This window comes from Ottowia sp., from assembly GCF_035444425.1.
Lineage (GTDB): Bacteria > Pseudomonadota > Gammaproteobacteria > Burkholderiales > Burkholderiaceae_C > Ottowia.
This window is the reverse complement of the sequence record NZ_DAOMOQ010000001.1, coordinates 55552-110399: the sequence shown is the minus strand read 5'-3', so window position 1 is coordinate 110399 and position 54848 is coordinate 55552. Positions and strand designations below refer to the sequence as shown.

At 68.8% G+C, this 54848-nt stretch carries 55 protein-coding genes, 1 tRNA gene, 1 pseudogene and 1 riboswitch (1 of these 58 running past the window's edge); of the genes and pseudogenes, 7 read left to right on the top strand and 50 right to left on the bottom strand.

The features are described 5' to 3' along the window. The 18 genes and pseudogenes from PK606_RS00560 to PK606_RS00475 form a co-directional block, all read right to left on the bottom strand. Positions 1-915: the 5' end (the start) of a DNA methyltransferase gene (locus PK606_RS00560; protein WP_324559628.1), read on the bottom strand. 1866 nt of this gene lie to the left of the window's left edge; the window shows 915 of its 2781 coding nt (coding positions 1-915); the start codon lies at positions 913-915; the stop codon falls past the left edge of the window. A 323-nt stretch (positions 916-1238) separates the two neighbouring features. Continuing rightward, positions 1239-1511 carry a type II toxin-antitoxin system Phd/YefM family antitoxin gene (locus tag PK606_RS00555; RefSeq protein WP_324559455.1) on the bottom strand — a complete coding sequence of 91 codons (273 nt, stop codon included), beginning with the start codon at positions 1509-1511 and terminating at the stop codon, positions 1239-1241. A 9-nt stretch (positions 1512-1520) separates the two neighbouring features. Beyond that, positions 1521-2072 (bottom strand): methylated-DNA--[protein]-cysteine S-methyltransferase, encoded by a 552-nt coding sequence (locus tag PK606_RS00550; RefSeq protein WP_324559453.1) that lies wholly within the window; start codon positions 2070-2072, stop codon positions 1521-1523. 108 nt (positions 2073-2180) lie between these two features. Continuing rightward, positions 2181-2735 carry a histidine phosphatase family protein gene (locus PK606_RS00545; RefSeq protein WP_324559451.1) on the bottom strand — a complete coding sequence of 185 codons (555 nt, stop codon included), beginning with the start codon at positions 2733-2735 and terminating at the stop codon, positions 2181-2183. A 58-nt stretch (positions 2736-2793) separates the two neighbouring features. Further along, positions 2794-3588 carry an adenosylcobinamide-GDP ribazoletransferase gene (locus tag PK606_RS00540; RefSeq protein WP_324559449.1) on the bottom strand — a complete coding sequence of 265 codons (795 nt, stop codon included), beginning with the start codon at positions 3586-3588 and terminating at the stop codon, positions 2794-2796. Between the two features lie 27 nt (positions 3589-3615). After that, positions 3616-4824, bottom strand: a complete 1209-nt coding sequence (locus tag PK606_RS00535) for a serine hydrolase domain-containing protein (protein ID WP_324559447.1) — start codon at positions 4822-4824, stop codon at positions 3616-3618. A 59-nt stretch (positions 4825-4883) separates the two neighbouring features. Further along, entirely contained in the window at positions 4884-5969 is a 1086-nt protein-coding gene (gene cobT / locus PK606_RS00530; protein ID WP_324559445.1) for a nicotinate-nucleotide--dimethylbenzimidazole phosphoribosyltransferase, read from the bottom strand. A gap of 10 nt (positions 5970-5979) precedes the next feature. Then, positions 5980-7026, bottom strand: a complete 1047-nt coding sequence (locus PK606_RS00525) for an aminotransferase class I/II-fold pyridoxal phosphate-dependent enzyme (protein WP_324559443.1) — start codon at positions 7024-7026, stop codon at positions 5980-5982. A 28-nt stretch (positions 7027-7054) separates the two neighbouring features. Further along, positions 7055-8053, bottom strand: a complete 999-nt coding sequence (gene cbiB, locus PK606_RS00520) for an adenosylcobinamide-phosphate synthase CbiB (RefSeq protein WP_324559441.1) — start codon at positions 8051-8053, stop codon at positions 7055-7057. A gap of 15 nt (positions 8054-8068) precedes the next feature. Continuing rightward, the gene (bioB, locus tag PK606_RS00515) at positions 8069-9106 is read right to left on the bottom strand and encodes a biotin synthase BioB (protein ID WP_502920760.1); all 1038 of its coding nucleotides are present in this window, start codon (positions 9104-9106) and stop codon (positions 8069-8071) included. Between the two features lie 162 nt (positions 9107-9268). Continuing rightward, positions 9269-9463 (bottom strand): annotated as a pseudogene (locus PK606_RS00510) (nitroreductase family protein); the annotation flags it as partial. Positions 9464-9469: 6 nt separating this feature from the next. Further along, on the bottom strand, positions 9470-10051 hold the full coding sequence (gene cobO, locus PK606_RS00505; protein WP_324559438.1) for a cob(I)yrinic acid a,c-diamide adenosyltransferase: 582 nt from the start codon (positions 10049-10051) through the stop codon (positions 9470-9472). Further along, on the bottom strand, positions 10041-10835 hold the full coding sequence (locus PK606_RS00500) for an ABC transporter ATP-binding protein (protein ID WP_324559436.1): 795 nt from the start codon (positions 10833-10835) through the stop codon (positions 10041-10043). Before PK606_RS00500 ends, cobO begins: the two co-directional genes overlap by 11 nt. A 103-nt stretch (positions 10836-10938) precedes the next feature. Beyond that, positions 10939-11958, bottom strand: a complete 1020-nt coding sequence (locus PK606_RS00495) for a FecCD family ABC transporter permease (RefSeq protein WP_324559624.1) — start codon at positions 11956-11958, stop codon at positions 10939-10941. 20 nt (positions 11959-11978) lie between these two features. Further along, positions 11979-12929, bottom strand: a complete 951-nt coding sequence (locus tag PK606_RS00490; protein WP_502920759.1) for an ABC transporter substrate-binding protein — start codon at positions 12927-12929, stop codon at positions 11979-11981. Beyond that, the gene (locus PK606_RS00485) at positions 12926-13528 is read right to left on the bottom strand and encodes a bifunctional adenosylcobinamide kinase/adenosylcobinamide-phosphate guanylyltransferase (RefSeq protein ID WP_324559433.1); all 603 of its coding nucleotides are present in this window, start codon (positions 13526-13528) and stop codon (positions 12926-12928) included. Before PK606_RS00485 ends, PK606_RS00490 begins: the two co-directional genes overlap by 4 nt. Beyond that, positions 13521-14459, bottom strand: a complete 939-nt coding sequence (locus PK606_RS00480) for a cobalamin-binding protein (RefSeq protein ID WP_324559431.1) — start codon at positions 14457-14459, stop codon at positions 13521-13523. The genes PK606_RS00485 and PK606_RS00480 overlap by 8 nt, the downstream gene beginning before the upstream one ends. 58 nt (positions 14460-14517) lie before the next feature. Further along, positions 14518-16398 (bottom strand): TonB-dependent receptor domain-containing protein, encoded by a 1881-nt coding sequence (locus tag PK606_RS00475; protein ID WP_324559429.1) that lies wholly within the window; start codon positions 16396-16398, stop codon positions 14518-14520. Between the two features lie 91 nt (positions 16399-16489). Continuing rightward, a riboswitch (cobalamin riboswitch) is annotated at positions 16490-16752 on the bottom strand. Positions 16753-16812: 60 nt separating this feature from the next. On the opposite strand from PK606_RS00475, the gene PK606_RS00470 reads away from it, so the two are divergent. The 3 genes from PK606_RS00470 to PK606_RS00460 all read left to right on the top strand — a co-directional run bounded on the left by PK606_RS00470 (position 16813) and on the right by PK606_RS00460 (position 18765). Beyond that, positions 16813-17064 carry a restriction endonuclease subunit S domain-containing protein gene (locus PK606_RS00470; RefSeq protein WP_324559427.1) on the top strand — a complete coding sequence of 84 codons (252 nt, stop codon included), beginning with the start codon at positions 16813-16815 and terminating at the stop codon, positions 17062-17064. Then, a complete protein-coding gene (locus tag PK606_RS00465; protein ID WP_324559425.1) occupies positions 17061-17414 on the top strand; it encodes a cell division protein ZapA in 354 nt (117 codons plus the stop codon). The genes PK606_RS00470 and PK606_RS00465 overlap by 4 nt, the downstream gene beginning before the upstream one ends. Before the next feature lie 526 nt (positions 17415-17940). Beyond that, positions 17941-18765 carry a sulfite exporter TauE/SafE family protein gene (locus PK606_RS00460; protein ID WP_324559423.1) on the top strand — a complete coding sequence of 275 codons (825 nt, stop codon included), beginning with the start codon at positions 17941-17943 and terminating at the stop codon, positions 18763-18765. Between the two features lie 24 nt (positions 18766-18789). Here the strand turns inward: PK606_RS00460 and PK606_RS00455 are convergent, their stop codons facing one another. The 4 genes from PK606_RS00455 to PK606_RS00440 all read right to left on the bottom strand — a co-directional run bounded on the left by PK606_RS00455 (position 18790) and on the right by PK606_RS00440 (position 23105). Further along, the gene (locus PK606_RS00455) at positions 18790-19581 is read right to left on the bottom strand and encodes an enoyl-CoA hydratase/isomerase family protein (RefSeq protein WP_324559421.1); all 792 of its coding nucleotides are present in this window, start codon (positions 19579-19581) and stop codon (positions 18790-18792) included. Beyond that, positions 19578-20804, bottom strand: coding sequence for a CaiB/BaiF CoA transferase family protein (locus tag PK606_RS00450; protein WP_324559419.1), 1227 nt, complete (start codon positions 20802-20804; stop codon positions 19578-19580). The genes PK606_RS00455 and PK606_RS00450 overlap by 4 nt, the downstream gene beginning before the upstream one ends. 13 nt (positions 20805-20817) lie before the next feature. Further along, on the bottom strand, positions 20818-21795 hold the full coding sequence (locus tag PK606_RS00445; protein WP_324559417.1) for a Bug family tripartite tricarboxylate transporter substrate binding protein: 978 nt from the start codon (positions 21793-21795) through the stop codon (positions 20818-20820). Between the two features lie 74 nt (positions 21796-21869). Next, positions 21870-23105 carry a pyridoxal-phosphate-dependent aminotransferase family protein gene (locus tag PK606_RS00440; protein ID WP_324559415.1) on the bottom strand — a complete coding sequence of 412 codons (1236 nt, stop codon included), beginning with the start codon at positions 23103-23105 and terminating at the stop codon, positions 21870-21872. 111 nt (positions 23106-23216) lie between these two features. Here PK606_RS00440 and PK606_RS00435 point away from each other — a divergent pair, with 111 nt between their 5' ends. Both PK606_RS00435 and PK606_RS00430 read left to right on the top strand, forming a co-directional pair. Beyond that, entirely contained in the window at positions 23217-23900 is a 684-nt protein-coding gene (locus tag PK606_RS00435; protein WP_324559413.1) for a GntR family transcriptional regulator, read from the top strand. Then, positions 23897-26977 carry an FAD-binding and (Fe-S)-binding domain-containing protein gene (locus PK606_RS00430; protein ID WP_324559411.1) on the top strand — a complete coding sequence of 1027 codons (3081 nt, stop codon included), beginning with the start codon at positions 23897-23899 and terminating at the stop codon, positions 26975-26977. Before PK606_RS00435 ends, PK606_RS00430 begins: the two co-directional genes overlap by 4 nt. A 30-nt stretch (positions 26978-27007) precedes the next feature. Here the strand turns inward: PK606_RS00430 and PK606_RS00425 are convergent, their stop codons facing one another. Together PK606_RS00425 and hemN are read right to left on the bottom strand one after the other, a co-directional pair. Beyond that, a complete protein-coding gene (locus PK606_RS00425; RefSeq protein ID WP_324559410.1) occupies positions 27008-27685 on the bottom strand; it encodes a sulfite exporter TauE/SafE family protein in 678 nt (225 codons plus the stop codon). A gap of 164 nt (positions 27686-27849) precedes the next feature. After that, positions 27850-29232, bottom strand: a complete 1383-nt coding sequence (gene hemN, locus PK606_RS00420) for an oxygen-independent coproporphyrinogen III oxidase (protein WP_324559408.1) — start codon at positions 29230-29232, stop codon at positions 27850-27852. A 189-nt stretch (positions 29233-29421) separates the two neighbouring features. Between hemN and fnr the strand changes: the two genes are divergently transcribed. Next, complete coding sequence (gene fnr / locus PK606_RS00415) at positions 29422-30141, top strand: fumarate/nitrate reduction transcriptional regulator Fnr (protein WP_324559406.1); 720 nt, start codon at positions 29422-29424, stop codon at positions 30139-30141. Positions 30142-30176: 35 nt separating this feature from the next. Here the strand turns inward: fnr and PK606_RS00410 are convergent, their stop codons facing one another. From PK606_RS00410 to PK606_RS00295, 24 genes are all read right to left on the bottom strand, one after another. After that, complete coding sequence (locus PK606_RS00410; RefSeq protein WP_324559404.1) at positions 30177-30653, bottom strand: DUF1178 family protein; 477 nt, start codon at positions 30651-30653, stop codon at positions 30177-30179. After that, positions 30650-31246, bottom strand: coding sequence for an NUDIX domain-containing protein (locus PK606_RS00405; protein ID WP_324559402.1), 597 nt, complete (start codon positions 31244-31246; stop codon positions 30650-30652). Before PK606_RS00405 ends, PK606_RS00410 begins: the two co-directional genes overlap by 4 nt. Further along, positions 31246-31545 carry a DUF2818 family protein gene (locus PK606_RS00400; protein ID WP_324559400.1) on the bottom strand — a complete coding sequence of 100 codons (300 nt, stop codon included), beginning with the start codon at positions 31543-31545 and terminating at the stop codon, positions 31246-31248. Before PK606_RS00400 ends, PK606_RS00405 begins: the two co-directional genes overlap by 1 nt. A 9-nt stretch (positions 31546-31554) precedes the next feature. Continuing rightward, positions 31555-33042 (bottom strand): NADH-quinone oxidoreductase subunit NuoN, encoded by a 1488-nt coding sequence (nuoN, locus tag PK606_RS00395; protein ID WP_324559398.1) that lies wholly within the window; start codon positions 33040-33042, stop codon positions 31555-31557. A gap of 13 nt (positions 33043-33055) precedes the next feature. Continuing rightward, entirely contained in the window at positions 33056-34531 is a 1476-nt protein-coding gene (locus PK606_RS00390; RefSeq protein ID WP_324559396.1) for an NADH-quinone oxidoreductase subunit M, read from the bottom strand. 18 nt (positions 34532-34549) lie between these two features. Beyond that, a complete protein-coding gene (gene nuoL / locus PK606_RS00385) occupies positions 34550-36565 on the bottom strand; it encodes an NADH-quinone oxidoreductase subunit L (protein WP_324559394.1) in 2016 nt (671 codons plus the stop codon). A gap of 8 nt (positions 36566-36573) precedes the next feature. Further along, positions 36574-36882: an NADH-quinone oxidoreductase subunit NuoK gene (nuoK, locus tag PK606_RS00380; RefSeq protein ID WP_324559392.1), complete on the bottom strand. Its 309-nt coding sequence runs from the start codon at positions 36880-36882 to the stop codon at positions 36574-36576. Further along, a complete protein-coding gene (locus PK606_RS00375; RefSeq protein ID WP_324559390.1) occupies positions 36879-37550 on the bottom strand; it encodes an NADH-quinone oxidoreductase subunit J in 672 nt (223 codons plus the stop codon). Before PK606_RS00375 ends, nuoK begins: the two co-directional genes overlap by 4 nt. Before the next feature lie 27 nt (positions 37551-37577). Further along, entirely contained in the window at positions 37578-38087 is a 510-nt protein-coding gene (gene nuoI, locus PK606_RS00370; protein ID WP_324559388.1) for an NADH-quinone oxidoreductase subunit NuoI, read from the bottom strand. A 16-nt stretch (positions 38088-38103) separates the two neighbouring features. Beyond that, the gene (gene nuoH, locus PK606_RS00365) at positions 38104-39180 is read right to left on the bottom strand and encodes an NADH-quinone oxidoreductase subunit NuoH (protein ID WP_324559387.1); all 1077 of its coding nucleotides are present in this window, start codon (positions 39178-39180) and stop codon (positions 38104-38106) included. Next, the gene (nuoG, locus tag PK606_RS00360; protein WP_324559385.1) at positions 39177-41291 is read right to left on the bottom strand and encodes an NADH-quinone oxidoreductase subunit NuoG; all 2115 of its coding nucleotides are present in this window, start codon (positions 41289-41291) and stop codon (positions 39177-39179) included. Before nuoG ends, nuoH begins: the two co-directional genes overlap by 4 nt. A gap of 18 nt (positions 41292-41309) precedes the next feature. Beyond that, positions 41310-42656 (bottom strand): NADH-quinone oxidoreductase subunit NuoF, encoded by a 1347-nt coding sequence (gene nuoF / locus PK606_RS00355; protein ID WP_324559383.1) that lies wholly within the window; start codon positions 42654-42656, stop codon positions 41310-41312. 2 nt (positions 42657-42658) lie between these two features. Further along, positions 42659-43177 carry an NADH-quinone oxidoreductase subunit NuoE gene (gene nuoE, locus PK606_RS00350; protein WP_324559381.1) on the bottom strand — a complete coding sequence of 173 codons (519 nt, stop codon included), beginning with the start codon at positions 43175-43177 and terminating at the stop codon, positions 42659-42661. Then, positions 43174-44427 carry an NADH-quinone oxidoreductase subunit D gene (locus tag PK606_RS00345; protein ID WP_324559379.1) on the bottom strand — a complete coding sequence of 418 codons (1254 nt, stop codon included), beginning with the start codon at positions 44425-44427 and terminating at the stop codon, positions 43174-43176. The genes nuoE and PK606_RS00345 overlap by 4 nt, the downstream gene beginning before the upstream one ends. A 31-nt stretch (positions 44428-44458) precedes the next feature. Beyond that, positions 44459-45067, bottom strand: a complete 609-nt coding sequence (locus PK606_RS00340) for an NADH-quinone oxidoreductase subunit C (protein WP_324559377.1) — start codon at positions 45065-45067, stop codon at positions 44459-44461. A 3-nt stretch (positions 45068-45070) separates the two neighbouring features. Then, entirely contained in the window at positions 45071-45550 is a 480-nt protein-coding gene (locus PK606_RS00335) for a NuoB/complex I 20 kDa subunit family protein (RefSeq protein WP_324559375.1), read from the bottom strand. Between the two features lie 41 nt (positions 45551-45591). Next, positions 45592-45951 (bottom strand): NADH-quinone oxidoreductase subunit A, encoded by a 360-nt coding sequence (locus PK606_RS00330; RefSeq protein WP_324559373.1) that lies wholly within the window; start codon positions 45949-45951, stop codon positions 45592-45594. 50 nt (positions 45952-46001) lie between these two features. Next, positions 46002-46086, bottom strand: a tRNA-Leu gene (locus PK606_RS00325). Between the two features lie 133 nt (positions 46087-46219). After that, the gene (gene secG / locus PK606_RS00320) at positions 46220-46690 is read right to left on the bottom strand and encodes a preprotein translocase subunit SecG (protein ID WP_324559371.1); all 471 of its coding nucleotides are present in this window, start codon (positions 46688-46690) and stop codon (positions 46220-46222) included. 39 nt (positions 46691-46729) lie between these two features. Continuing rightward, the gene (tpiA, locus tag PK606_RS00315) at positions 46730-47479 is read right to left on the bottom strand and encodes a triose-phosphate isomerase (RefSeq protein WP_324559369.1); all 750 of its coding nucleotides are present in this window, start codon (positions 47477-47479) and stop codon (positions 46730-46732) included. Between the two features lie 2 nt (positions 47480-47481). Beyond that, complete coding sequence (locus PK606_RS00310) at positions 47482-48495, bottom strand: NAD(P)H-quinone oxidoreductase (protein WP_324559367.1); 1014 nt, start codon at positions 48493-48495, stop codon at positions 47482-47484. A 64-nt stretch (positions 48496-48559) separates the two neighbouring features. Next, a complete protein-coding gene (pnp, locus tag PK606_RS00305; RefSeq protein WP_324559365.1) occupies positions 48560-50872 on the bottom strand; it encodes a polyribonucleotide nucleotidyltransferase in 2313 nt (770 codons plus the stop codon). A gap of 218 nt (positions 50873-51090) precedes the next feature. Further along, the gene (gene rpsO / locus PK606_RS00300; RefSeq protein WP_324559363.1) at positions 51091-51357 is read right to left on the bottom strand and encodes a 30S ribosomal protein S15; all 267 of its coding nucleotides are present in this window, start codon (positions 51355-51357) and stop codon (positions 51091-51093) included. A 181-nt stretch (positions 51358-51538) separates the two neighbouring features. Next, positions 51539-52705: a pyridoxal phosphate-dependent aminotransferase gene (locus PK606_RS00295; protein WP_324559361.1), complete on the bottom strand. Its 1167-nt coding sequence runs from the start codon at positions 52703-52705 to the stop codon at positions 51539-51541. A 118-nt stretch (positions 52706-52823) separates the two neighbouring features. On the opposite strand from PK606_RS00295, the gene PK606_RS00290 reads away from it, so the two are divergent. Beyond that, positions 52824-53093: a hypothetical protein gene (locus PK606_RS00290; protein WP_324559359.1), complete on the top strand. Its 270-nt coding sequence runs from the start codon at positions 52824-52826 to the stop codon at positions 53091-53093. 60 nt (positions 53094-53153) lie between these two features. On the opposite strand, the gene speE is transcribed toward PK606_RS00290, so the two are convergent. Both speE and speD read right to left on the bottom strand, forming a co-directional pair. After that, positions 53154-54122: a polyamine aminopropyltransferase gene (speE, locus tag PK606_RS00285; RefSeq protein WP_324559357.1), complete on the bottom strand. Its 969-nt coding sequence runs from the start codon at positions 54120-54122 to the stop codon at positions 53154-53156. After that, positions 54119-54487 carry an adenosylmethionine decarboxylase gene (speD, locus tag PK606_RS00280; RefSeq protein ID WP_502920764.1) on the bottom strand — a complete coding sequence of 123 codons (369 nt, stop codon included), beginning with the start codon at positions 54485-54487 and terminating at the stop codon, positions 54119-54121. Before speD ends, speE begins: the two co-directional genes overlap by 4 nt. Positions 54488-54848: the final 361 nt, after the last annotated feature.

Below are 54848 nucleotides of genomic sequence, written 5' to 3'. Positions count from 1 at the left end.
GAGGATGTTCTCCTCCGAGGTGTAGTGCGCGCCCAGGTTGCGGCGTGCCTTGGCGTCCATGATGGACTGGAACAGGCTGCCGAAGATGGCCGGGCTGATGGCCGACCAGTCGAGCGCGCTGGCATCGAGCAGCGCCTCGCGCGAAGCGGCATCGAAATCGGCGATGGGCAGCGTTTCCTCGAACAGGCGGCCGTTGACGTAGGGAAAGGCTGCCAGCTGATCGTCGAGGTTGCGGCTGCGCTGGTCCTCGGGCGTGTTGAGCACCTGGAACAGCTGCGCCAGGCGCGCGCCGAGGTCGCTGCCGTCGGTCGCGGTGCGCTCGTCGATGAAGGCGCGCAGGCCCTGGGCTGGAAAGATGGCGGTGTCGTCGGCGAACAGGCAGAACAGCAGGCGCACCAGCAGCACTTCGAGCGCGTGGCCGGTATAGCCACTCTTGCGCAGCGCATCGTGCAGGCGGCCCATGCGCTCGGCGGCCCGGATGTTGACCGGATCCTGCGGCCTGATCTCCTGCGCCTTGTAGCCGGCGATGAAGCCGAACAGGCGCACGTGCCTGTGCAGGTCGGCGAGCGCGAAGTCCCAGGTGCGGCGCGCCTCCAGGTCGATCACGCGAAAGCGCGCGAAGTCGCACACCACCAGGGTGTGCGGCAGGTCGCGCTCGGCGATGCCGGGAAAGTAGTCCATCGCCTGGTCGTATGCGGGTTCGAGCGGCCTGCCGCGCGACTTGTGCTCGACCAGCATCTGTCCGGGCCAGAACAGGTCGATGAAGCCCTGGCCGCCGCCATGCTTCTTGACCGCATGCTCGAAGCTGACCACGCGCCGGTTGGTGATGCCGAAGACGGCGAAGAAGTCGATCCAGAACTCGATCGCCTGCGCGCGCTCGTTGCCGGCGTCGGCCCACTGGCGGCTGAAGGCCATGGCGCGGGACTTGATTTCGTTCCAGGACAGGGGCATGAGTGGCGAGCGACGTGAAAGGCGGTGCGGTCAGGGCATTGTGGCTTGGATGCCGGCGGCTGTAGGCACTGCAGCGCAGCTCACCCCGTGGGACCGGCGGAAGCCGCGAACCGGCGTTGGATTCGCGGCTTCCGCCGCTCCCACAGCACGGCCAGTCTGGTAGCTTGGCGGTGAGCGCAGCGAACCCCGACAAACGCCGCCGCCCGCGTGCGCCGGGCCTGAATCCTGACTCTTGGTGCCGCGCACGAAGCACAGAGTGGCCATCGCACGCGTGGTGAGTCAACGCCTCAACGCTGACGCACCGTGGTCACCGCCGCGTCGATCTCGGCCACGCCGTCGGCTTCGGGCACGGTGGCACAAGCCTCGGCGATGCGGTCGCTGAACGCATCGAAGCGCTCGCGCATGCGGCGGATGCGCCCGAACAGTTCGACATCGACCAGCACCGCCACCGGCCTGCCGTTCTTGCTGACGACGATGCTGTCCTTGCGGTCATGCACCCGATTGAGCAGCTCGCCGAGATGCTGACGGAGGTTGACGGCATTGATCTCGGTGATCACCACGCCCTCGATTCATTCAAGCGGTCCTTGTGATTGAAATGGCTCCGCCGGCGGCCTGCCCTCGCCTTCCAGCGCCAGCAGCCAGCGCTTGCGCGGCAGGCCACCACCGTAGCCGGTGAGCTGGCCGTCGCCGCCGATCACGCGGTGGCACGGCACGATGATCGAGACTTTGTTCTGGCCGTTGGCGGCGGCGACGGCGCGCGAGGCGGTGGGCCGGCCGATGTGGCGCGCCTGCTGGCCGTAGCTGCGGGTCTGGCCGTAGGGGATCTCCTGCAGCGCCTGCCACACGCTGCGCTGGAACGGCGTGCCGACCAGATCGAGCGGGGTCCTGAAGCGCTTGAGCCGGCCCTCGAAGTAGGCGTCCAGTTCCTCGCCCAGTGCCCGGGTGCGCGCGTCCTCACCCGGCACGGCCGGCGCGCCGGCATGGCGTTCGACGTCGCGCCATTCGCGCTCCAGGCCCTTGGTGTCTTGGCTGAACTCGAGCAGGCACAGGCCCTTCGGCGAGAACAGCGCCACCATGTCGCCAAGCGGCGTGGGGTAATGGTGCGAGATCAGTTGGCCCATGTCCGGTGCTCCATGTGGTGTTCGCGCTGGCGGTGAGCAAGCAGCCTGAAAGGCGATTGTCTGCTCGGCCCGGCGACCTTGCGCATGGTGCGGTCTGCGCGAAGCATGTCAAGGCGCATGCAACACCAGCAGGCTGCCGAACGGCAGTTCGTCGCGCGGCCAGTCGGCCCCGCCGGGCGGCAGCTGCACGCCACGCGACAGCAGCAGCGCCGCGCGCATCACGCCAGCATGCGTGACCCACAACGCATCGCGCCCGCTGGTCTGCCAGTCGGCCCAGGCCTGGGCGACGCGCGCCATCAGTGCGCGCACGGTTTCACCATTGCCGGCCGGCGGCGCGTCGGCGAAGTCGGCCAGCCAATGGTCGAACTCGGCTCGCGGAATGTCGGTCCAGCGCAGCCCTTCCCAAGCGCCGAAATCCATCTCGCGCAGGCGCGCATCGTCCTGGATGCGCAGGTCCGGACGCAGGGCCCGCAGGCCTTGCGCGAGCTGCTGGCAGCGCAGCAGCGGCGAGGCGTAGGCCGCCAGACCCGTCGGCAGCTGGGCCGCCAGCGCCTCGGCCGCCGCCCGGCTGGCCACCGCATCGGCCGGCAGATCGCTGGCGCCGTAGCACAGGCCCTCACCGCCGAGCACCGGCGCGTGGCGCGCGAGCCAGAGCGTGCTCATCGCGCCCATCCGTGGCGACGAGGCCGGGCGATCCCGCCCGTGCTGCGATGCGCGAATTTCATGCCGCCGCCAGGCCCAGCAACAGCGCCAGCTCGCACACCTGCTGCGTGGCGCCCAGCGTGTCTCCGGTGAAGCCCTGCAGGCGCCGCCGCAGCAGCCGCAGCATGGCAGCCAGCGCCAGCAGCCACAGCAGCAGACAGATCGGCACCGCCACGGCACCGCCGGCAAATCCGAACAAGGCCAGCGCCGGCAAGGCCCACAGCACGCCGACCGCCACGCCGGCGGCCGAGATGGCATCGGCCAGCGGTTTCGACTTGCTGCCATCGGCCTCGCCGACGTAGGGCAAGGCGCGCATCACCAGCAAGGGCGCCAGGCGCGACAGCGCGTGCGCACCCAGCAGCGCCGCCATCGCGGACCCAGTGCCGCGCCCGGCGAGCAGCGCAATCAGCGCCAGCTTCAGCAGCAGCGCCAGCAGCAGCGCGACGGTGCCGTAGCTGCCGATCCGCGAGTCCTTCATGATGGCCAGCGCCCGCTCGCGCGTCAGCCCGCCGCCCAGGCCATCGGCGGTGTCGGCCAGGCCATCCTCGTGGAAGGCGCCGGTCAGCCACACGCTGGCGATGGTGCTGAGCAGCGCCGCCACCAGCGCGCCCGACGCGCCCGCCGGCAGCACTGTCAAGGCCAGCCCGAGCACCCCGGCCGCAACCGCGCCAACCACCCAGCCGACACCCGGAAAATGCCGCGCACTGGCACGCAGCATCTCCGGGCTGTAGCCGACCCAGGCCGCCAGCCGCCCGGTGACCGGGATGCGGGTGAAGAACTGCAGGGCCAGCAGGAAGTGGCGCAGCGCGTTCATGCCGGATGCGAGGGCGGCGGCACGGCTTCAGCGCCTGGCCGCCTCGTCGTCGACGGCCTGCTGCACCGCGCGGTAGAAGTCCTCGCGCGCTGCGCTGGCCACCTCATCGCGTGCACCACCGGCCCAGTTGGCATTGGAGACGATCACCAGCTCGCGCTTCGGGTCGATGAAGATGCCCTGGCCGAAGATGCCGCGGGCGGCGAAGGCGCCGTCGTCGTAGGTCCACCACTGGTAGCCGTAGCCGCGCCCCGGCTCGCCGATGTCGGCCTGCTTGCGGGTCGCCTCACCCAGCCAGCCGTCGGGCACCACGCTGGTGCCATCGACGCGCGCACCCTCGAGGATGAACTGGCCGAAGCGCGCGAAGTCACGCGAGGCCGCCTGCACGCAGCAGCCACTGATCTCGTGGCCGGTCTTGCTGAGGATCCAGGTCGCCTGCTGCTCCATGCCGACCGGCTGCCACACCTCTTCCTGCAGGTACTGCGCGATCGGCCGCTTCGCCGCCTGGCTGACCAGCACGCCGACCAGGTTGGTCTCGCCGGTGCTGTAGTTCCAGCGCTGGCCCGGCGGCGCCGCGCGCGGCAGGCGCCGCATGTAGCTCACCAGCGCATCGGCGCCCGGTTCGGGCTGGTGGTTGTTGAAGCGGGCGACGTCGGAGTCGGGGTCGCCATAGTCCTCGTTCCACTGCACGCCCGAGGTCATGCTGAGCAGCTGGCGCACGCTGACGTCGTCGTAGGCCGAGCCCTTCATGGCCGGGATGTAATCGCTGACCTTGTCGTCCATGCTCCTGATGTGGCCGTCGCGCAGCGCCGCGCCAACCAGGGTGGAGGTCAGCGACTTGGCGACCGAGAAGCTGGTCCAGCGGCCATGGGCGTCAAAGCCTAGGCCGTAGCGTTCCAGCCGCAGCCGGCCGCCCTGCACGATCAGCAGCGCCGCGCTGCGCTGGCCGGCCATGTAGGCATCGACGTCGAGCGGCAGCGCCAGTGGCGGGCCCGGCGGCAAGGGGCGCGGTTGGGCGGCGGGTTGAATGGTGCGCCACTTGGCTAGCAGCGGGATGCGGTCGAGCGCGCGGAAGGCCGCATCGCGCTGCTCGAGGTTCCAGAACAGCAGGTCGCGGTTGGTCGGGAAGGTGCTGATCAGGCCGCGCGTTTCCTTGTCCAGCGTGAACCAGCCGATGCCGGCGGCACCCAGCACCAGCAGCAGGGCCCACAGAACGATTCTCTTGAGCAGTCTCATCATGCGTCAGCAACTCCCGTGGCAAGCATTCGTGGCGTGCATGGTAGCCGCGCCGGTTGGTCCTAAGCCTTGTCCGCCACGCCCGCCGATTCGAAGCTGGCCATCTCATTGAGGATGCGGCAGCTCGATTCCAGGATCGGCCAGGCCAGCGCCGCACCGCTGCCCTCGCCCACCCGCATGCCGAGGTCGAGCAGCGGCTCGGCGCCCAGCAGTTGGAGCAGGTGCGCATGGCCGCGCTCGTTCGAGCAGTGCGCGAACACGCAGCGCTGCAGCACCTGCGGCGCCAGCCGCGAGGCCACCAGCACGGCGCTGCTGGCGATGAAGCCGTCGACCACGATCACTCGCTGCTGGCTGGCGGCCTGCAGCACACTGCCGACCATGGTGGCGATCTCGAAGCCGCCCAGCGCCGCCAGCACGGTCAGCGGCTCGGTGGCCTCAGCGTTGACGGTCAGCGCCTCGCGCAGCACGGCGGTCTTGTGCGCGATGCCGGCCGCGTCGAGCCCGGTGCCGGCGCCGGTCACCTCGCCGACGTCGATGCCGCCCAGGCGCGCCGTCAGCAAGGCCGCCGCGCTGGTGTTGCCGATGCCCATCTCGCCCAGCAGCACGGCGTTGCCGGGCAAGCCCCTGACCAGCTCGATGCCATTGGCCAGCGCCTGCGCGCACTGCGCCGCGCTCATCGCCGGGCCGCTGGCGCAGTCGGCCGTGCCGTGCGCGATCTTAGCGATGTGCAGCCCCGGCGCCGGCTCGAAATCGCGCCGCACGCCGCAATCCACCACCGTCTGCGCGATGCCGTGCTGGCGCGCCAGCACGCTCACCGCGGCCCCACCGGCGAGGAAGTTGCCAACCATCTGCCAGGTCACCTCGCTCGGATAGGCCGACACGCCACGCGCGGCGATCCCGTGGTCGGCGGCGAACACCAGCAGCTGCGGCGCCTGCAGGCGCGGCTCGGTGCTGCCCAGGATCATGCCGAGCCGCTGCGCCAGCGCCGCCAGCCGGCCGAGTGCGCCGTGCGGCACGGTCTTGCGGTCGATCTTGTGTTGCAGGACGGCCGCCAGCGCGGCGTTGTCGAGATCGGCGATCTCGGGCAGGTTCACGGTCACTTGGTTCTCCTTCTCGAATGCCTTGTCGAGGCTGGCGTGGTGGTGCATGGTCGTGCGATCAACCGGCTTGCTGCGCGGCGGCCCGGCGCAGCGCCACCAGCAGCGCGTCCTGGACTGCAGGTGCCACCACCGCCATCCGCACGCGTCCGGGCAGGCCGAAGCTGGCGCAATCGCGCAGCTTGAAGCCCTGCTGCCGCAGTGCGCACAGCAGCGTTTGCAGCGCCGGGTCGTCTGCGCCCGCCGGGTTGGCGCGCGCGGCGACGAAGAAATTGGCCACCGACGGCTCGATCCGCCAGCCGGCCTGCGCCAGCAGCGCGGTTTGCCGGCGCTTCCATTCGCCGAGCGTCGCGTGACACTGGGCCAGCCAGTCCTGCGCATCGAGGCTGGCCCAAAGCTGCAGCAGCGCCACGCCGTGCGCACCCAGCGGCCACGACGGCGCCAGTGCCTGCACTCGGGCCAGCAGCGCGGGCGGCGCGTCCAGCGGCGCGATGGCGTAGGCGGCGCGCACGCCCGTCAGGCCGAGCGCCTTGTTGGGCGTGACCAGGCGCCAGACGCGGTCCCGCGCCGCCGCATCCAGCGCCAGCGCGCCGTCCAGCCGCAGCGGCTCATAGGCCTGGTCGAGCACCAGGGTCTGCCCGTCCCGCAGCGCCGCCACGCGCGCCGGCAGGTCCGGATCAGCCTGCCCCAGCGGACTGGAGGGCTCACAGGCCCACAGCAGCGCCGCGCCGCCGGGTAGCTGCGTGAGCGCCAGGCCGGCAGCCTGCGCGGCACGCGCGTAGTCGCCATAGGCATGCACCGGCAGATGCACGCCAGCGGCGCGGGTGTGGGTCGCGGCTTCATGCGCCCGCAGCGCCACCGCCGTGCTGATGCGCTGGATGAACTCGCTTGCACTCGCCGCCAGCACGATGCGCGCCGGCGCCACACCGTGCCAGGCACCCAGCTGCACGCGCAGCGCGGTGTAGGCCGGGTCGGGGTAGTGGCGCGCATCCGCGCCCTGCACCGCACGCTCGGCCGGCGGGTACGGCCCGCAGGCGTTGGCGTTGGTGGACAGGTCGTGCGCAGGCACGCCCTCGGCATCGGGGCCGCCGTGGACCGGGCTCAGCATGGCGGCACTCGCGGGTTCAGGAAACCCATCACGCGCCCAGCGTCCCCAGCCAGCCCGCGCACGCCAGCAGCGCGGCCGCCAACGCGGTGCGCGAACCGATGGCGCCGGCGCGCAGCGTGTCCGCCGCCTCGGGCGTGCGGCCAGCATCGTTCAGTACATACGCACCGGGCTTGCGCAAGCGGACACCGAGGGCCAGCGCCATCGCCCCCATCGGCCAGCCGCCGTTGGGCGACGGCGTGCGGCGCGCATCGGCCGCCAGGACGCGCCAGCCGCGCAGCCCACCAAGCAGTCCGCCAAGCAAGCCGATCAGCACTGCCGTCAGGCGCGCCGGCAGCCAGCCCAGCACATCGTCGGCGCGCGCCGCCCACTTGCCGGCCCAGTTCCAGTCGCGCGGCACGCCGTCGAGCGGGCGCACGCCGCGGTAGCCCCACATCGCGTCCGCCGTGTTGGCGAAGCGGAACAGGGCCGCGCCCGGCAGGCCCAGCACGGCAAACCAGAACAGCGGCGCCACCAGCGAATCATTCAGGTTCTCGGCCAGGCTTTCGATGGCGCTCTCGCGCACCTGCACCGCATCGAGCCCGGACACGTCGCGGCTCACCAGGCGCGCCAGTTGCGCCCGCCCGACCTCCAGCGACTGGTCCAGTGCCGGCTCGACCGCCAGCACCTCGTCGCGCAGCATGGCCCAGGCCAGCAGCGGCTTCAGCAGCAGGCCCAGCGCCAGCGCCGCCAGCCAGGCGGGCAGCAGCAGAAGCCCCGCCTGCAACTGCCACGCCAGCGCAAACACCAGCGCCGCCGCCGCGCACCAGGCCAGCGCGGCACACCAGAACACGCGCCGGTCGGAGCGCCGCCGCGGCTGGTCGGCGCGCGGCGCCAGCCGGGCGCCGGCCCAGCCGAGCCAGCGACCCATCCAGGCCACCGGGTGCCAGCGCAGGCCCGGCTCGCCGAACACGCGGTCGACCGCCAGCGCCAGCACCGGCGCGGCGGCCAGCAGCCAGCTTGATTCGGGCGGCGGTGTGAGCCACGGCATCGTGCAGTGGCGACCTCAGTCTGATTCGAAGGCCGGCACATCCGACACGCCAGCGCGCGCCCGGATGCCCAGCTTCTGCAGCAAGCCGCGGTCGGCGCCGACGTCCGGGTTGCCGGTCACAAGCAGCTTCTCGCCGTAGAAGATGCTGTTGGCGCCGGCCAGGAAGCACAGCGCCTGCACTGCCTCGCCCAGTTGCTGGCGCCCGGCCGACAGGCGCACGCGCGACGTCGGCATGGTGATGCGCGCTGCGGCGATCATGCGCACGAATTCCAGTGGATCGAGGTCGGGCTGGTCGGCCAGCGGCGTGCCCTCGACCTTGACCAGGTGGTTGATCGGCACGCTCTGCGGCACCTCCGGCAGGTTGGCCAGCTGCGCGATCAGCCCGGCACGCTGGCGGCGCGATTCGCCCATGCCGACGATGCCGCCCGAGCACACCTTGACACCGGCGCCGCGCACGCGCTCCAGCGTGTCGAGCCGGTCCTGGTAGTCGCGCGTGCTGATGATCTCGCCGTAGAAGTCGGGCGCGCAATCGAGGTTGTGGTTGTAGTAGTCAAGGCCGGCGTCCTTCAGCTTCTCGGCCTGGCCATCGGCCAGCATGCCGAGCGTCGCGCAGGCTTCCAGGCCCACGTCCTTGACGGTGCGCACCAGCTCGGCCACGGCCTCGATGTCGCGCTCCTTGGGCGCACGCCAGGCGGCGCCCATGCAAAAGCGCGTGGCGCCCGCCGCCTTGGCGGCTTCGGCGGCGCGCCTGACCTCGCCGCTGGCCATCAGCTTCTCGGCCTTGACGCCGGTGTCGTAGTGCACCGACTGCGGGCAGTAGCCGCAGTCCTCGGGACAGCCACCGGTCTTCACGCTCAGCAGCGTGGCCAGCTCGACCTCGTTCGGATCGTGGTGCTGGCGGTGCACCTGCTGCGCCTGCCACAGCAGATCGTTGAAGGGCTGGTTGAGCAGCGCCTCGATGGCTTCGACGCTCCAGCGCTCCTTGCTCGGCGCCGGCATGGTCGCGCCCGGCTGCGAGGTGACGGGTGCTTCAACGACGGATGGATGGGACATCGGTTTCCTTTCTGCAATGACAGCCTTGAATATCTGCTGCTTCGAATTCAGGGCGCATCGAGCGCGCTGACGGTGTCGGGGTCGGCGTGGGGTGGTGGGCGAGCGGCGCGCGCTTCATGGCCATGGCTTCAGTGCGCCGCTTCATGCTCGTCCGTCAGCCAATCGGCGCGTGATGCGCACGAAGCGCCACGGTTGCATGAAGCCGACGCTCGGTCCCCAGTGCGCGGCCTGCAGCAGGCGCTGCAGCAGCGCCGGCGCGACGGTCCGGCCCGGCAGGAAATGCCGCATGTCGCGCCGCTCGGCGATGACGCGGTAGAGCGCGGCGCGGTCGGAGTCGGGATAGCGGTGCTGCGACACGGGTGGTCAGTCCTCGATCCCGCGCTGCGCCGGCACGCCGGCCTTGAAGGCGTGCTTGACCATGGTCATCTCGGTCACGGTGTCGGCGATGTCGATGATCTCGGACGGGCAACGCCGGCCCGTGAGGCACACGTGCACGTCCTTCGGGCGCTGCTGCAGCGTCTGCAGCACCTCGTCCAGCGGCAGCCAGCCGTAGATCAGCGGGTAGGTGATCTCGTCCAGCACGACCAGGAAGTGCTCGCCGTCCAGGATCGCCGCCCTGGCCTTCTGCCAGCCGTCGCGCGCCAGCTGCGCCGAATGATCCAGATCCTTGCTCTTCCAGCTGAAGCCGTCGCCCAGGCCCTCGATCGGCAGGCCGATCTGCTCGAACACGCGGTGCTCGCCAAAGCGCGCGCTGGGCACCTTCATGAACTGGAAGATCGCTACCCGCCGGCCATGCACGTGCTGGCGACCAAAGGCGCGCAGCGCCAGGCCGAAGGCGGCGGTGCTCTTGCCCTTGCCGTCGCCGGTGTTGACGATGATGAGGCCGCGCCGCTCGCCTTCGGGCCGCTCGTAGCGTTTTTCGCTTGGTGGTGTCTCAATCTGCATGCACTGATGCCTCCTGTGGAATGCGTGGCAAGGCCACCCATTGGTGATCGACCTGGCGCACTTCGACCCGGCCGTCGAACGCGACCTGCAGCGCGCGGTGCGTGGCCGGGCTGGCGCAGGCACCGTGATGGACCACGCGGCCGTTGCGCACGATCAACAGCTCATCGGCCTGCAAGGCCATGCCGAGCTCGTGCAGCACGCTGACCACGGTGCCGCCCGCGGCCACCTGCTCGCGCGCCAGCGCCAGCCAGTCGGCCTGGTGCGGCGGGTCCAGGTGCGCCAGCGGTTCGTCCATCAGCAGAAGCGGCGCCTGCACCGCCAGCGCACGCGCCAGCAGCACGCGCTGGCGCTCGCCGCCCGACAGGTCGCCCAGGCGGCGCGCACGCAACGGCCACACCTGCATGGCCTGCAGCGCCTGGCGCGTGATGGCGTGGTCCTGCTCGGACGGCGGCGCCAGCCAGGAGCGGTGCGGCAGGCGGCCCAGCAGCGCGACGTCGTAGGCGCTCAGGTCCTCGGAGCCGGGTTCGCCCTGCCCCAGCCAGGCCAGTTGTCGGGCGCGCTCGCGCAGCGGCCACTCCAGCAGCGGCCGGCCCTGCAGCTCGACCGTGCCGTCGGTCGGCAACAGCCCGGCCAGCACCCGCAGCAGGGTCGACTTGCCTGCGCCGTTGGGGCCGACGATGGCGGTCCAGCGGCCGGCACGGATGCGCACGTCGAGCTCGTGCAGGATCTGCGCCTTGCCGATGCGGGTGGCCGTCGAGCGCGCCGCGACAGCGATTCGATCCATGGTCACCGCATCCCCTCCTCGACTCGCGCGCGCCTCCGAAGGCCGCGGCACAGGCCATGCCCGGGAACCGCATAGCCAGACCGTCGCCGGCGACTCACGGGGTTCACCGCGTTCTCCGATACATGAGCCACAGCAGGTAACCCCCGCCCAGCACCGCCGTCAGCACGCCCACCGGCAGCTCCTGCGGCGCGATCAGCACGCGCGCACCGACGTCGGCCACCATCAGCAGCAGCCCGCCCATCAGCGCGCTCAGCAGCACCAGCGGCCCGTGCGTCATGCGCGCCAGCCCGCGCACCAGGTGCGGCGCCGCCAGGCCGACGAAGGCGATCAGGCCGGTCTGCGCCACCGCCGTGCCGGTGGCCAGCGCCAGCACGCCGATCAGCAGCGCGCGCATCGGCGCCAGCGGCAGGCCCAGGCTGCGCGCGGTGGCCTCGCCCAAACTCAGGCCATCGAGCACGCGCGCCAGCGCCCAGGCCAGCAGGGCCAGCGGCACCAGCACCAGGGTCATCAGCACCACCGCGCTCCAGCCGATGAAGCCGGTGTTGCCAAGCATGAAGGCCAGCATGCCGGTCAGGATGTCGGGCGCGGCCAGGCTCAGCAGGTCCTTGATGGCGCCGAGCACGTAGCCCACCACCACGCCGGCCAGCAGCAGCCGCAGCGTGTGCTGCACGCCGCGCGCCAGCATCAGGGTCAGCAGCACGCCGCCCAGTGCGCCGACGAAGGCGGCGCCGGTCACCCCCAGCTTGACCAGCCAGGAACTGGCTGCCACCGGCGCGCCCCACAAGGCCAGCAGCGCCGCCACGGCCAGTGCCGCGCCCGAAGCGCTGCCGAGCAGGAATGGATCGGCCAGCGGGTTGCGGAACAGGCCCTGCGCCACCGCACCCGCCAGGCCGAGCAGCGCACCGGTGAGCCAGGCGCCCAGAGTGCGCGGCAGCCGGATGTCGCGCACGATCTGCCAGGCCACCGGATCGTGCCAGGCATCGCGCAGGCTGTCCCAGCCGGTGCTGCCGACACTGGCACCGACCAGCAGCACCACGAGCGCGGCCAGCACCAGAGCGGCGCCGATCCAGGGCGCGCGCCGGCGCACATCGGTCTCGATCGACGCGCGCTCCGACCGGCTCATGGTCACCTCGGCAGCGGTGCTCACGGCGCCGCTCCCGCGGCCAGGGTACCAAAACGGGCGGCGCAGTCCGCCATCCAGCGTGCGGCCTCGGCCATGCGCGGCCCGGGGCGGATCAGCACGTCGCGCTCGATGGCATCGAACACGCACACGCGCTGCGCGCGCACAGCGCGGATGCCCTGCCAGCCGGGCCGCTGGCGCAGCGCCGCCGCACTGGCCTCACCCACCATGATGAGGTCGGGGTCGGCGCGCACCACGGCCTCGGGGTTGAGCTTGGGAAACGGCCCGAATTCAGGCCCGACGATGTTGCGCAGGCCGAGCTGCGCCAGCAACTCGCCCATGAAGGACGACTGCCCAGCGGCGTGCGGCGCCGGACTGACCTCGAAGTAGACCCGCTGGCCGCGTGCGCCAGCCGGCACCGACTGCGCCGCCGCCGCCACGCCGGCATCGATGGCGCGCAGCACGCGCCCGGCATCCGGCGCGCCCAGCAGTTGACCGAGCTTGTGCACCACGCGGCGCACGTCGGCGCCGGTCTTGGGCTCCAGCGCCACCACCTTCAGGCCCAGCGCCCGCAACCGGTCGGCGGCCCGGGTCGAGGTGGCGACCAGCACCACGTCGGGCCGCAGCGCCACCACCGCCTCGATGTTCGGGTCCAGCCCGCCGCCGACCTGGGGCAGCGCGCGCACGCTGGCGGGCCAGTTGGAATAGCGGTCCACGCCCACCAGGCGCGCGCAGGCGCCCAGCTCGCACACCGTCTCGGTCAGCGAAGGCAGCAGGCTGACGATGCGCTGCGGCGCTGCGTCGAAGCGCGTGGTCCGGCCCGCGTCGTCCCGGACTTCGTAGGCCTGGGCCGGGTTGAGCAGGCTCAGCAACAGCACGCAGAGGCACAAAGGCACGGAGAACCACAGAGGATTTCTCTTCCTGCTTCGGAGCCGCAGTGGCTCTGTGTCCTGCCCGCACGCGTGCGCGCTCATGGCTGTCCTTTCAACGTCAGCGGCAGCCCCGCGGCCATCAGCGTGACGCGCTCGCAGGCTGCCGCCACCTGCTGGTTCAGCGTACCCAGCGCATCGACGAAGGCGCGCAGCTCGCGCCCGAGCGGAATCACCCCCAGGCCGATCTCGTTGCCGACCAGCACGATCGGGCCGGGGCAGGCGGCGATGGCCTGCACCAGCGCGGCGGCGTGCACCGGCCAGTCGGCGGCCGCAGGCGCCTGGCCAGCATCGGTTGCCGGCATCAGCAGCGCGGTCAGCCACAGCGTCAGGCAATCGACCACGCGCAAGGTCTCGGTGCCACCGGCCTGGGCGATGGCGGCGGGCAGCTCATGCACCGCTTCCACGGTCATCATGCCGGGTACGCGCTGGCCGCGCTCGCGCTGGTGGCGCGCGATGCGCTCGCGCATCTCGTCGTCGTGCGCGCTGGCGGTGGCGATCAGCACCGCGCGGTGGTCGGGCCCTTCGGCCGGGGATCGCGCCAGCCAGGCGGCGGCCAGGCTTTCGGCGCGGCGCGACTTGCCGCTTTTCTGGCCGCCCAGGATGAGTTCGCTGCGCGCGACACGCATGACAGTTTCAGCCATGGCCGCCTCCACCGTCGGGCCGCCCCAGGGCGGAGGCAGCCGCCTCGGGGGACCGGGCACCCTGCGCGGCAGAAAGCGTGGGAGCCTGTTTCATCATCCAGTCCATCACGATGCGGTGCAAGGCCTCAACCCCGTCGGTCAGCGCCGCCGGGCCGGGCTGCAGGATGTCGGTGGACTTGATCTCGAACACCTGGCCATCCCGCACCGCCGGCACGTCCTGCCAGCCCGGTCGTGCCGCCACTTTCTCGGGCCGGAACTTCTTGCCGCACCACGAGCCGATGATGATGTCGGGCGCGCGCCGCACCACCTCCAGCGGGTCGGCGATGATGCGGTTGCGGCCCAGCGATTCGGCCGCCAGTTCGGGGAAGCAGTCCTCGCCGCCGGCGATGCGGATCAACTCCGACACCCAGCGGATGCCACTGATCAGCGGCTCGTCCCATTCCTCGAAGAACACGCGCGGGCGCCGCTGACCCTCCGCCAGCCGGGCCTGCGCCGCCTGGTCCATCTGCGCCAGCCGCTCGTGAAAGCCCCGCATCAGCGCCTGCCCGCGCTCCGATGCACCGACCAGCGCCGCGAGCTGCGCCAGCATCTCGAAGATCTGCGCCACGCTGCGCTGGTTGAACACCAGCACCGGCAGTCCGGCGCGGATCAGTTCGGCCGCGATGTCGGCCTGCATGTCGGAAAAGCCCAGCACCAGGTCCGGCTCGAGCGCCATGATCTTCTCGATCCTGGCACTGGTGAAAGCGCTGACCTTGGGCTTCTCCTCGCGCGCGCGGCGCGGCCGCATCGTGTAGCCGCTGATGCCGCCGATGCGCGCCTGCTCGCCCAGCAGGTACAGCCACTCGGTGGTCTCCTCGGTCATGCAGACGATGCGGCGCGGGCCGCCGCCGTCCACCGTGACGGGAAGAAGCTGGTCGACCACTGAATCCATGCTCGTGTGGGCTGCCTGTGCGCGCCGGGGATGCCTGGCTGGCTGGTGGTCGGCCGCTTCAGCGCGGCGTCCAGCGCAGGCCGACGAAGAACCTGCGTCCGCCTGTGGCGTAGCCGCGCGCGATCTGGTAGTCGCGGTCACCGACGTTGTCGACCCGCGCCAGCAGGTTCCATTCGCGCGCGATGGTGGTGCTGGCGTACAGGTTGACGATGCCGTAGCCGGCCAGCACGTGGGTGTTGGCGGCGTTGTCGAAGCGGCGGCTGCTGGCGAGCCATTCGGCGCCCAGCGTCCAATCCGTGCCGCCGCCATCCACGCGGGTGTCGGCGTTCAGCTTCAGGATGCGCTTGGCGCGGCGCGCCAACTGCTTGCCGCTGATGTCGTCCTTCGGATCCTGCAGGTCCAGCGAGGCGCCGAGATTGATGCCGGCAAGCCGGTGCGCGGCCGAGATCGTCAGGCCCTGCAGCACGGCGCGGCCGGTGTTCTCGTAGCAGCCGAAGGCCGAGCCGCAGGGCCCTGCAGCGCCGAAGGTGATCAGGTTGCGCACCTTGTTGCGGTAGGCCGTGACGCCGACGCGGCTGGGGCCCTGCGACCAGTGCAGGCCGAGCTCGACGTTGCGGCTCTTCTCCGGCTGCAGCGCGGGCTGGCCGTATTCGCTGAAGCGCTGGTACAGCGTCGGCACCCGAAACGCCGTGCCCACGGCTGCCGTCACGCGCCAGCCGGGCGCGAAGGCGTAGCCGTAGGCCACGCCGCCGGTCGAATGGCTGCCGAACTCACTGTCGCGGTCGTGGCGCAGGTTGAGCTGCAGCGTATGGGCGCCCTGCGTCAACCCGTAGCCCAGGGCGACGGCGTTCTGGTGGCGCTTGGCGCCGATGGCCTTGTCCCAGGGGTTGAGCGCCGGGTTGTCCAGATGATCCTCGCGCCGCTCCAGCGCCGCGGTGATGACATGCCCGCCCGAGCGCCACTCGTTCTGCAGCAGGTAGTTGCGCAGCGTGGTCTCGGTCTGGTAGAGGTCCGGCTCGGTGCGGTAGCGCTGGCGTGATTCACTCACCGACAGCCGCGTGCTGTAGCTCCGGCTCCATTGCGCAGCCCACGCCGCGCCCAGCGTCGCCAGGCGATGGTGGCCGTAGTCGTCCTGGCCAGGCGTGAAGCCGTCGTAGTGCGACTTCATGTCGTTGTAGGTGCCGCTGAACTCGAGGCGGTGGGCCTGGTGCAGTTGCAGGCCCAGGCGGCCGCTGGCACTGCTGTTGCGGTAGCCATCGCGATCGGGATTGGTACCGGGACGGCTGTCGAAACCGCGACTGATGTCCCGTGCCGCGCCCAGCGCATAGTCGACCGCGCCCTGCTTGCCGCTGAAGCCGGCTTCGAGCTTTTTCGTCGAATGCGAGCCGATGCCGGCACCGATGTAGGGCGTGAAGGGGCCGTCACCCTTCTTGGTGAAGATCTGCACCACGCCGGCGATGGCATCCGAGCCGTACACCGCCGCGGCCGGGCCGCGCACGATCTCGATGCGCTCGACCTGGCCGAGCGCGATGCTCTCCCAGGGCGCGCCGCCGGTCGACTGCGTGTCGACGCGCACGCCGTCGATGTAGACGGCGGTGAAGCGGTTCTCGGCGCCGCGCAGGAACAGGCTGGTGGTGGTGCCGGGGCCGCCGTTGCGCGACAACTCCAGGCCCGGCTGGCGCTGCAGCAGGTCGGCGACGTTGACGGCACCGCTGCGGCGGATCTCGGGTTCGTCGATCAGGGTGACGTCGGCCAGCACGTCGGTCAGCGGCTGCGCCACGCGGGTGGCGGTGACCACGGTATCCGGCAGGCTGGGCGCGCTCAGTTGCGCCACGGTGGCGGGCTCGGGACTGGCCTGGCCCTGGGCCCAGGCGGGCAGCACGCAGCACAACGCGAGCGGCAGCACGACGGGCCGGAAACGGAACGGGATTTTCTTCATGACGGGAACACGGGTGACACGCCCCTGCCGGCTTCCCCGCCAGCGTCTGGGGCAAACACGGCGCGCGGCGCGGGCCCTCCAGCCCGGCGCGTGCGCGCCCTCCTCGTTGGCCGGTATCCGGGCTGGCGGTTGCACTCCTTGTTCGCCTCGCCTTCCCGGCTTCGCACGCGGCGAACCCAGTGGCGGTGTGAGGCGGGAGCCGGCGCCCTGTATCTCTCAAGGCACCGACCGCTTACCGTTGCGGGGGCAGCGCAGGTTAGGTCTGGGCCATGATGGCCGCGAACCCTCCTGCTTCCCGTTGAACTGCGGCCGTGAGAGTCACGGCGCGCGAGCACCAACAGCAGCGATTGTACGGCTCCGGTCGATGCCGGGCCTGGGCCTACAATCGACCGCACTGGCCCCAATCACCCGCCCATGTCGAATCCGCCCCTGATCGAACAGATAGCCGAGCGCGTCGAGCGGCTGCTCGTACGACACGAGGAACTGCGCCGCACCAACGAGTTGCTCACGCAGCAGGTGCAGGCGCTGACGCACGAGCGCGACAGCCTGCGCTCGCGCCTGATGGCCGCCCGCGCACGCGTCGACGCCCTGATCGACCGCCTGCCGGCCGCTGCCGGCGTGCTGCCGGCCGAGTCCGAATCCGACCACAAGGAAAGCGCGGCGTGAAGCAGCTCGAAGTCAAGATCATGGGCCAGGCCTACCTGCTCGGCTGTCCCGACGGCGGTGAAGACCAGTTGCGCGATGCCGTGCACAAGGTCGACGCCGCCATGTGCAAGATCCGCGATGCCGGCAAGATCAAGGCACGCGACCGCATCGCCGTGCTGGCGGCGCTGAACCTGGCGTTCGAACTGGCCGAGCCACCCGCTGTCGCGGCGCCGGCAGCGCCGGTCGCCGCTGCTGCACCAGCTGCCGACCCCAACGGCGAGCCGCACCTGAGCGTTGCCGAGCAGGCCACGCTGGGCGTGCTGCTGGGCCGGCTCGATCAGGCGCTGGGCGACGACGGCCGGCTGCTTTAGAGCGATACGGCTGCAGCAGCCAAGAATCAGCGCAGCGCTCTCCTCCCCAAGACCCAAACGACCTCGCCGCAGGCGAGGAAGTGTTCGCGGCAGCCGCGGAGCTGGCTTTGCCAGGCCGCTGGCTGCGTCCCCCCTGCGAAGCCAAGGGGGGAAGGCGCCGCAGGCGACTCAGGGGGGTTAAAATTCCACTCGTCTGCGGTGCGCGCCGGGTTAATATTCCTTGAACCAATGCTCGTACGAGCCCGGGCCTGGAACAATAGTCTGGTCGGCGTGATCGTCTCGCGTCAGATGAACCCAAGATCAGTCTGACCTCGCCCACCTGAACCCCAGCGTTCAGGATGACGGCCCGGCGGCATTCGCAGACACCTCATTTCGGCGTTCCCCCCTGAGGCGCTGGCGCGCCTTCCCCCCTGTCGAGCGGGGGGACGACGCCAGTGGCCGGTACAAGCCCGGCCACGGCGTCACTGGACTGGCCTGCTCCGCGGCCTCTTGATTTCTTTGTCGTTCTTGCGTCGCGGTTGGTCCTATGCCCATCGAACCTGTGCTGATCCTGCAACTGGCCCTGCTCGGCCTGGCGACCGGCTTTCTGGCCGGGCTGCTGGGCATCGGCGGCGGCATGATCATGGTGCCCTTCATCTCGGTCTTTCTGAGCGCGCGCGGGGTGACGCCGGGGCTGGCGGTGAAGATGGCGATCGCGACCTCGATGGCGACCATCATCTTCACCTCGGTCAGCAGCGTGCGCGCGCATCACAAGAAGAAGGCGGTGCGTTGGGACATCGTCAGGAGCCTGGCGCCCGGCATCGTGCTGGGTGCGATGCTGGCCAGCGTCGGCGTGTTCGCGCTGCTCAAGGGCGCGCTGCTGTACTTCGTGTTCGGCGGTTTCGTGGCCTTCTCGGCGGTGCAGATGTTCCTCGACAAGAAGCCGGCGCCGACGCGCCAGTTGCCCGGCACCGTCGGCCTGCTGGGCGCCGGCGGCGCGATCGGCTTCCTGTCGGGGCTGGTGGGCGCCGGCGGCGGCTTCATCAGCGTGCCCTTCATGACCTGGTGCAACATCGCCATCCACAACGCCGTCGCGACCAGCGCGGCGCTGGGTTTTCCGATCGCGCTCGCCAACGTGGTCGGCTACATCATCTCGGGCCAGGGCCTGACCGATCTGCCGCCGTACTCGTTCGGCTACCTGTGGCTGCCGGCGCTGGTGGTGATCGCCTCCTGCAGCGTGCTGATGGCGCCGGTGGGCGCCAGGGCGGCGCATGCGTTGCCGGTGAAGAAGCTCAAGCGCGCCTTCGCGGTGGTGTTGTTCGTGCTGGCGCTGTACATGCTGAACCGGGGCGTCGGCGCGATCGGCGCCTGAGCCACGGCCGACGCGTCGACGAGCTCACTGGCCGCGCCAGACCGGCTGGCGCCTGGCGACGAAGGCGGCCACGCCTTCCTGGAAATCGGCGCTGCCGTAGCAGCGGCGCACCAGGTCGTCGCCGTCGGCGATGCGCTGCGCGACGACCCGCGCCAGCCCGGTCTTGGTGATGCGCTGGGTGACCGGCGCCAGTGCCGCGAGCTGCGCGCACAACTGCGCCACGGCGGCGTCCAGTTCGCCAGCGTCGCAGATGCGCTCGAGGAAGCCGCAGGCCAGTGCCTGCTCCGCATCCAGCACCTGCGCCAGCAGCAGCATGCGCCGCGTGTGCTGCAGGCCGAACGCGGCCTCGAGCCGCGCCAGGTTCGCCACCGACAGGCAGTTGCCGAGCGTGCGCGCGATCGGCACACCGAAGCGCGCCGTGGGCGTCGCCAGCCGGAAGTCGCAGGCGGTGGCGATCGCCAGCCCGCCGCCGATGGCCCAGCCCTCGATCACCGCCACGGTCGGCATCGGCAGCGCGCCGAGCGCGCCGATCACCGCATCGATGCGGTGCTCGTAGCCGACGCCATCCTGGCCGCTGCGAAACGCGCTGAACTGCGCGATGTCGGTGCCGGCGACGAAGGCCTCACCGCCGGCGCCGCGGAACACGGCGACGCGCACATCAGTGGCCGCTGCCAGCCGCTGGCAGATCTGCTCCAGCTGCTGGTACATGCCCCAGGTCATGGCGTTGCGCGCCGCCGGCCGGTCGAACACCACCGTAGCCACTGCTCCCTCGAGCGACAGCCGGACCGCGCCGGCGGCTGCGGCGGCGTCGCTCATGGCGAGAACGCCCCCTGCGCCGCCAGCGCGGCGCGCGCCCCGTCATCGATGCCCAGCTCGGCCAGCAGCTCGGCGGTGTGCTCGCCCAGCAGCGGCGGATGGCGGCGCACCCGCTGCGGCGTGCCCATCAGCTTGACCGGAAAGCCGATGCTCGGCACCTTGCCGTCGATCGGATGATCGATCTCCATGCGCATCTGCCGCGCCTTGCCGTGCTCGGATTCGAACGCCTCCGGATAGCCCAGGATCGGCCCGGCCGGCAGGCCGGCAGCGAGCAGCTTGTCGACCCAGTGGTCCTTGGTGTTCTGCCGGAACGACTGCTCCAGCGCCTCGGCCAGTTCAGCGCGGTGCGCCAGCCGGTCGGCGTTGGTGGCAAAGCGCGGGTCGGCGGCCAGTTCAGGGCGCCCCAGCACCTCGCACAGCTTCAGCCACAGCTTCTGGTTGTTGGCGCCCATCACGAACCAGCCGTCGGAGCAGGCCATGGCCTGGTACGGCGCCGCCATCTTGTTGGAGGTGCCCAGCGGCTCGGGCGGTTTGCCGGTGCCCCAGTAGTCGCACACGTCCCAGACCGAGAACGCCATCGCCGCGTCGAACAGCGCCGCGTCGATGTACTGGCCCTGGCCGGTGCTGCGGGCGCCGATCACCGCCGCCAGCGTGGCATACACAGCGAACAGCGCGCAGCCGATGTCGGCCACCGGCACGCCGGCCTTCACCGGCGGGCTGCCGGGGTAGCCGGTGACGCTCATCACGCCAGACATGGCCTGCGCCATCAAATCGAACCCCGGCCGGTCGGCCCAGGGGCCGTTCTGGCCGAAGCCCGAGATGCTGGTGTAGACCAGGCGCGGGTTGATGCGCGCCAGTTCGTCGTAGCCCAGGCCCAGGCGCCGCATGGCGCCGGGCCGGTAGTTCTCCAGCAGCACGTCGGCGTCGGCCACCAGGCGCTTGAACAGTTCGCGCCCGGCCTCGGTCTTGAGGTTGAGCGCCAGGCTGCGCTTGTTGCGGTTCATGTTGATGAAGCCGAGCGAGTCGGGGCCCTTCATCTTGAAGCCCATCGAGCCGCGCGTCTGGTCGCCGCTGCCGGGCGGTTCGATCTTGATCACATCGGCCCCCAGGTCGGCCAGCAGCATGCAGGCGAACGGGCCGGCCATCACCTGGGTGACATCGAGCACGCGGATGCCGGCCAGCGGCAGGGGCCGCTGATCCGGTGTGCTGCCGGCCGCATCCACGGGATCGGCCTGCTCAGCCCTCGTTCTTGACACCGGCTTCCTTGACCACCCGGGCCCACTTGCGCGATTCGGACTGGATGAAGCTGGCGAACTTCTCGACCGAGCCGCCGCCGTCCTCGGCGCCGTTCTGCTGCAGCTTCTCGATCACGTCGGGCATCGCCAGCACCTTGTTGATGTCCTCGTTCATGCGCTGCGCCATGGCAGCCGGCAGCTTGCCCGGGCCCACCAGGCCGTACCAGGTGGTGGCCTCGAAACCGGGGAAGCCGGATTCGGCCATGGTCGGCACATTGGGGTAGCTGCCGGCGCGCTTCAGGCGTGTCTGCGCGATCGCCACCGCCTTGCCGCTCTTGACGTGCGGGGTGGCCGCCGTCATGGTGTCGAAGCTGTAGTTGATCTGGCCACCGATCAGGTCCGCCAGCATCGGGCCCGAGCCCTTGTACGGCACGTGAATGGCCGACACCTTGGCCGCCAGCTTGAACATCTCCAGAGCCAGGTGCTGCGCCGAGCCGTTGCCGGCCGAGCCGAAGCTGATCTTGCCGGGCTCCCTGCGGCACAGCTCGATCACCTCGTTCACGGTCTTGGCCGGCTGGTCCTGGTTGCAGATCAGCAGATTGGGCGTGACACCGACCAGCGACAGCGGCGTGAAGTCGGTTTCCGCGTTGTAGCTCATTTTGGGCATGATGGCCGGCGCGATGGCGTGGCTGTTGATGTGCGCCATCAGCAGCGTGGTGCCGTCCGCGGGCTGCTTGGCGACGTAGTCGGCCGCGATCATGCCGGCGGCGCCGGCCTTGTTCTCGACCACCACCGGCTGGCCCCACATCGGTGCCAGCTTCTGCGCGATCAGGCGCGCCAGGATGTCGGTGCCGCCGCCGGGCGCGAAGCCGACGACGATGCGCACCGGCGTGGTGGGCAGGTTCTGCGCCCAGATCGTGGGTACGGCCAGAGAGGCGGCACCCGCCACCCCTGCGCTGACGAAAAGTCTCCGCTGCATGCTTGTCTCCAATGAAGGTTGAGGTGGCGCGCCTTGGGTGAAATAGCCGGCGCAGGGCTATCGGGTGATCGTGCTCAGGCCGCCTTGCGCAGCACCGAGGGGGCGGCGTGGCGGCTGAAGTAGTCCATGGCCGCCAGCACGCCGGAATCGGCCAGCTTGACGCCGGCCAGCTTCAGGCCCATCTCGCAGCCGCTCAGCGCGGCCATCAGGGTCAGGTCGTTGCAGTCGCCGAGGTGACCGATGCGGAACAGCCGCCCCTTGACCTTGCCCAGCCCGGCGCCGAGCGAGCAGTCGAAGCGGTCGTAGACGATGCGGCGCACCGCGTCGGCATCGACGCCATCGGGCATGACGACGCCGGTCAGCACCGGCGAGTACACGGCCGGATCGGCGCACTGGATCGGCAGGCCCCAGGCACGCACGGCGGCGCGCACGCCCTCGCCCCAGCGGATGTGGCGCGCGAACACCACGTCCAGGCCCTGCTCCAGCAGCATCCCGCACGATTCGTGCAGCGCGTAGAGCAGGTTGGTGTTGGGCGTCGAGGGCCAGTAGCCGGTCTGGTTCATGGCCAGCATCTCGTCCCAGGCCCAGAACGAACGCGGCAGCCTCGCGTTGTGGCTGGCTTCGAGCGCGCGCGCCGAGGCCACGTTGAAGCTGATGCCCGGCGGCAGCATCAGGCCCTTCTGCGAGCCGCTGACCGTGACGTCGACGCCCCACTCGTCGTGGCGGTAGTCGGCCGAGGCCAGGCCCGAGATGGTGTCCACCATCAGCAGCGCCGGGTGTTTCGCCGCGTCGATGGCTCGGCGCACCGCGGCGATGTCGCTGGTGACGCCGGTCGAGGTCTCGTTATGCACCACGCAGACCGCCTTGATGGCGTGCTGCGGGTCGGCGCGCAGGCGTGCCTCGATCATGTCGGCCCGCACGCCATGGCGCCAGCTCACCGGCACCCCGTGCTCGCTGCCCGGCAGCGCCAGGAATTCGGTCTTCAGGCCCAGCCGCTCGGCCAGCCGGCGCCACAGCGAGGCGAAATGGCCGGTCTCGTACATCAGCACCTGGTCGCCGGGGCTGAGCGTGTTGGCCAGCGCGGCCTCCCAGGCGCCGGTGCCCGAGGACGGGTAGATGATGACCGGCTGCGTGGTCTGGAAGATCTTCTGCATGCGCGACAGCACTTCCAGGCCCAGCGCGCCGAACTCCGGCCCGCGGTGGTCGATGGTCGGCAGGCTCATGGCGCGCAGAATGCGGTCCGGCACCGGCGATGGCCCGGGGATTTGCAGGAAGTGCCGGCCGGTTGGATGAAAGTCCAGCGTCAACATGTTCATCTCCTCGATTGGCGGGCATTTTTGCATACAAAATTCATTTGTCAACAGGAAAAAAGTGGCTAATCCCCAATTGACGCCACTTTATTTTGAATACAAAATTCAATAGTGACCGCTGAAATCATCTCCATCCCGCGCGCCGCGCTGCACGATCAGGTCGGCGATCGACTGCGCCAAATGCTGGTCGAGGGCCGCATCGCGCCCGGCGCCAAGCTCAACGAGCGCGAGCTGTGCGAGGCCCTGCAGGTGTCGCGCACGCCGCTGCGCGAAGCCATCAAGACGCTGGCGGCCGAAGGGCTGGTCGAGTTGTTGCCCAACCGCGGCGCGATCGCGCTGCAGATGAACGAGACCGACGTGATCCACACCTTCGAGGTCATGGCCGGGCTGGAGGCGCTGTCGGGCGAGCTCGCCGCACGGCGCATCACCGACGCCGAGCTGGCCGAGATCAGGGCCATGCATTTCGAGATGCTGGCTGCGTGGACGCGGCGCGACCTGCCGGCCTACTACCACCTCAATGCACGCATCCACGCGGCCATCAACGCGGCCGCCAAGAATCCCGTGCTGACCGATTCGTACGAGCGCCTGAACGCCCGGTTGCAGGCGCTGCGCTTCCGCTCCAACCAGGACGAGACCAAGTGGCGCCGCGCGGTCGAGGAGCACGAGGCCATGGTCGCCGCGCTGCAGGCGCACGATCCGGCGGCGATGCGCGAGGTGCTGACGGTGCACCTGGCCAACAAGCTCGACGCGGTGCTGGCGCAGTTGCGCCAAGCCTCCGGCACCGCACACGCATGAACGCACCGCTACCCCTGCACCTGAAGCCGGGCGATGGCCGGCACGCCTACGAACTGGTGGCAAACGCCAGCAACGAGGTCGCCGGCCGGCTGGCCGAGCGCCTGACCCGCGACACCGCCGGCGAGGTGCTGTTCTCGCCAGCCGACCGCGGCCGCTACGCCACCGACGCCTCGATCTACCAGGTGATCCCCACCGGCGTGTTCGTGCCGCGCTCTGCCGACGATGTGGCGGCGGCGCTGGCGATCTGCCGCGAGCTCGGCGTGCCGATCGTGCCGCGCGGCGGCGGCACCAGCCAGTGCGGCCAGACCACCGGCGCCGGCTTGGTGATCGACTTCTCCAAGCACCTGCGGCGCGTGATCCATGTCGATGTCGACGCCCGCACCGCCGAGGTCGAGCCGGGTCTGGTGCTCGACCACCTGAACGCCCAGCTCAGGCAGCACGGCCTGTGGTACCCGGTGGATGTCTCCACCAGCGCACAGGCGACGCTCGGCGGCATGGCCGGCAACAACTCCTGCGGCAGCCGCAGCATCGCCTACGGCAACATGGTGCACAACGTGCGCGGTGCCCAGGCCTGGCTGGCCGACGGCGAGCTGGTCGACTTCGGTCCCTGGGCCGAGGCCGGCGGCCGTGCACTCGCGCTCGGCGAGCAGGTGCGCGCGCTGGCGGCCGAACTGGTGCCGCAGATCGCGGCGCACTGGCCCAAGGTGATGCGCCGCGTGGCCGGCTACAACCTGGACGTGTTCCAGCCGCAGAGCGAGCGCCCCTACACCCGGGACGGCGCCGTCAACCTGGCCCACCTGCTGATCGGCAGCGAGGGCACGCTGGCGGTGACGCGCTCGCTCACGCTGGCGCTGGCGCCGCTGCCGCGCGCGAAGGTGCTCGGCGTGGTGAACTTCCCGAGTTTCTACCAGGCCATGGATTCGGTCCAGCACATCGTGGCGATGGGCGGCGCGGCGCTCTCGGCGGTCGAACTGGTCGACCGCACCATGATCGAATTGGCGCTGCAGAACCCCGCGTTCGCGCCCACGGTGCGCACCGCGCTGGTCGCCGGCGGCGACGGCCCCGACGCGCTGCTGCTGGTCGAGTTCTCGGGCGACGACAAGGCCGCGTTGGCGCCGAAGCTGCGCGATCTGGTGGCGCTGATGGGCGACCTCGGCCTGCCCGGTTCGGTGGTCGAGATGGTCGACGACGCGCCGCAGAAGAACCTGTGGGAAGTGCGCAAGGCCGGCCTGAACATCATGATGAGCCTCAAGGGCGACGGCAAGCCGGTCAGCTTCATCGAGGACTGCGCGGTGCCGCTGGCGCACCTGGCCGAGTACACCGACGCGCTGACGCAGGTGTTCCGCCGCCACGGCACCAAGGGCACCTGGTACGCGCACGCCTCGGTCGGCACGCTGCACGTGCGGCCGATCCTCGACATGCGCCGCGACGGCGCGCCCAAGATGCGCGCCATTGCCGAGGAAGCGGCGGAACTGGTGCGCAAGTACAAGGGCGCGTTCAGCGGCGAGCACGGTGACGGCCTGTGCCGCGGCGAATGGATCGGCTGGCAGTTCGGCCCGCAGATCAACCAGGCGTTCGCGCGCATCAAGCAGACATTCGACCCCGGCGCCCTGCTCTGCCCGCAGCGCATCGTCGATCCGCCGCGCATGGACGACACGCGCCTGATGCGCTTTCCGCCCGGCTACCAGGAGCGCGTGACGCCGCTGCAGACGGCGCTCGACTGGAGCGCCTGGGACGTGCAGAACGACCCGGCAACCGAACGCACCAGCGCGCCGGGCTCAGGCGGCGATCCGGCACGCGGCTTCGCCAAGGCGGTCGAGATGTGCAACAACAACGGGCACTGCCGCAAGTTCGACGCCGGCACCATGTGCCCGAGCTACCGCGTCACGCGCGACGAGCAGCACCTGACACGCGGGCGGGCCAACACCCTGCGGCTGGCGCTGAGCGGCCAGCTCGGACCCGACGGGCTGGCCAGCGACGCAGTGCGGCAGGCCATGGACCTGTGCGTGAGCTGCAAGGGCTGCCGGCGCGAATGTCCGACCGGCGTCGACATGGCGCGCATGAAGATCGAATACCTGCACCAGGACCGCAAGCGCAACGGCTACCGCGCGCTGGACCACCTGGTCGGCCGCCTGCCCGAGTACGCGCCCTGGGCCAGCCGTCTGGCGCCGCTGCTCAACCTGCGCAACCGCATCGGTTGGCTGGCGCGCGCCGGCGAGCGCCTGTTCGGCCTGGCGGCGCAGCGCAGCCTGCCCGAATGGCGGCGCAAGACCTTCTTCAACACCCCCCCGGCAACGGCCACGCGCGCCGAGGTTCTGGCCGCCGAGCGCGGCGTGGTGCTGTTCGTCGACACCTTCAACGGCTACTTCGAGGACGAGAACGCCCGCGCCGCCGTCGAGGTGCTGCAGGCCGCTGGCTGCACCGTGCACGTCGCTGCCCGGGATGGCGCCGGCGCGGCGCCGCTGTGCTGCGGCCGCACCTACCTGTCGGCCGGCATGGTCGAGCAGGCGCGCAGCCGGATGCGCGAGCTGCTGGAGGCGCTGCTGCCGTTCGCCGAACGCGGTCTGCCGATCGTCGGCCTGGAGCCGTCCTGCCTGCTCAGCCTGCGTGACGAGGCGCTAGCGATGGGCTTGGGCGACATGGCCGCCAAGGTGAGCCGGCAGGCGCTGCTGTTCGAGGAGTTCCTGGCACGCGAAAGCCGTGCCGGCCGGCTGGAAGCGCTGAAAGCCCGGCTGACACCGGTCGAACAACCGCTGCTGGTGCACGGCCATTGCCACCAGAAGGCCTTCGGCGCCGTCGAGCCGGTGCTCGAGGTGCTGCGCTGCATTCCGGGCGCGGCGCCGCAACTGATCGAGAGCAGTTGCTGCGGCATGGCGGGCAGCTTCGGCTACGAGGCGCGGCACCAGGAAATCTCGATGCAGATGGCCGAGCTCAGCCTGCTGCCAGCCATCCGCAGGACGCCGGACGCCATCGTCGTGGCCGACGGCACCAGTTGCCGGCACCAGATCCACGACGGCGCTGAGCGCGACGCGATCCACTGCGCGCGCCTGCTGGCACGGCAGCTGCGCCCGGCCTGAATCAGCGGCTGGCCGCGCTGGCGCCGCAGCTCAGCCGCCCGGCGTCACGCACCAGGGCGCCTGGTCGTGCGCCAGCCCCATCCACAGGCCCCAGCCCGCGGTCAGCAGCAGCGCCAGGCCAGCGATGCGCATGCTCCAGGCGCCGCGTCCGCCGAAGCGCAGCAGCAGCCAGGGTCCGGCCCACAGCGAGATGCCGGAGCCGAGCGCGAACAGCGCCATCACCATGGCACCGCCCGCCACGCTGCCGGCCAGCGAGGCCACCAGCAACGCCGAATACAGCAGGCCGCAGGGCAGCAGCGCCCAGGCCACGCCCAGGCCGAGCGGCGCCACCAGGCCCATCGACTGCGTTGCCGCGCGCACCCTGCCCCAGACCCGGCGCGCGCCCGTTTCCAGCCACACCGGCTGGCGCGCGTAGATCAGCAGCATCAGGCCCATCAGCACCGCGGCGATGTGCACCATGGTCCAGGCCGGACGCAGCGCCGCCGATTGGATGGTCAGCCAGCCCAGGCCCTGCATGGTGGCGGCCGCCAGCGCACCCAGCGCCGAGTAGCCGACGATCCGGCCGACCTGGAACATCGAGATCGCCTGCGTTCCGCGCGGCGCCGCCGCCTGGCCGATGCCGGCGCAGGCCGCGCCGCACATGGCGATGCAGTGCGGGCCACCGGCCACGCCCATCAGCAAGGCGGTCAGGGCGAGAGAGGTTTGCATGGACGGAGTATGTCGGTCTCGGCCGAACGGCGCTGTTAATCACTCGAAAGGCCGCGGAGCAGGCCCTGCAGGGACGCCGTGCTCGGGGTCCCCCCGAGCACCAGCGTCGTCCCCCTCAGGGGGATGGCGCCGCAGGCGACTCAGGGGGAGCAAGGTTCCGGAGGTCAAATAATTTTCGAGAAACGCGCGCGGGTCCGATCCGCCTGCAGGTACTTGTCGAAAACCATCGCCACGCCGCGCACGAAGAACCAGCCGATGGCGCTGAGTTCGATGCCGGTATCGCTGAGCTGGACCAGACCCTGGGCCTGCATGCCGCGCAGGGTTTCCAGTTCGGTCGCGAAGTAGTCGCGGAAGTCGATCAGGTGCGCTGCCTCGATCGATTCGTACAGCACCTCGCCCTGGCACATCAGCGCCATGATGACGCTGCGGCGCAGCAGGTCGTCGCGCGAGACCGCCAGCCCGCGCACCACCGGCAGATGGCCATGGTCGAGCAGCCCCTGGTATTCCTCCAGCGACTTGGCGTTCTGGCTGTAGGTGGCGCCGACCTTGCCGATCGCCGACACGCCGAGGCCGATCAGGTCGCAGTCGGGCTGCGTGCTGTAGCCCTGGAAGTTGCGGTGCAGCCGGCCCTGGCGCTTGGCCACGGCGAGCGCGTCGTTCGGCAGGGCGAAATGGTCCATGCCGACGTAGACGTAGCCGACCTCCTCGAACTTGGCCAGCGAGCGCGCCAGCATCGCCACCTTGCTGGACGCGCCCGGCAGGTCGGCGGCGATGATGCGCCGCTGCGGCTTGAAGCGCTCGGGCAGGTGCGCGTACGCGTACAGCGCGATGCGGTCGGGCCGCAGTTCGGCCACCTGCGCCAGCGTGCGGTCGAAGGACTCGGGCGTCTGCTTGGGCAGGCCGTAGATCAGGTCGACGTTGACCGACTCGAAGCCGAGCCGGCGCGCCGCCGCCACCAGCGCGAACACCTTCTCGACCGGCTGGATGCGGTGCACCGCCTTCTGCACAATGGGGTCGAAATCCTGCACGCCGAAGGACAGGCGGTTGAAGCCCAGCTTGGCCAGCGTGGCCAGGCGCGCTTCGTCGACGGTGCGCGGATCGACCTCGATCGAGTACTCGCCGCCCGGCACCAGGTTGAAGTTGCGGCGCAGCATGGCCATCAACTCGCCCAGCTCGTCGTCGCTGAAGAAGGTCGGCGTGCCGCCGCCCAGGTGCAGCTGGCTGACCGACTGGCCGCTGCCGATGCGCTGCACGTGCAGCTCGACCTCCTTGGTCAGGTAGCGCAGGTAGGGCAGGCTGCGCTCGTGGTGCTTGGTGATGATCTTGTTGCAGGCGCAGTAGTAGCACAGCGACTCGCAGAACGGGATGTGCACGTACAGCGACAGCGGCAGCGCCATGGCGGACGGCCCGGTGCGGCGCTGCTCCAGCGCCTGGATGTATTCGGCTTCGCCAAAGGCCTCGACGAAGCGGTCCGCGGTCGGGTAGGAGGTGTAGCGCGGGCCGGGAACGTCGAACTTCGTCAGCAGGTCGGTGGTGATGGCGGGCATGTAAGCGGTTCCTTCTGGTCAACGATTAATGTGGCCGGACAGCGAAAGCCTTTCCTTGACGATGGTCAATGCAATCGGACGGCTGGCGGCGGGAATTGCTCCGGATCAAGTCCAAGCGGCCAAGCGGCCTCATCGCCTAGAATGCGGCTGCATGCCGAAGCGTGCCTTTGCATTCATTTCCTGCACCGAATGACTCCCCAGACCATCAAAGTCGCCTGCTCCAACTGCAACCTGCGCGAGTTGTGCATGCCGATGGGGCTGTCGGGAACCGAGATGAGCAAGCTCGATGGCCTGGTCGGGACGCGGCGCAAGATCAAGCGCGGCGCGGCGCTGTTCTCCAACGGCGAGCGCTTCAACGCGCTCTATGCCATCCGCACCGGCTTCTTCAAGACCTGCATCGCCACCGAGGACGGGCGCGACCAGGTCACGGGCTTCCAGATGGCGGGCGAGATCATCGGGCTCGACGGCATCGTCGGCGACCGCCACATGTGCGATGCGATCGCGCTGGAGGATGCCGAAGTCTGCGTGATGCCCTACGACCGCATCGAGGAGTTGTCGCGCGAGGTGCCGGCGCTGCAAAGCCACGTGCACAAGATCATGAGCCGCGAGATCGTGCGCGAGCACGGCGTGATGCTGCTGCTGGGCAGCATGCGCGCGGAGGAGCGGCTGGCCGCCTTCCTGCTGAACCTGGTGCAGCGCCTGCATTCGCGCGGCTTCTCGCAGTCCGAGTTGGTGCTGCGCATGACGCGCGAGGAAATCGGCAGCTACCTGGGCCTGAAGCTGGAGACCGTGAGCCGCACCTTCTCCAAGTTCGCCGAGGAAGGCATCGTCGAGGTCAAGCAGCGGCATGTGCGAATCCTGGATACCGAGGCGCTGCGCAGCATCGTCAACCCGCCGGTCTGCCACTGAGCAGCGGCGCGGCGCCCTGCCGCTCCATCCGCACCTTACTGCAGGGGTTCCTTGAGTCCGGCCGGGATCGGCAGCGGCAGCACCGCGATGCCCTCGTCGAGCAATTCCTCGGTCTGTTCGCGCGTGGCCTGGCCGCGGATGCCGCGCTGCTCCGACTCGCCGTAGTGGATGCGGCGCGCTTCCTCGCTGAAGCGCTCGCCCACGTCCTCGGTCTGCGCCAGCACCCGGCGCACCATCTGCATCCAGGCAGCCTGCATAGCGGCTGGTGGCAACGATGCCACGGCGGCATCCGATGACAGCCCATCCGCCCTGCCCTGCGCCGGCGCTGGTTCGGCCGTCCCCGCGCCGCTCAGATTGAGCCGCGGCGCGCTCGGCAGCTTGGCGATGCCCTTGTCGCCGCACAGCGGGCACTCCAGCAGTTCATCACCGAGCTGGCCGAGGTAGTCCTCCTCGGAGGCAAACCAGCCTTCGAACGAATGGCCGTGGGTGCATTGCAGATCGAGTACTTTCATGGCCCTGGGTCACCGGCGACCGGCCGCCAATCCAGCGGCCAGCTCCCGTTGAGCGTATTTTGGACCCAAAGCGCGCCGATCAAGGTCTTGCCGTCGGTAATCCGGCCTTCGCGGCACCAGTCGTGCAACTGCTGCGGCGTCGCCGTGAAGACCTCGAGGAACTCGCCTTCGTCGAGCTTGCGCTGGCCCAGGCTGAGGCCGCGCGCGAACCAGATCTCGATGAACTCGGTCGAGTACGACACCGTCGGGTGCAGCAGGCCGGCGCGCGCCCACTCACGCGCCCGGTAGCCGGTTTCCTCCAGCAGTTCGCGCTGCGCGCACACCAGCGGCGCCTCGCCCTCGTCCAGCTTGCCGGCGGGAAACTCGATGATGGCCTGCCGGATCGGATAGCGGTACTGGCGCTCAAGCACCAGCTGCAGCGCGCCGTCCTCGCCTTCCAGCAGCGGAATGATCATCACCGCGCCGGGATGGCGCAGGTACTCGCGGTAGCTGGTGCTGCCGTCCGGCAGCCGCACCTGATCGCGGAAGGCGTGCAGGAAGTCGCCATGGATCAGCTCCTGGCTGCCGAGCGGGTGTTCCGTCAGGTCGGCCATCAGCGCCTGGCCAGGTAGCGGAACACGAAGCCGGGAAACGCCAGCGTCAGGAACAGCGTCGCGGTCACGGCGTAGAACTCCCAGCCCTGCGCATAGATCTGGCCGGCGCTCTTTTCCAGCGCCAGCCCGATGCCGCCGACAACGAAGTACCAGATCACCAGTTCCAGCAGGCGCAGCGCCAGCGACTTGCGGCCGCCGCGCAGCGGCAGCACGCCCATCAGGCGCTGGTTGACGAACGGCAGGTTGGCGGCGATGGCGGCCAGGACGATAAGCGTCCAGATGCTCGTGGTTTGCGACATCCTCGCCCGTCAGGAACCAAGCATCTGCACCACGGCCCGCGCGCACAGCGTCATCAGCGCCCCCGGCACCAGGCCCAGGATCAGCAGCAGCGCGCCGTTGAGCGACAGCACCGCGCGCATGTCGAGCGGCGCGCTGACCGGCCGGCTGTGGACCATCTCGTCGAAGTACATCACCTTGACCACGCGGATGTAGTAGAAGGCGCCGACCAGGGCCATCACGACGGCGAACACCGCCAGTGCGATCAGCCACGGCGAGCCGGTGCTGATCAGCGCCTGCAGCACCGACAGCTTGGCCTGGAAGCCGACCAGCGGCGGGATGCCCGCAAGCGAGAACAGGCAGATCGCCATGATGCCGGCGTACAGCGGGCTGCGCTGGTTGAGGCCGGCGAAGTCGGCGATCTCCTCGCTCTCGTAGCCCTCGTGCGCCAGCAGCATGATGATGCCGAAGCTGACCAGGGTCGTCAGCACGTAGACCACGGCGTAGAACATGGCCGAGCTGTAGGCGTTGGCCGCCAACGCGGTGCTGCCGTTGACCACACCGGCCAACAGGCCCATCAGCACGAAGCCCATGTGCGAGATGGTCGAGTAGGCCAGCATGCGCTTCAGGTTGGTCTGCGCGATCGCCGCCACGTTGCCGATGATGAGCGAGGCCACCGCCAGCACCGCCAGCATCTGCTGCCAGTCGATCGCCAGCGGCAGCAGGCCCTCCACCAGCAGCCGGATCGCCATGGCAAAGGCCGCCAGCTTGGGCGCCGTGCCGATCATCAGCGTCACGGCCGTCGGCGCGCCCTCATACACGTCGGGCAACCACATGTGAAACGGCACGGCGCCGAACTTGAAGGACATGCCGGAGACGATGAACACCAGCCCGAACACCAGCACCTGGTGGCGGATCTGGCCCGAGGCGATGGCCTTGAACACCTCGCCGATGTCGAGCGCGCCGGTGGCGCCGTAGACCATCGACAGGCCGTACAGCAGGAAGCCGGAGGCCATGGCACTCAGCACGAAGTACTTCATCGCCGCCTCGACCGCCACCACGTGGTCACGCCGCAGCGCCACCAGCGCGTAGCCGGCCAGCGCCATGCATTCCAGCCCCAGGTAGATGAGCAGGAAGTTGTTGGCCGAGATCATCACGTTGACGCCCAGCAGCTGCAGCAGGCTCAGCACGTACCACTCGCCGCCACGCAGCATGCCACGCTGGCTGACGTAGGTGCGGCTGTAGACGAAGACCACCAGCACCGCCAGCGCCGAGAAGCACTTGAGCCAGTTGGCCATCACGTCGCTGACCACCATGCCGCCGAAGCCGTAGACGGTCTGGCCGCCCATCGCGTACATCGCCGTCAGCCCCGCCACGCCCAGCAGCGTGAGGCAGGACAGCCAATAGGCCGCCATGCGGCGCGGGCTCTTGTCGAGCAGGTCGACCAGCAGCACCACGCAGGTCATGGCCAGGAGCACGATCTCCGGGTAGACGGCCATCCAACTGAATCTGTCAATCATTTGCTTTCAGTCCTCAGTTCAGCTTGGAGACCGCCGCCTGCTGGACCAGCTTGGCCACGGATGCGTCCATGACGTCGGTGAAGGGTTTCGGATACACGCCCATGCCGACCACCGCGATCGCCAGCAGCGCCAGCGCCGTGAACTCGCGGCCGTTGATGTCGAGCATCTGGCGCACGTCCTTGTTGGCGATGTCGCCGAAATAGACCCGCTTGAACATCCACAGGCTGTAGGCGGCGCCCGAGATCAGCGCGGTGGCCAGCATCAGGCCGAGCCAGAAATTCTCGCGCACCGAGGCCAGCACCACCATCCACTCGCCGACGAAGCCGGCCGTGCCCGGCAGGCCGCAGTTCGCCATGAAGAACAGCAGCGCGAAGGCGCCGAAGCGCGGCATGGTATTGACGACCCCGCCGTAGGCCGCGATCTCGCGCGAGTGCACCCGGTCGTACAGCACGCCGATGCACAGGAACATGGCGCCGGAGACGAAGCCGTGCGCGATCATCTGCACCAAGCCGCCGGAGATGCCGAGGTCGTTGAACAGGAAGAAGCCCATGGTGACGAAGCCCATGTGTGCCACCGACGAATAGGCCACCAGCTTCTTCATGTCCTGCTGCACCAGCGCCACCAGGCCGACGTAGATGACGGCGATCAGCGACAGCGCGATCATCAGCCAGGCCCATTCGCGCGAGGCGTCGGGCAGGATCGGCATCGAGAAGCGCACGAAGCCGTAAGCGCCCAGCTTGAGCATGATCGCCGCCAGCACCACCGAACCGCCGGTCGGCGCCTCGACGTGGGCGTCCGGCAGCCAGGTGTGCACCGGCCACATCGGCACCTTGACCGCGAAGGCCGCGAACATGGCGAAGAACAGCAGCGTCTGCGCGGTGCCCGACAGCGGCAGCTTGTGCCAGGTCGCGACGTCGAAGCTGCCACCCGAGACCGCGTACAGGTAGATGAAGCCGACCAGCATCAGGAACGAGCCGAGCAGCGTGTAGAGGAAGAACTTGAACGCCGCGTAGATCTTGTTCGGGCCGCCCCAGACGCCGATGATCAGGTACATCGGGATCAGCGTGGCCTCGAAGAAGAAGTAGAACAGGATGCCGTCGAGCGCCGAGAACACACCGACCATCAGGCCCGACAGGATCAGGAAGGCCGCCATGTACTGGTTGACTTTGCGCTGGATCACCTCCCAGCCGGCGATCACCACGATCACCGTGATGAAGGCCGTCAGCAGCACGAACCAGACCGACAGGCCGTCCACGCCCAGGTGGTAGTTGACGTTGAAGCGCTCGATCCAGCGCGTCTTCTCGACGAACTGCATCTCGGCGGTACCGAGCTTGAAGCCGGTGTATAGCGGCAGCGTCACCAGGAAGCTCAGCACCGAGCCGATCAGCGCGATCCAGCGCACCAGTCCGGCCTGACTCTCCCTCCCGAACGCCAGCAGCACGGCGCCGAACACGATCGGCGTCCAGATGGCAAGGCTCAACCAACCCATGTTGTTATCCCGTCTTCCTTACTTGTTGAGCCAGACGAAGTACGTCATCAGCACGAAGATGCCCAGGATCATGGCCAGGGCGTAGTGGTACAGGTAGCCGCTCTGCAGCCAGCGCATCACGCCGGAAGCCCAGCCCACCAGACGCCAGGAGCCGTTGACCATGGCGCCGTCGATCACCGCGCGGTCGCCGCCCTTCCACAGGCCGACGCCCAGGCCGCGCAGGCCGCGCGCGATCACGTTGATCCACAGCCAGTCCATGTAGTACTTGCTGTCGAGCAGCTTGTGGATCGGCGCGAACATGCGCTTGATCGCCGCCGGCGCCGCCGGGTTGATGATGTACAGGTACCAGCACAGCAGGAAGCCGGCCAGCGCCAGGTAGGTCGGCAGCGCCACGAAGCCGTGCAGGCCCATCGCCTGCCAGCCATGGATCGCCTGCGCCAGCGCGGCCATCGCCGGGTGCTTGGCGCCGTCGACCTTGATGGCGTCGTCGAAGAAGCCGCCGAACAGCATCGGCATCAGCGTCATGGCGCCGATCACCACCGACGGGATCGCCAGCAGCACCAGCGGCAGCCAGACCACCCAGGGCGACTCCTTCGGCTTGGCGTGGTGGTCGTGGCCGTGCCCGTGGTCGTCGTGGTGTGCGTCCGGGTTCTGGTCGTAGCGCTCGGGGCCGTGGAACACCATGAAGTACAGGCGGAACGAGTACACCGAGGTCACGAACACGCCGATCAGCACCGCCAGGTACGCAAAGCCCGAACCCGGCAGATTGCTCGACTGCACCGCCAGGATGATGGCTTCCTTGGAGTAGAAGCCGGCGAAGAACGGCGTGCCGATCAGCGCCAGAGTGCCGAGCAGGAAGGTGATCCAGGTCCAGGGCATGTACTTGCGCAGCCCGCCCATCCAGCGCATGTCCTGGTTGTGGTGCAGCGCGATGATCACCGAGCCGGCGCCCAGAAACAGCAGCGCCTTGTAGAACGCGTGCGTCATCAGGTGGAAGATCGCCGCCGAATAGGCCGAGGCACCGAGCGCCGCCGTCATGTAGCCCAGTTGCGACAGCGTCGAGTAGGCGATGACGCGCTTGATGTCGTTCTGCACGATGCCCAGGAAGCCCATGAACAGCGCCGTGATGGCGCCGATCACCAGCACGAAGTTGAGCGCCGCGTCCGACAGCTCGAACAGCGGCGACATGCGCGCCACCATGAAGATGCCGGCGGTCACCATGGTGGCCGCGTGGATCAGCGCCGAGATCGGCGTCGGGCCTTCCATCGAGTCCGGCAGCCAGACGTGCAGCGGGAACTGCGCCGACTTGCCCATGGCGCCGATGAACAGGCAGATGCAGATCACCGTCACCAGCAGCCAGTCGGTGCCGGGAAAGCCCATGGTGCCGAGCTCGCCCGCCTTGGCGAAGGTCTCGCCGTAGTTGAGCGTGCCGGCGTAGGCTGCCACCAGGCCGATGCCGACGATGAAGCCGAAGTCGCCCACGCGGTTGATCATGAACGCCTTCAGGTTGGCGAAGATCGCCGTCGGCCGCTTGAACCAGAAGCCGATCAGCAGGTACGACACCAGGCCCACCGCTTCCCAGCCGAAGAACAGCTGAAGGAAGTTGTTGCTCATCACCAGCATCAGCATCGAGAAGGTGAACAGCGAGATGTAGGAGAAGAAGCGGTTGTAGCCCTCGTCGTCGGCCATGTAGCCGATGGTGTAGATGTGCACCATCAGCGACACGAAGCTCACCACGCACATCATGGTGGCGGTGAGGCTGTCGATCAGGAAGCCGATCTCCATCTTCAGGCTGCCGACCGTCATCCATTCGTAGATGGTCGCATCGAAGCGCGCACCGTTCAGCACACTTTGCAGTGTCAGCGCCGACAGGATGAAGGAGATCAGCACACCGAGGATGGTGACGCTGTGCGAGGCCGTGCGGCCGATGCGGTTGCCGCCGAAGGCAGTGCCGAAGATGCCGGCGATCAGCGAGCCGGCCAGCGGCGCCAGCGGCACCGCCAGCAGTGTCGAAGCGGAGAGGGTCTGACTCATGGCTTGCCTTATCCCTTCAGCGCGTTGAGTTCGTCCACGTTGATGTTGGACTTGGCACGGAACAGCAGCATCAGGATCGCCAGGCCGATCGCCGCCTCGGCGGCGGCCACCGTCAGGATGAAGAACACGAACACCTGGCCGTGCATGTCGCCCAGGTAGTGCGAGAAGGCAACGAAGTTCATGTTCACCGCCAGCAGCATCAGCTCGATCGCCATCAGCAGCACGATCAGGTTCTTGCGGTTGAGGAAGATGCCGACCACCGCCAGCGCGAACAGGATCGCGCCCAGGGTCAGGTAATGGGCCAGGGACAGGGTCATTGCTTCAGCTCCTGCGCGGTGGCGGCGGCCGGCTCGGCGGCAGGCGGAGGCGCCTGCGTCGGCGCCATCTTGATGATCTCGAGGCGATCCCAGGCGTGCACACGCACCTGCTGGGCCGGATCGGTCCTCTTGTAGTCCTTGCGCTGGCGCAGCGTCAGCGCGATGGCGGCGACCATCGCCAGCAGCAGGATGACGGCGGCGATCTCCATCGGGTACAGGTACTCGGTATAGACCAGCTGGCCCAGCACCTTGGTGTTCGAGTACTGCACCACCTCACCGGCGGCGTTGGTCACGGTCTCTGGTATCAGCGGCGCCTCACCGGCGCGGAAACCGCCGAACAGCACCACCGCCATCTCCAGCGAGATCACGGCGCCGATGCCCAGCGCCAGCGGGAAATGACGCCAGAAACCCTGCCGCAGGCTGTCGATGTGGATGTCCAGCATCATCACCACGAACAGGAACAGCACCATCACCGCACCCAGGTACACCAGCACCAGCACGATCGCCAGGAACTCGGCCTTGAGCAGCAGCCAGACGCCGGCCGCCTGCGAGAAGGTCAGCATCAGGAACAGCACCGCGTGCACCGGGTTGCGCGCAGTGATCACCCGGAATGCTGCGAACAGCATCACGAGCGAGAACAGGTAGAAGAAGGCGGTCTTGACGTCCATGGGGCGTAGCGTGGTTGGGTAGCGCCTTCAGCGGTACTTGGCGTCGGCCGCACGGGCGGCCGCGATCTCGGACTCGTAGCGGTCGCCCACGGCCAGCAGCATTTCCTTGGTGAAATACAGGTCGCCGCGCTTTTCGCCGTGGTACTCGAGGATGTGGGTCTCGACGATCGAGTCGGTCGGGCAGCTCTCCTCGCAGAAGCCGCAGAAGATGCACTTGGTAAGGTCGATGTCGTAGCGTGTGGTGCGGCGCGTGCCGTCGGCGCGCTCGTCGCTCTCGATGGTGATCGCCACCGCCGGGCACACCGCCTCGCACAGCTTGCAGGCGATGCAGCGCTCCTCGCCGTTTTCATAGCGGCGCAGGGCGTGCAGGCCGCGGAAGCGCGGCGACAGCGGGGTCTTCTCTTCCGGGAACTGGATCGTGACCTTGCGGCTGAAGGCGTAGCGGCCGGTCAGGGCCATGCCCTCGAACAGGTCCCACAGCACGAAGCTGCGGAAGAAATCGCGTAGGGAAAAAGGTGAAACGGCGACGGAAGCCATGGTGCATCCTCCGTGGTCAATGCCAGATGTTCCATGGGCTGTGCATCCACAGGCCCACGACCACCAGCCAGATCAGCGTGACCGGAATGAATACCTTCCAGCCGAGCCGCATGATCTGGTCGTAGCGGAAGCGCGGGAAGGTGGCGCGAATCCAGATGAACATCGACACCACGACGACGGTCTTGATGCCGAGCCAGATCCAGCCCGGGATGAAGTCGAGCCAGGCCACCGGCGCCAGCCAGCCGCCCAGGAACATGATCACGGCCAGGATCGAGACCAGCCACATGCTGGCGTACTCGGCCAGGAAGAACACCGCGAAGCCCATGCCCGAGTACTCGACCATGTGGCCGGCCACGATCTCGGCCTCGCCCTCGACCACGTCGAACGGGTGGCGGTTGACCTCGGCGACGCCGGAGATCAGGTAGACGAAGAAGATCGGCAGCAGCGGCAGCCAGTTCCAGGACAGGAAGTTGAGGCCCATGCCGGCCGCCATGCCCTTGGCCTGGCCCAGCACGATGTCGGTCATGTTCATGCTGCCGGCCACCATCAGCACGATCAGGAAGCAGAAGCCCATGGCGATCTCGTAGCTGACCATCTGCGCCGAGGCCCGCAGCGCGCCCAGGAACGCGTACTTGGAGTTGGAGGCCCAGCCGGCGATGATGACGCCGTAGACCTCCATCGAGGTGATGGCGATGATCAGCAGCAGGCCGGCGTTGATGTTGGACAGCGCCGCCTCCGGGCCGAACGGGATCACCACCCAGGCCGCCAGCGCCGGCATGATGGCCATCAGCGGCCCGAGGAAGAACAGCGGCTTGTTGGCCGCGGTCGGGCGGATGATCTCCTTGGTCAGCAGCTTGACCGCGTCGGCGATCGGTTGCAGCAGGCCCCAGGGCCCGACGCGGTTGGGCCCGTGGCGTACCTGCATGTAGCCGAGCAGCTTGCGCTCCCACAGCGTCAGGTAGGCCACCGCGCCCATCAGCGGCAGCAGCAGCATCACGATCTTGATCAGGTTCCAGACCACCGGCCAGGTGACGCCGGTCCACCAGCCGCCGCTGAACAGCTGCAGGCCACCGTTGTAGAACGCGTCGATCATGCGCTGGCTCCTTCACGCGCGTCGGTCGTCAGTTGCAGCGAGGTCGCGCGGCGCACGATGCTGTCGAGCTGGTAGATGCCCACCACCGGCACGCTGGCGGCCGGGGAATCGAGCTGGATGGCAGCGCCGGTGCGGTTGCTCAGGCGCGCGCCGTCGACCATTTCGAGCGTCGTGCTGCCCAGCGCCTGCGCCAGCACGTCCTGCGAGCTGTCGCCGTCGACGCCGGCCACGCCCAGCAGGTCGCCCAGCACGCGCAGCACCTTCCAGGCCGGACGGGTCTCGCCGAGCGGGCGCACCGTGGCGTGAAAGCTCTGCACGCGCCCCTCGGCGTTGACGTAGGTGCCCGAGGTTTCGGTGAACGGCGCGATCGGCAGCAGCACGTCGCTGATGTCCAGGTTGGCCTTGAACGGGCTCAGGGTGACAACCATGTGGGCGCCGCTCAAGGGCCGTCCACCGGTGTCGGGACCCGGCTCGCAGTTCAGCAGCAGCGCCGCCTTCAGGCCGCCGGCCAGCATCTGCGCGGCGTTCAACCCGCCGGTGCCCGGCTCCGCGCCGACCAGTTGCGCGCCGACCGTGTTGGCGGCCTCGGTCAGGTAGCCCACCGTGGCGCCGGTCTGCTCGCCGATCCACTGGGCGAGCGCCAGCAGGCTGGACGCGTTGGGGTGCTGCGCCGCCGCGTTGCCCAGCAGCACGGCCTTGCTGCCCTCGGCCAGCAGGACCTGGGCGATGCTCCTGGCTGCGTCGGTGGCCTGGCCTTCGGCCGGCGCCGCGACGCCCTTGTCAGCCGCGATCGCCGCGGCCACGTCGGCCAGGCGCCGCGCCCAGTCGGCGGCTTCGGCCACCACGCTGGCGCGCAGCGGCATGGCCCAGGCATCGGCCTTCTTCAGCAGCGCCTGCGAGGTGATCACCGTCACGGCGGCGCCATGGCGCGCCGACTGGCGGATGCGCTGGGCGAACAGCGGATGGTCCTTGCGCAGGTTGGAGCCGACCACCAGCACGCCCTGCACTTCCGACAGCGAGGCGATCGAGGTGCCGAGCCAGCGCACGCCCTCGCTGGCACCGAACTCCTGCTGGCGCAGCCGGTGGTCGATGTTCTCGCTGCCCAGGCCGCGCACCAGGCCGGCGGCCAGGTGCAGTTCCTCCAGCGTGCTGTGCGGGCTGACCAGGGTGCCGATCGCCGCCGCGCCATGCTGCGACTTGATCTCCGTCAGGCCGTTGGCCACGTATTCGAGCGCGGTCTGCCAGTCGACTTCCTTCCACTCGCCGCCCTGCTTGAGCATCGGCTTGGCCAGGCGTTCATCGCTGTTGAGCGCCTCATAGGAGAAGCGGTCGCGGTCGGCGATCCAGCACTCGTTGACCTGCTCGTTCTCCAGCGGCACCACGCGCATGACGCGGTTGTTCTTGACCTGCACCACCAGGTTGGCGCCGGTCGAGTCGTGCGGACTGACGCTGCGTCGGCGCGACAGCTCCCAGGTGCGGGCTGAGTAGCGGAACGGCATGCTGGTCAGCGCGCCGACCGGGCACAGGTCGATCATGTTGCCCGACAGCTCTGAATCGACCGACTGGCCGACGAAGGTCTCGATCTCGGACCATTCGCCGCGGTTCGACATGCCGAACTCCATCACGCCGCCGATCTCCTGGCCGAAGCGCACGCAGCGGGTGCAGTGGATGCAGCGCGTCATCTCCTTGGTCGAGATCAGCGGGCCGACCTCCTTTGCCTTGACCACGCGCTTTTCCTCGCCGAAGCGCGAGGCCGAGGCGCCGTAGCCGACGGCCAGGTCCTGCAGCTGGCATTCGCCGCCCTGGTCGCAGATCGGGCAGTCGAGCGGGTGGTTGATGAGCAGGAACTCCATCACCGACTTCTGCGCCTTGATGGCCTTCTCGTTCTGCGTGTGCACCACCATGCCCTGCGTCACCGGGGTGGCGCAGGCCGGCATCGGCTTGGGCATCTTCTCCACGTCCACCAGGCACATGCGGCAGTTGGCGGCGATGGACAGTTTCTTGTGATAGCAGAAGTGCGGAATGTAGGTGCCCGCCTTCTCGGCCGCATGCATCACCATGCTGCCTTCCGGCACCTCGACCTTTCTGCCGTCGATCTCGATTTCAACCATGGCTATTCGTCCGATCCCTCAGGACGCCTTCTTCTGAGCGGCGTCGATCTTGGCCGCGAACTCGTGCCGGAAATGCTTGACCATGGCCCGCACCGGCATCGCCGCGGCATCGCCCAGCGCGCAGATGGTGCGGCCGATGATGTTCTCGGCCACGTTGTCGAGCTTGTCGATGTCCTCCGGCCGGCCCTCGCCGTGCTGGATCCGGTGGCCCATGCGCCACAGCCAGCCAGTGCCTTCGCGGCACGGCGTGCACTGGCCGCAGGATTCGTGCATGTAGAAGTACGACAGGCGCGTCAGCGTCTCGACCATGTCGCGCCGCTCGTCCATCACGATCACCGCGCCCGAGCCCAGCATGGAGCCAGCCTTGGCGATCGAGTCGTAGTCCATGGTGCACTGCATCATGATCTCGGCCGGCAGCACCGGCGACGAGGAGCCGCCCGGGATCACCGCCTTCAGCGCGCGGCCGCCGCGCATACCGCCGGCGAGCTCGAGCAGCTTGGCGAACGGCGTGCCCATCGGAATCTCGTAGTTGCCGGGCCGCTCGACGTCGCCCTGGATCGAGAAAATCTTGGTGCCGCCGTTGTTCGGCTTGCCGCAGTCCAGGTAGGCCTGGCCGCCGTGGCGGATCAGCCAGGGCGTAGCGGCAAAGGTCTCGGTGTTGTTGATGGTGGTCGGCTTGCCGTAGAGGCCGAAGCTGGCCGGGAACGGCGGCTTGAAGCGCGGCTCGCCCTTCTTGCCTTCGAGCGATTCGAGCAGCGCGGTCTCCTCGCCGCAGATGTAGGCGCCGAAGCCGTGGTGCGCGTGCAGCTGGAAGTCGAACTGGCTGCCGAGGATGCCGCGCCCCAGATAGCCGGCCTCGCGCGCCTGCTCGATGGCTTCCTCGAAGCGCTCGTAGACGCGGAAGATCTCGCCGTGGATGTAGTTGTAGCCGACACTGGCGCCCATGGCGTAGGCGGCGATCGCCATGCCCTCGATCACCGTGTGCGGGTTGTACATCAGGATGTCGCGGTCCTTGAAAGTGCCGGGCTCGCCCTCGTCGGAGTTGCACACCAGGTACTTCTGGCCGGGGAAGTTGCGCGGCATGAAGCTCCACTTCAGGCCGGTCGGGAAACCCGCGCCACCGCGCCCGCGCAGGCTGGAGATCTTCAGCTCGGCGATGACCTCGTCCTGCGTCATGCCGGGACCGCCGTCGGCGCCCAGGATCTTGCGCAGCGCCTTGTAGCCGTCGCGCGCCTCGTAGTCCTTCAGGCCCCAGTTGCGGCCGTCCAGCCCGGCATAGATCTGCGGGCTGATGTGGCGGCCATGGAAGCAGCTGCTCTGGCCGTCGGCCTGGAACTGGGCCAGGACGTCTTGCACACTCGCCATGGTCAGTCCTCCGCCGCGCGCAGGCCGTCGACCAGCTTGTCGAGCCGGTCGTCGGTCATGAAGCTGCACATGCTGCGGTCGTTCACCAGCAGCACCGGCGCGTCGCCACAGGCGCCCAGGCATTCGCAGGGCTGCACCGTGAACTCGCCGTCGGCGGTGGTGCCGTAGGGCTCGATGCCGAGCTTGTCGCACAGGTGCTTGAGCGCCTCGGGGCCGCCGGCGAACATGCACGGCGCGTTGGTACACACCACCAGCTTGAAGCGGCCGACCGGCTGCTGGTTGTACATGTTGTAGAAGGTCGTGACCTCGTGCACGGCCATCGGCGGCATGCCCAGGTAGTCGGCCACGGCCTGCTCGCTCTCGGAGCTGATCCAGCCCTGCTCCTGCTGCACGATGGCCAGGCAGGCCATCACGGCGGACTGCTTCTTGTCGGCCGGGTACTTGGCGACCTCGCGCGCGAAGCGCGCCAGGGTGGTCTCGGAAAACGGTGCCGTGGGCGTGGATGCGACGGCTGTGCTCATCGATCGATCTCTCCAAACACGATGTCCAGCGTGCCGATGATGGCCACCGCGTCGGTCAGCATGTGGCCGCGGGTCAGCTCGTCAAAGGCCGACAGGTGCACGAAGCCCGGCGGACGGATCTTCATGCGGTAGGGCTTGTTGGCGCCGTCGCTGATCAGATAGATGCCGAACTCGCCCTTGGGGTGCTCGACCCCGGCATAGGCCTCGCCCTCGGGCACGTGCATGCCCTCGGTGAACAGCTTGAAGTGGTGGATCAGATCCTCCATGCCGCTCTTCATCTTCTCGCGCGGCGGCGGCGCCACCTTGTGGTTGTCGACGATCACCGGGCCCGGGTTGGCGCGCAGCCAGTCGATGCACTGGCGGATGATGCGGTTGGACTCGCGCATCTCCTGTACCCGCACCAGGTAGCGGTCGTAGCTGTCGCCGGTCTTGCCGACCGGGATGTCGAAGTCGATCCGGTCGTAGACCTCGTAGGGCTGCTTCTTGCGCAGGTCCCAGGCCACACCGCTGCCGCGCAGCATCGGGCCGGTGAGACCCAGGTTCAGGGCTCGCTCGGCCTCCACCACGCCGATGCCGACGGTGCGCTGCTTCCAGATGCGGTTCTCGGTGAACAGGATCTCGTACTCGTCGATGCGCTTGGGGAAGTGGTCGGTAAAGTCCTCGATGAAGTCCAGCAGCGAACCCTGGCGGTTGGCGTTGATCCGCTCCAGCGCCTTGGCGCTGCGCACCTTGCTGGCCTTGTACTGCGGCATGCTGTCCGGCAGGTCGCGGTACACGCCGCCGGGGCGGAAGTAGGCCGCGTGCATGCGCGCGCCCGACACCGCCTCGTACATGTCGAACAGGTCCTCCCGCTCGCGGAAGGTGTAGATCAGCATGGTCGACGAGCCGCAGTCGTTGCCGTGCGAGCCGAGCCACATCAGGTGGTTCATGATGCGCGTGATCTCGCTGTACATCACGCGGATGTACTGGGCGCGAATCGGCACTTCGATGCCCAGCAGCTTCTCGATCGCCAGGCAGTAGGCGTGCTCGTTGCACATCATCGAGCAGTAGTCCAGCCGGTCCATGTAGGGCAGCGACTGGATGAAGGTCTTGTGCTCGGCCAGCTTCTCGGTGGCGCGGTGCAGCAGGCCGACGTGCGGGTCGGCGCGGTGCACCACCTCGCCGTCCATCTCCAGCACCAGGCGCAGCACGCCGTGCGCAGCCGGGTGCTGCGGACCGAAGTTCAGGGTGTAGTTCTTGATTTCAGCCATGGTCAAAAGCCGGACACGCCTTGCCGCGCGTTCAGAGCACGTCTCCGTACTTCTCCTCGCGGATCACGCGCGGGGTGACCTCGCGTGGCTCGATCGTCACCGGCTCGTAGATCACGCGCTGGCGCTCGGCGTCGTAGCGCATCTCGACGTGGCCCGACAGCGGGAAGTCCTTGCGGAAGGGATGGCCGATGAAGCCGTAGTCGGTCAGGATGCGGCGCAGGTCGGCATGGCCCTCGAACACGATGCCGTACAGATCGAAGGCCTCGCGCTCGAACCAGTTGGTGCCGCTCCAGAGATCGGTGACCGAAGCCACCACCGGGAACTCGTCGTCGGCGCAGAACACCCGCACGCGCACGCGCTGGTTGAGACTCACCGACAGCAGGTGTGAAACGACGGCGAAGCGCTGGCCTTCCCAGCGGCCGTCGCCGTAGGTCGAGTAGTCGACCCCGCACAGGTCGATCAGCTGCTCGAACTGGCAGCCGGCGGCGTCGCGCAGGGTGCGCATCACCTCGTGGTAGTGCGCCGGCTTGACGGTCACCGTGACCTCGCCCAGCGCGACGCTCACCTGCTGCGCCTGCGTGCCCAGCGTGGTGGCGATGGTGTCCTTGAGTGCTTCGGGTGCGATTGCGATGTCGGCCATGCTCTAAGTCCGTGCAAAGGTATGGGTACGTCGCACCTTCTGCTGCAACTGGATGATGCCGTACAGCAGCGCCTCGGCCGTCGGCGGGCAGCCCGGCACGTAGACGTCGACCGGCACGATGCGGTCGCAGCCGCGCACCACCGAATAGCTGTAGTGGTAGTAGCCGCCGCCGTTGGCGCACGAGCCCATCGAGATCACCCAGCGCGGCTCGGCCATCTGGTCGTACACCTTGCGCAGCGCCGGCGCCATCTTGTTGCACAGCGTGCCGGCAACGATCATCAGGTCCGACTGGCGCGGACTGGCGCGGAACACCTCGGCGCCGAAGCGCGCGATGTCGTATCGCGCGGCCGCCGCGTGCATCATCTCGACGGCGCAGCAGGCGAGCCCGAAGGTCACCGGCCACAGCGAACCGGTCTTGGCCCAGTTCACCGCCGCATCGATGCCGGTGAGCATGAAGCCCTTCTGTTGGAAGTCGTTATTCATGGTGAATTTCCTCTCGGGGATGTTCACGGCCGAAGCGCCGCTCACTCCCAGTCGAGTGCACCTTTCTTCCATTCATACACGAATCCAACCAGCAGAATCGTGAGGAAGATCAGGACCGCGACAAAACCGGTCATGCCCACGTCCTTGAGCACCACGGCCCAGGGAAACAGGAAGGCGATCTCGAGGTCGAACAGGATGAAGAGGATGGCGACCAGGTAGTAGCGCACGTCGAACTTCATGCGCGCATCCTCGAAGGCCTCGAAGCCACACTCGTACGGCGAGTTCTTGGCCGGATCGGCCTTGTGCGGCTTGAGGAAGTTGCCCATGGCCAGACACAAAGCGCCGACCGCCAGTCCCACCAAGATGAACAAGAGAACGGGGAGGTAGTCGGCAAGATTCATGGGGCTTCCTGTTGGCAGCGGCCATCGGCCCGCTGCGCTCATCTAATTCCTGGTGCCGTCGGCGAGACTCGAACTCGCACAGCTTTCGCCACTACCCCCTCAAGATAGCGTGTCTACCAATTTCACCACGACGGCAGCTGGTTGTTTTTTTCACTTCGGGCCGGCACTTGAGGCGTCGGGTGCAAGCGTGCGAAGCATCTAGGAGTTTACCCTGAAAAACCACGGTTCCCGAGCTAAACCGCGGCTTTTCAAACAGCTTTCAGCCAGCTTACTGACCCGGGATTTGCGCCGCGCCAGTGGCCGGTGCAGGCGTCGGTGCCGGCACCTCGGCAGCCGCCTTCGGCGCCGCCGATTCACCGGTCGGAATCGCCGCCGCGGCATCACCCGAGGCCGCCGGTACCGGCACCGCCGCACCGGGCACCGCTGCGGAAGCAGCAGGCGCCGGCGCGCTCACCGGTGCCCGATCGAGCACGCTGGAGCCCGTCGACGGCTCCGTGCGCACGCTGAAGCCGAAATAGGCCAGCGCCAGCGTGCTGGCCAGGAACACCGTGGCCAGCACCGCCGTCGCGCGCGACAGGAAGTTGGCGCTGCCGCTGGCGCCGAACAGGCTGCCGGATGCGCCACTGCCAAACGCCGCGCCCATGTCGGCGCCCTTGCCGTGCTGCATCAGGATCAGGCCGATCATCACCACCGCCGACACGATCTGCAGCACCAGCACCAGGTTCAGGACAACATTCATTCGTTCACTCCAACAACACTCCGGCAGCCACCCTCGCCTTCAGCGGGCGGCGGCCACGATCTTCAGGAAATCGGCCGCCTTCAGCGCAGCACCGCCGATCAGGCCGCCATCGATGTCCGGCTGCGCCAGCAGCTCCGCGGCATTGCCCGCGTTCATGCTGCCGCCATACAGGATGCGCATGTCGTCGGCCTGGCTGGTCGCGGCCTTCAGCTGCGCACGCAGCACCGCGTGCACGGCCTGGGCCTGCGCCGGCGTCGCGGTCTTGCCGGTGCCGATGGCCCACACCGGCTCGTAGGCCACCACGATGCGGCCGACGTCGTCGCCGTTCAGGTGGATCACCGCCGACAGCTGGCGCCGGACGATGAACTCGGTCATGCCCTCGTCGTGCTCGCGCAGCGTCTCGCCGACGCACACGATCGGCGTGATGCCCGCCGACAGCGCGCGCTTGACCTTGATCGCCACGTGCACGTCGGTCTCGGCCTGGTGCTGGCGCCGCTCGCTGTGGCCGACGATGACGTAGCGCACGCCGAAGTCCTGCAGCATGGTGGCCGAGATGTCGCCGGTGAAGGCGCCGTTCTCGTGCTGCGACACGTTCTGCGCGCCCAGCGCAATCGCCTGGCTGCCCGCCAGCAGCGCCTGCACCTGGCCCAGGTAGGCGCCGGGCGGGCACACCGCGACGTCGCAAGCCGGCTGGCCGATACCGGCCAGCAAGTCCTGCACCAGCGCCTGGTTGGCGGCCAGGCTGCCGTTCATCTTCCAGTTGCCGGCGATGAGTTTTCTTCTGCTCATGGTCAGTTCCAGGTCAATACGATCTTGCCGACGTGGCGCCCGCTTTCCATCAGCGCGTGCGCCCGCGCGGCGCCGCTGGGCAGTCCGTCGCCGGCCTCGGTGGCGGCGAACACGCTGTGGATCACCGGTCTGACGCGACCCTGCTCCAGCCACGGCCACACGTTGCGCTTCAGCGCCTGGGCGATGGCGCCCTTGAAAGCCACCGGGCGCGGGCGCAGCGTCGATCCGGTGATGGTCAGGCGCTTGCGCAGCACCAGGCCGGCGTTGAAATCGGCCTTGCTGCCGCCTTGCAGCGCGATGATGACGATGCGGCCGTCCTCGGCCAGGCACTCCACCTCGCGCTTCACATAGTCGCCAGCGACCATGTCGAGGATCACGTCGACGCCCTTGCCGCCGGTGATCTTCTTCGCTTCCTCGGCGAAGTCGGCTTCACGGTAGTTGATCGCGTGGTCAGCACCCAGTTTCAGGCACTCGGCGCACTTCTCGTCCGAGCCGGCCGTCACGATGATGGTGGCGCCAGCCGCCTTGCCGAGCTGGATCGCCGTCACGCCGATGCCGCTGGTGCCGCCCTGCACCAGCAGGGTTTCGCCGGCCTGCAGACGGCCGCGGTCGAACACGTTGCTCCAGACGGTGAAGAAGGTCTCCGGCAGCGAAGCCGCCTCGACATCGCTCAAGCCGTCGGGCACTGGCAGGCACTGCGGCACCGGAGCGACGCAGTATTCGGCGTAGCCACCGCCGGCCACCAGGGCGCAGACCCGGTCGCCCGGCTTCAGCCCCGCGGCCGCCATGGCCGCGGCATCGCCCGACTCGATCACGCCGGCAATCTCCAGCCCCGGCAGATCCGAGACACCCGGCGGCATCGGGTAGTGGCCGGTGCGCTGCAGTACATCGGGGCGGTTCACGCCCGAGGCGCTGACGCGGATCAGCAACTCGCCCTCGCCGGCCACCGGCAGCGGCCGCTCGACCGGCACCAGCACCTCGGGTGCGCCGTATTCGCGGATCTCGATTGCCTTCATGTCGACACCAGTGATTCGTTCAAGCACGTGGATCGGTCAGCCGCCGCAAGCAGAGCCGACCGCATCACTCGTCCCGGTCGGCGGCCTCTTCGACGCTCTCGGCCGGCGCTGCGCGCTCGTCACGATCGGCGCGCTCGCCACGCGGCGGACGGTCACCGCGATCTCCACGCTCACCGCGCGAAGAACGGTCGCCCCGGTCGCCGCGATCCCCACGCTCGCCACGCGGCTCACGCGGCGGGCGATCGTCGCCATGGCCATTGCCATCGCGCGCCGGGCGATCCAGCAGCGCCTTCATCGACAGCTTGATGCGGCCCTTGTCGTCGGTCTCCAGCACCTTGACCTTGACCACCTGGCCTTCCTGCAGGTAGTCGCTGACCTTCTCGACGCGCTCGTGCGCGATCTGGCTGATGTGCAGCAGGCCGTCCTTGCCGGGCAGGATGTTGACCAGCGCGCCGAACTCCAGCAGCTTGGTGATCGGGCCTTCGTAGACCTGGCCCACCTCGGCCTCGGCCGTGATGGCCTCGATGCGGCGCTTGGCGTCGTCGGCCTTGGCGGCGTCGTTGCTGGCGATGGTGATGGTGCCGTCCTCGGCGATGTCGATGGTGGTGCCGGTCTCTTCCGTCAGCTGGCGGATGGTGGCGCCGCCCTTGCCGATCACGTCGCGGATCTTCTCCGGGTTGATCTTCATGGTGTAGAGCTTGGGCGCCCACGAGCTGATCTCGGCGCGTGCTTCGCCCATGGCTTCCTGCATCTTGCCCAGGATGTGCATGCGCGCTTCCTTGGCCTGCGCCAGCGCAACCTGCATGATCTCCTTGGTGATGCCCTGGATCTTGATGTCCATCTGCAGCGCGGTGATGCCGTTGGTGGTGCCGGCCACCTTGAAGTCCATGTCGCCCAGGTGGTCCTCGTCGCCCAGGATGTCGGTCAGCACGGCAAAGCGGTTGCCTTCCTTGATCAGGCCCATGGCGATGCCCGCGACGTGCGCCTTCATCGGCACGCCGGCGTCCATCAGCGACAGGCAGCCGCCGCACACCGAGGCCATCGACGAGGAGCCGTTGGATTCGGTGATCTCCGACACCACGCGGATGGTGTAGGGGAACTCGGCGCGATCCGGCAGCAGCGGCACCAGCGCGCGCTTGGCGAGGCGGCCGTGGCCGATCTCGCGTCGCTTGGTCGAGCCCATGCGGCCCGCCTCGCCGGTGGCAAACGGCGGCATGTTGTAGTGGAACAGGAAGTAGTCCTCGAACTCGCCGGCCAGCGCGTCGATGCGCTGCGCGTCGCGCTCGGTGCCCAGCGTCGTCACCACCAGCGCCTGCGTCTCGCCGCGCGTGAACAGCGCCGAGCCGTGGGTGCGCGGCAGCACGCTGTTGCGGATCTCGATCGGGCGCACAGTGCGCGTGTCGCGGCCGTCGATGCGCGGTTCGCCGGCCAGGATCTGGTCGCGCACGATGCGCGCCTCGACCTCGAACAGCAGGTTGTCGAGCTTGACGGCATCGAACTCGACGCCCTGTGCGGTCAGCTCGGCCTTGACCGCGGCCGACGCCTCGCGCAGCGCCTGCGTGCGGGCCTGCTTGCTGCGGATCTGGTAGGCGGCGCGCAGCTTGTCCTCGGCGGCGGCATTGACCTTGGCGATGAAGTCCTCGTCCTTGGCCTCGGGCGCCCAGCTGCCGCTCTCGGTCCACAGCGGCTTGCCGGCCTCGCGCACCAGCTCATGGATGGCCTCGATGGCGATCCGGCCCTGCTCGTGGCCGAACACCACGCCACCCAGCATCACGTCCTCGCTCAGCTGGTCGGCCTCGGACTCGACCATCAGCACGGCCGATTCGGTGCCAGCCACCACCAGGTCGAGCTTGCTGTTGGCACGCGCCGACCGGGCCGGGTTGAGCACGTACTCGCCGTTGATGTAGCCCACGCGCGCGGCGCCGATCGGGCCGTTGAACGGGATGCCGCTGATCGACAGCGCGGCGCTCACGCCCAGCATGGCGGCGATGTCGGCGTCGACCTCGGGGTTCAGCGACAGCGTGTGGATGACCACGTGCACTTCGTTGAAGAAGCCGTCCGGGAACAGCGGGCGGATCGGGCGGTCGATCAGGCGGCTGGTCAGCGTCTCGAGCTCGCTCGGCTTGGCCTCGCGCTTGAAGAAGCTGCCCGGGATCTTGCCGGCGGCGTAGGCCTTCTCGATGTAGTCCACGGTCAGCGGGAAGAAGTCCTGGCCCGGCTTGGCCTGCTTGCTCGCCGCCACGGTCGCCAGCACCACGGTGCCGTCGATCTCCACCAGCACGGCGCCGGCGGCCTGGCGGGCGAACTCACCGGTTTCCATGACGACGGTCCTGTCGCCCCACTGGAATGTCTTGGTGACCTTGTTGAACATGCTCATGCTAACTCCTGTCTTGATAGCTGCATCGGCAGGACAGTCCTGCCTGAAGGCCGGACAGGACTCAGAACACGATGCCATTCCATGAACCGCCGCGGCTGCCCGTCAGCACCTGATGGAATGACACAGCTTCAGCTTCTGAAACCCTGCTCCGGATGGGAAAACGACAAAAACGCCTGAGCCCTGGGAACAGGCGTCAGGCGTTCGCGGTGGACATGCGCTTACTTGCGCAGGCCCAGTTTCTGGATCAGGGCAACGTAGCGCTCGGCATCCTTGCCCTTGAGGTAATCCAGCAGCTTGCGGCGGCGGCTGACCATGCGCAGCAGGCCGCGACGGCCATGGTGGTCCTTGGCGTGGTCCTTGAAATGCGGCGTCAGCTCGTTGATGCGAGCGGTCAGCAGCGCAACCTGGACTTCCGGGCTGCCGGTGTCATTGGCGGCGCGTGCGTTGTCCTTGACGACAACGGCCTTGTTCTCTTTCGAGATCATGTTTTCAATCCTCGTTCCATATGGTTTGACTTGCGTGGCGCGCCGGAACTGCACGCCACGTGCGCCTTGCAATAGGCAAAGCCTTGGAATTATAGCCTGGCGGCGTGCCTCGATCACCTGTCTCGGCCACGCCAACCAGCTCGACCCGATCCGAGCGCCCTGAAGCGCGGCCGATGCGGCACTAGCCGTGACGCGCCAGCCAGTTGGCCAGGCGTTCCACGCCCTGCCCCAGCCGCGCCACGTCCTTCGACGCGAAGCACCAGCGCAGCCAGCGTTCGGACTCGGGTGCGAAGGCGATGCCCGGCGCCAGACCCAGGCCGGCTTCGACCACCAGCCGCTTGGCCAGTTGCAGCGAGTCGCCGTGGCCGTCGATGCGCAGGAAGGCATACATGCCGCCGGGTGCGGCGCTGGTGTGCACACCAGAGTGCGCCTGCAGCAGCGGCACCAGGGTGTCTCGGCAGCGCCGCAGGTGCGTGACGACGCGTGGCGTGATCGACTCGGTCTGCGCCAGCGCAGCCAGCCCGCCGCGCTGCACGAACACGGGCGCGCAGGAGGTGTTGAATTCCAGCAGCTTGCCCACCTGCGGCGTCATGTCGGGCGGCATGACGAGGTAGCCGAGCCGCCAGCCGGTCATCAGGAAGGCCTTGGAAAAGCTCTGCACCACCACCAGCCGGTCTTCCGGCTCGGCGATGTCGAGAAAGCTGGGCGCCGCGCCGCTCGCCGTATCGCCACGGTAGTACAGGCGCTCGTAGACCTCATCCGAAAGAATCCAGGTACCGGTCTCGCGGCAGCGCGTCAGGATGCTTTCCTGCTCTGCTTTCGAGAGCGTCCAGCCGGTCGGGTTGTTGGGTGAATTGAGCACCAGCAGTTTCGTGCCGCGTGTGATCGCGGCCAGCAGGCGCGGCAGATCGAGCTGCCAGGCGCCATCGGCGTCAGGCTCGAGCGCCTCACAGTGCAGGTCGGCGCCCAGGATGCGCGGCTGCGCGGTCAGGTTCGGCCAGACGGGCGTGACGACGACGACGCGGTCGCCGGCGTCGATCAGCGCCTGCATGGCGACGATCAGCGCGTTGACGCCGCCCGAGGTGATGCCGATCCGCTCGGCCAGCACGTCGCCGTGCAGGCGGCTGGTGTAGCTGGCCACGGCGGCGCGCAGCTCGGGCAGGCCGAGGTTGTGCGCATAGAAGGTTTCGCCCGCCTGCAGCGATGCGATGCCGGCCGCCCGCACCGACTCGGGCGTCACCTCATCGCTTTCGCCGAACCAGAACGGCAACACATCGCTGCGCCCCATGCCGGCGTTGGCGACTTCGCGGATCTTCGACTCTTCCAGACTCAAAATGGCTTGACGCATGGTCTGCCGCCCCATCTAATGCCCATCACTGAAGTCGCAAGCATCGCATAGAACAAGGCGCGTGCTGGCCTGGTGCACCTGATGCACTGGTACCGGCAGGCTCATCAGGGAGGTCGACATGCGCACGCTTCATCGTCTGCTCACCGCATTCGCCTGCGGGCTCGGGCTGCTGACCATGGCGCCGACCGCCGACGCCGGGCCCGCCTCCAAGCCAGGCAGCAAACCGAGCACCAGAGCCGGCGCGAAACGGGTCAAGCCGGCGGGTCCCAAGGTGACCTACGCCAACGGCGACAGCGAGGCGCAGCGCCAGCGACGCGAGGAAGCGCGCTTGCGACGCGAATGCAAGGGCCGGCCGAACGCGGGCGCGTGTCTCGGCTACACGCGCTGACGGTCAGCTCAAGGGCGCACCACCGCCGCGCACCGCGGCAAGAGCTGGTCGATCAGTCGCTCAGGCGATCTTCAGCTGTGGCGCCTCACCCTCCTGGGCGATCTCGTCCAGGCTGTCACCGTCGACGATGATGTCGGCCGGCTGCGCCAGCAGCCGCTGCACGAAGGGTGGCAGGCTCAGCAGCGCATGGTGCATGGCGCCGCTGTAGAGCTTGAGGTCACCGATGGCGTGGCGCGTCAGCCGTGCGTCCACCTCGGCCGCCGGCAGCGCCAGCGGATCGGCCTGGTCGGATGCCATCGCCATGCCCCACCAGGTGCCGTACAAGGGCACGTACTGCAGGTACGGCCGCACCATGCCGAACACGCTGCGCAGCGTCGCCACGATGCGCGCCATGCTGGCCGCGCGGTGGATCGGCGACTGGATGTGCAGTGACACCACCCCGCCGGGTCGCAGCGCGCGCCGGCAGGCCTGATAGAACTCGCGCGTGTACAGGGCCACGGCGGGGCCGAAAGGGTCGGTCAGGTCGAGCACGATCTGGTCGAACTCGGCTTCGCAGCCCTCGATGAAGGCGCGGCCATCGCCGAGGCGAATGTCCAGGCGCGGGTCGTCGAAGGCGCCGCGATGCACCGCCGGCAGCCACTCGCGCGCCATGTCGATGACCTCGCGGTCGAGTTCGGCCAGCACCACGCGCTGCATGCCGGGATAGCGCAGCAGGTTGTGCGCCGAACCGCCATCGCCACCACCGACGATCAACGCCTGCCGCACCTCGCCGTGCGTGATGGCGGGCAGGTGGATCATCGGCTCGTGGTAGAAGAACTCGTCGCGCTCCGAGGTCATGAAGCAGCCGTCGATGCGCATGGCGCGGCCGAAGCGCGGTGTCTGCACGATCTCGATGTGCTGCTCGGCCGAACGGCGCTCGGCCAGCAGGCCGGTGGTGCGCACGTAGAAGCCGAAGTCGGACGACAGCTGCTCGACGGCGAACTCGGCCGCCCCGCCGTCCGGCGGGGGCGTCGGTGCCGGCGCGCTCATGCGCGCACGACGCGGTGCAGGTGCGGATCGACCGGCTGGAACGCCTGCATCAGCGTCTCGAACAGACGCTCGGCCTTTTCGGAGTTGTCGCAGCTGTAGCTGCACACGTAGACGTCGAGCGTCACGTAGTCGTCCTCCGGCCAGGTGTGCAGGGCCAGGTGCGACTCGGCCAGCACCACGGCGCCGGTCACGCCCTCGCCCTCGCCGAAGCTGTGGAACAGGCTGCCGACAGTGGTCAGGCCGGCATCCGCCACGGCCTGTTTGCAGAAGGCTTCCAGATGGGCGGCATCGACCATCAGGCGCTCATCGCCACGGCAACCATAGAGGTCGCCGATCAGGTGCAGGCCCGGCGCCTGGCGCGGCATCGGCTTGGTGGCGCGCAGCGAGGCGCGCGAGGCAATGGCGGGGCTGGGGGAATCAGCGTGAGGAAGAACGCGCATGACACATCTCCACGATCAAGGTGGCCAACAGGACGCGCACCGATACCACCGGCGCCCGCCACGGAAACCGCTGACCGGAACCCTGCCCGAAGGCCTGAATCCGCGCGGAAACGAAAGTCCGCCTCCCCGCAGTACCCCCCTCACAATGAGGCAGCCTGCGATAGAGGCGGAAGATGGCCGGATGCAAGCACCCGACAGCCCGCCATTATAACCCTGTCGCAGGTGTTTATGTCAAGAAGTCATTAAGGTTTGCCGAATCAATCACGCAACCACACGAAACCGGGTC

What these genes read in the sequence shown, in the direction of transcription:
- speE (WP_324559357.1), bottom strand. Translation starts at nt 54,122, where the DNA reads ATGAGCGCGCCGGCACCGACGCCCCCGCCGGACGGCGGGGCGGCCGAG.
- nuoG (WP_324559385.1), bottom strand. Translation starts at nt 41,291, where the DNA reads ATGGTTGAAATCGAGATCGACGGCAGAAAGGTCGAGGTGCCGGAAGGC.
- PK606_RS00345 (WP_324559379.1), bottom strand. Translation starts at nt 44,427, where the DNA reads ATGGCTGAAATCAAGAACTACACCCTGAACTTCGGTCCGCAGCACCCG.
- tpiA (WP_324559369.1), bottom strand. Translation starts at nt 47,479, where the DNA reads ATGAGCAGAAGAAAACTCATCGCCGGCAACTGGAAGATGAACGGCAGC.
- PK606_RS00400 (WP_324559400.1), bottom strand. Translation starts at nt 31,545, where the DNA reads ATGTCGCAAACCACGAGCATCTGGACGCTTATCGTCCTGGCCGCCATC.
- PK606_RS00480 (WP_324559431.1), bottom strand. Translation starts at nt 14,459, where the DNA reads ATGGATTCAGTGGTCGACCAGCTTCTTCCCGTCACGGTGGACGGCGGC.
- PK606_RS00375 (WP_324559390.1), bottom strand. Translation starts at nt 37,550, where the DNA reads ATGGACGTCAAGACCGCCTTCTTCTACCTGTTCTCGCTCGTGATGCTG.
- PK606_RS00340 (WP_324559377.1), bottom strand. Translation starts at nt 45,067, where the DNA reads ATGGCCGACATCGCAATCGCACCCGAAGCACTCAAGGACACCATCGCC.
- cbiB (WP_324559441.1), bottom strand. Translation starts at nt 8,053, where the DNA reads ATGCCGTGGCTCACACCGCCGCCCGAATCAAGCTGGCTGCTGGCCGCC.
- PK606_RS00335 (WP_324559375.1), bottom strand. Translation starts at nt 45,550, where the DNA reads ATGAATAACGACTTCCAACAGAAGGGCTTCATGCTCACCGGCATCGAT.
- nuoN (WP_324559398.1), bottom strand. Translation starts at nt 33,042, where the DNA reads ATGATTGACAGATTCAGTTGGATGGCCGTCTACCCGGAGATCGTGCTC.
- nuoI (WP_324559388.1), bottom strand. Translation starts at nt 38,087, where the DNA reads ATGGCTTCCGTCGCCGTTTCACCTTTTTCCCTACGCGATTTCTTCCGC.
- PK606_RS00390 (WP_324559396.1), bottom strand. Translation starts at nt 34,531, where the DNA reads ATGGGTTGGTTGAGCCTTGCCATCTGGACGCCGATCGTGTTCGGCGCC.
- PK606_RS00475 (WP_324559429.1), bottom strand. Translation starts at nt 16,398, where the DNA reads ATGAAGAAAATCCCGTTCCGTTTCCGGCCCGTCGTGCTGCCGCTCGCG.
- PK606_RS00525 (WP_324559443.1), bottom strand. Translation starts at nt 7,026, where the DNA reads ATGCTGAGCCCGGTCCACGGCGGCCCCGATGCCGAGGGCGTGCCTGCG.
- cobT (WP_324559445.1), bottom strand. Translation starts at nt 5,969, where the DNA reads ATGCACCACCACGCCAGCCTCGACAAGGCATTCGAGAAGGAGAACCAA.
- hemN (WP_324559408.1), bottom strand. Translation starts at nt 29,232, where the DNA reads ATGCCCGCCATCACCACCGACCTGCTGACGAAGTTCGACGTTCCCGGC.
- PK606_RS00540 (WP_324559449.1), bottom strand. Translation starts at nt 3,588, where the DNA reads ATGAACGCGCTGCGCCACTTCCTGCTGGCCCTGCAGTTCTTCACCCGC.
- PK606_RS00500 (WP_324559436.1), bottom strand. Translation starts at nt 10,835, where the DNA reads ATGGATCGAATCGCTGTCGCGGCGCGCTCGACGGCCACCCGCATCGGC.
- nuoK (WP_324559392.1), bottom strand. Translation starts at nt 36,882, where the DNA reads ATGACCCTGTCCCTGGCCCATTACCTGACCCTGGGCGCGATCCTGTTC.
- PK606_RS00410 (WP_324559404.1), bottom strand. Translation starts at nt 30,653, where the DNA reads ATGAAAGTACTCGATCTGCAATGCACCCACGGCCATTCGTTCGAAGGC.
- PK606_RS00470 (WP_324559427.1), top strand. Translation starts at nt 16,813, where the DNA reads ATGTCGAATCCGCCCCTGATCGAACAGATAGCCGAGCGCGTCGAGCGG.
- PK606_RS00550 (WP_324559453.1), bottom strand. Translation starts at nt 2,072, where the DNA reads ATGGGCCAACTGATCTCGCACCATTACCCCACGCCGCTTGGCGACATG.
- PK606_RS00535 (WP_324559447.1), bottom strand. Translation starts at nt 4,824, where the DNA reads ATGATGAGACTGCTCAAGAGAATCGTTCTGTGGGCCCTGCTGCTGGTG.
- PK606_RS00460 (WP_324559423.1), top strand. Translation starts at nt 17,941, where the DNA reads ATGCCCATCGAACCTGTGCTGATCCTGCAACTGGCCCTGCTCGGCCTG.
- fnr (WP_324559406.1), top strand. Translation starts at nt 29,422, where the DNA reads ATGACTCCCCAGACCATCAAAGTCGCCTGCTCCAACTGCAACCTGCGC.
- speD (WP_502920764.1), bottom strand. Translation starts at nt 54,487, where the DNA reads ATGCCGCGCCAGGCGCCGGGCCTGCACCTGATCGGCGACCTCTATGGT.
- PK606_RS00290 (WP_324559359.1), top strand. Translation starts at nt 52,824, where the DNA reads ATGCGCACGCTTCATCGTCTGCTCACCGCATTCGCCTGCGGGCTCGGG.
- PK606_RS00455 (WP_324559421.1), bottom strand. Translation starts at nt 19,581, where the DNA reads ATGAGCGACGCCGCCGCAGCCGCCGGCGCGGTCCGGCTGTCGCTCGAG.
- PK606_RS00440 (WP_324559415.1), bottom strand. Translation starts at nt 23,105, where the DNA reads ATGTTGACGCTGGACTTTCATCCAACCGGCCGGCACTTCCTGCAAATC.
- PK606_RS00545 (WP_324559451.1), bottom strand. Translation starts at nt 2,735, where the DNA reads ATGAGCACGCTCTGGCTCGCGCGCCACGCGCCGGTGCTCGGCGGTGAG.
- PK606_RS00490 (WP_502920759.1), bottom strand. Translation starts at nt 12,929, where the DNA reads ATGAGCGCGCACGCGTGCGGGCAGGACACAGAGCCACTGCGGCTCCGA.
- PK606_RS00310 (WP_324559367.1), bottom strand. Translation starts at nt 48,495, where the DNA reads ATGAAGGCAATCGAGATCCGCGAATACGGCGCACCCGAGGTGCTGGTG.
- secG (WP_324559371.1), bottom strand. Translation starts at nt 46,690, where the DNA reads ATGAATGTTGTCCTGAACCTGGTGCTGGTGCTGCAGATCGTGTCGGCG.
- PK606_RS00445 (WP_324559417.1), bottom strand. Translation starts at nt 21,795, where the DNA reads ATGCAGCGGAGACTTTTCGTCAGCGCAGGGGTGGCGGGTGCCGCCTCT.
- PK606_RS00430 (WP_324559411.1), top strand. Translation starts at nt 23,897, where the DNA reads ATGAACGCACCGCTACCCCTGCACCTGAAGCCGGGCGATGGCCGGCAC.
- bioB (WP_502920760.1), bottom strand. Translation starts at nt 9,106, where the DNA reads ATGTCCCATCCATCCGTCGTTGAAGCACCCGTCACCTCGCAGCCGGGC.
- nuoH (WP_324559387.1), bottom strand. Translation starts at nt 39,180, where the DNA reads ATGATCGACGCGTTCTACAACGGTGGCCTGCAGCTGTTCAGCGGCGGC.
- nuoF (WP_324559383.1), bottom strand. Translation starts at nt 42,656, where the DNA reads ATGGCGAGTGTGCAAGACGTCCTGGCCCAGTTCCAGGCCGACGGCCAG.
- nuoE (WP_324559381.1), bottom strand. Translation starts at nt 43,177, where the DNA reads ATGAGCACAGCCGTCGCATCCACGCCCACGGCACCGTTTTCCGAGACC.
- PK606_RS00405 (WP_324559402.1), bottom strand. Translation starts at nt 31,246, where the DNA reads ATGGCCGACCTGACGGAACACCCGCTCGGCAGCCAGGAGCTGATCCAT.
- nuoL (WP_324559394.1), bottom strand. Translation starts at nt 36,565, where the DNA reads ATGAGTCAGACCCTCTCCGCTTCGACACTGCTGGCGGTGCCGCTGGCG.
- cobO (WP_324559438.1), bottom strand. Translation starts at nt 10,051, where the DNA reads ATGCAGATTGAGACACCACCAAGCGAAAAACGCTACGAGCGGCCCGAA.
- pnp (WP_324559365.1), bottom strand. Translation starts at nt 50,872, where the DNA reads ATGAGCATGTTCAACAAGGTCACCAAGACATTCCAGTGGGGCGACAGG.
- PK606_RS00495 (WP_324559624.1), bottom strand. Translation starts at nt 11,958, where the DNA reads ATGAGCCGGTCGGAGCGCGCGTCGATCGAGACCGATGTGCGCCGGCGC.
- PK606_RS00485 (WP_324559433.1), bottom strand. Translation starts at nt 13,528, where the DNA reads ATGGCTGAAACTGTCATGCGTGTCGCGCGCAGCGAACTCATCCTGGGC.
- rpsO (WP_324559363.1), bottom strand. Translation starts at nt 51,357, where the DNA reads ATGATCTCGAAAGAGAACAAGGCCGTTGTCGTCAAGGACAACGCACGC.
- PK606_RS00295 (WP_324559361.1), bottom strand. Translation starts at nt 52,705, where the DNA reads ATGCGTCAAGCCATTTTGAGTCTGGAAGAGTCGAAGATCCGCGAAGTC.
- PK606_RS00425 (WP_324559410.1), bottom strand. Translation starts at nt 27,685, where the DNA reads ATGCAAACCTCTCTCGCCCTGACCGCCTTGCTGATGGGCGTGGCCGGT.
- PK606_RS00330 (WP_324559373.1), bottom strand. Translation starts at nt 45,951, where the DNA reads ATGAATCTTGCCGACTACCTCCCCGTTCTCTTGTTCATCTTGGTGGGA.